Here is a 42,831-nt window from a genome sequence, read left to right as displayed (position 1 = left end):
CCCGTCGCCGTATGTCCTGACGACCCTGTGGGCGCGCCTCGCGGGCGCGCGGCGGGTCGGGCGCCCGCGGGGGCCCGGGAGCGCTCCGGACGCCCTCAGGGGGCCGCGGGGTCCCTGCGCGGGGTCAGGACCAGGTCGCGACGTAGTAGCCCACGCCGTAGGGCGCCCCGTCGTGGAGGAGCGCTCCGGTCAGGCCGGCGCCTTCGCCCGCGCCGGCGAGGACCTGCCAGGGGGCGCGCCCGGCGGCCTTCAGCTCGGACGCGAGCCCGGCGTCCAGCGCGGCCAGGGCGGCGGTGTCTGCGGCGCCCAGCGCGCGGGCCGCCCCGGCGTCGAAAGCCTCGGCCCGCTCGTCGAGATAGCCCGGCGCCTTCAGGGTGCGGCAGGCGCTGCCGTCGCCCATCACGAGCAGCGCGACGCGCTCGGCGCCGGTGCCCGCGAGCAGTTCCCGGCCGGCCTCCAGGGCCCGGCCGGTCTCCAGCGTCTCCGCGACGCCCAGTCCCTCGACCGGGGCGGCGGCCCATCCCGTGCGCTCCAGCAGCCAGGCCGCCACGGCCAGCGACTGCGGCAGCCGCCGCGCGCCGGTGGGGGCGCCCTGCCCGAGCCGCACGTCGACGTCGGCGCCGAGGCCCCGGAACGAACCGGGCGTGCCCTGCGGGTGCGGCCCTTGGCCGGAGACTCCGGCCGGGCCGACGACGACGAGGCGGTCCGGACGCGCGGCGGCCAGCACGCCGACGGCGTCGACGCAGGCGGCGCGCAGCCCGTCCAGCTCGGGGGCCGCCCCGGCGGCCACCGCCGGGACGAGCAGGGGCGGACAGGGGCATACGGCAGCGGCGACGAGCATGACCGGAACGATACGCCGCGGCTCGCCGCCCGCGCCGTACCGGTCGCCGTCAGGGGGCCTCCCGCGACGTCTCGTCGGGCCGCGGCGCCCGGCACGGGGAGCACCGCCCCTGCGACAGCCGGGGAGGCGGGCCACCCCGAGCCCGCCCGGTGCGGGCCACCTCCTCCGGTCGCCGCCTAGTCGCGGCTGCAGCCCACGGCGGCCGGGGCGGGCATCGGTGCCGGGGCGCCGATCGTCGGGAGGCCGAGCATGACGCCGGCCGGCTTCTCGGCGGGGGCGGCGTTGCGCTTCTCCCACGCGTCACCGGCGCGCGTGCGGCGGACACCCTTGGCCGGGCCCTCGGCCAGCAGGTGGTGCGGAGCGGCGTAGGTGATCTCCACCGTGACCACGTCGCCCGGCCGGACCGGCTCGTCGGGCTTGGTGAAGTGCACGAGGCGGTTGTCGGGCGCGCGGCCGGAGAGGCGGTGCGTGGCGCCGTCCTTGCGGCCCTCGCCCTCGGCGACCATGACGTCCAGAGTGCGGCCGACCTGCTTCTTGTTCTCGTCCCAGGAGATCTCCTCCTGGAGGGCGACGAGACGCTCGTAGCGCGCCTGGACGACCTCCTTGGGGATCTGGCCCTCCATGTCGGCCGCCGGCGTGCCGGGGCGCTTGGAGTACTGGAACGTGAAGGCGTTCGCGAAGCGGGCCTCGCGGACGACGTGCATGGTCTGCTCGAAGTCCTCCTCGGTCTCGCCGGGGAAGCCCACGATGATGTCGGTGGAGATGGCGGCGTCCGGCATGGCGGCGCGGACCTTCTCAATGATGCCGAGGAAGCGCTCCTGGCGGTACGAGCGGCGCATCGCCTTCAGCACGGTGTCCGAACCGGACTGCAGCGGCATGTGCAGCTGCGGCATCACGTTCGGCGTCTCGGCCATCGCGGCGATGACGTCGTCGGTGAAGTCGCGCGGGTGCGGGGAGGTGAACCGCACCCGCTCCAGGCCCTCGATCTGCCCGCAGGCGCGCAGCAGCTTGGAGAACGCCTCGCGGTCGCCGAGGTCCGAGCCGTAGGCGTTGACGTTCTGGCCGAGCAGGGTGATCTCGGAGACGCCTTCGGAGACCAGGGTCTCGATCTCGGCGAGGATGTCGCCGGGGCGGCGGTCCTCCTCCTTGCCGCGCAGCGCCGGGACGATGCAGAACGTGCAGGTGTTGTTGCAGCCGACCGAGATGGAGACCCAGGCGGCGTAGGCGGACTCGCGGCGGGTCGGCAGCGTGGAGGGGAAGGCCTCCAGCGACTCGGCGATCTCGACCTGTGCCTCTTCCTGGATGCGGGCGCGCTCCAGGAGGACGGGCAGCTTGCCGATGTTGTGCGTGCCGAAGACGACGTCCACCCAGGGGGCGCGCTTGACGATGGTCTCGCGGTCCTTCTGGGCGAGGCAGCCGCCGACGGCGATCTGCATCCCGGGGCGCTTCGTCTTCATGGGCGCCAGCCGGCCGAGGTTGCCGTAGAGCTTGTTGTCGGCGTTCTCCCGCACCGCGCAGGTGTTGAAGACGACGACGTCGGCGTCCCCCTCCTCGGCGTCCTGGGGCGCGCGGACGTAGCCCGCGTCTTCCAGCAGACCGGAGAGCCGCTCGGAGTCATGGACGTTCATCTGGCACCCGTAAGTGCGCACGGAGTAGGTCTTGGTTTCGCCCACGGCAAGGCTCTGGTCACTGCTGGTCATGCAACAAGGGTAGGCGGTACCCGGTGGAGCTCCGCCCCGGAGCGTCGCCGGGCCGGATCACGGGCGGACGGGGGTGTGGCCTGCGTCACTTCGACGGTTCGCCCCCCCCGTGGCCGCCGTCGGCGGATCGCCCACGGCTCACCCCCTGTCGGTCCCGTCCCGGCCGGCCGGAGCGCGCGCCCGCCCGGGCACCCCGCCCCTTCCGTCCGTCCGCCCTCTGCCGAAGGCCGCCCGGGGGTGGCAGGATCCGCCCATGGTCCCCCGAATCCCGCGCCTCGGCAGGCGCCGCGCCCTCCGTACGGGCGTGGCGGCGGCCGTCGTGCTCGCGCTGCTGGTGTGGTGGCTGGTGTCCTTGCACGGCACCTCCTCACCGACCGGCCGGATGGCCTTCGCGACGGGCGTGCCGACCGGCGTGTACGCGAAGTACGGCGACCTCCTCAAGGAGGACCTGGGGCGCGACATGCCCTCCCTGGACGTGCGGCTGCAGCGCAGCCAGGGGTCGCTGGACAACCTGCAGCAGCTCACCTCCGGCAGCGCCGATTTCACCCTGGCCACCGCCGACTCCGTCGCCACCTACCGTGACGAGCGGCAGCCCGGGTTCGCCGGCCTGCGGGCCTGCGCGCGGCTCTACGACGACTACATCCAGCTGGTGGTCCGGAAGGACTCGCGGGTGCGGTCGGCACGCGACCTCAAGGGCTTGCGCGTCGGCGTCGGAACGGACGACTCGGGGGTGCAGCTGATCACCCGGCGGCTGCTCAAGGCGGCGGGGCTCGGTTTCGACAGGGACATCGAGGCGGAGCGGGTCGGCATCGACAAGATGCCGGGGCTGCTGGAGCGGGGCAAGCTCGACGCGTTCTTCTGGTCCGGCGGCCTGCCCACGACCGCCGTGCAGAATCTCGGTGCCCGGCTGCCCATCCGCCTCGTCCCCCTGGACGACCTCATAGCGCCGCTGCACGCGATGGGGCCGGAGGCGCGTCACTACCGGGCGGCCGTGATGCCGGCGGACGCCTATCCGGAGCTGCGGGCCTCCCAGGCGGTCAAGACGATCGCCGTCGCGAACCTCCTGATGACCATGGACCACGCCGACCCGGAGCTCGCGGAGAGCGTCACCCGCTCGGTGATGAACAGCCGCGACCGCATAGGGCTGAAGGTGCACGCCGCACAGAAGGTCGACCTGCGCACGGCGATCTTCACCGATCCCCTGCCGCTGCACACGGGTGCCCGGCGCTACTACCTGTCGGTCAAACCGTGACAGCCGGGGCCCGAGGGCGGCGGACGACCGTCCCTCAGGTCCCCTTGCCGCCCCTGCCCGACCGGGTGACGTGCTCGGAGCAGACGCGCGGCACCCGGATGACCGCCCGCAGCCCCTGGGGCTCGTTCGGGGCGTACGACAGAGTGGCGCCGCCGGCCGCCAGCAGGGCCCGCGAGATCGACAGGCCCAGCCCGGAGCCGGAGACGTTCTGATGGCGGCTGCTGCGCCAGAAGCGGTCGCCGATGCGGGTGAGCTCGTCCTCGGTCAGGCCGGGACCACCGTCGGCGACCGTGATGCCCACCGTGTCACCGTCGGCTTCGACGCTGACGGTGACGTGGGCGCCCGCGGGAGTGAACTTCAGGGCGTTGTCGACCACCGCATCCAGGGCGCTGGAGAGGGCCACCGGGTCGGCCCAGCCGGTCACCGCCGCCGGGCCGCTGTAGGTGAGGGTGACCTGTTCGCGGTCGGCCATCGGGGACCAGGCGCCCACCCGGTCGGTGACGATCTCGGCTATGTCGGCCAGTTGGAGGTCGGCCGGGGCGTGCTCGGCCAGAGCCAGGCCCAGCAGGTCGTCGAGGACCCGGGCCAGGCGCTTGCCCTCGCCGCGGACGGAGGCGATCTCCTCGTGCCCTTCGGGCAGGTCCAGCGAGAGCAGTTCGATGCGCAGCATCAGAGCGGCCAGGGGGTTGCGCAGTTGGTGCGAGGCGTCGGCGACGAAGGCGCGCTGCTGCTCCAGGACTTCTTCGAGGTTGTCGGCCATCTCGTTGAACGACCGGGCCAGGCGGCGCAGTTCCGGCGGTCCGCTGTCCACCGCGACGCGGGAGTTCATGCGCCCGGTGGCTATGCCGTGGGCCGCCGCGTCGAGGGTCCGTACGGGGCGCAGCACCCAGCCGGTGAGCCGGAAGGCCGCACCCACCGCGAGGAGCATGGCCGCGGTCTCCCCCGCGACCAGCAGCAGCCAGGAGTGCAGGATCTTGGACCGCAGGCGGCCGGTGGGCGAGTCGGTGACGACGACCGCGACGACGTCACCGTCGCGGATGACGGGTGAGGCCACGGCGAGCCGCCGGTGCTGTAAGGGCCAGACCTGTCCGGGGTCGTGGCTGCGGCGCCCCGCGAGGGCTTCTCTGAAGGCCCGCCGGCCCTCCCCGGTGTCCGGCACCGACCAGTGCGCCGGAGCGACCGCCATGGTCCGTCCGTCACGGTAGAAAATGCCGACTCTGATGTCGTACACGTCCTCGTAACGGATGAGTTCGTCGCGCAGGATGGTCAGGCGCTCGTCGGTCTCGGCCCGCGGGTCGTACGGGCGGGTGGTGACGAACTGGGCGAGCGAGGCGAACCGGGCCGTGTCGTCGATGCGGTCGACGACCAGCCGCTGCTGCTCGGCCGCGGCCATGCTCGCGGCGAGCGGGAAGCCGAGGGCCAGCAGGACACCCGCCAGCAGGACGATGAGGAGCGGGAGGAGTCGGGTGCGCACTGGTTCGTACGACCGTCACACAGCCGGGACGACGATTTTGTAGCCGACGCCGCGGACCGTCTCGATGAGGGCGGGCATCCGCAGCTTGGCGCGCAGCGAGGCGATGTGCACTTCCAGGGTGCGTCCGGTCCCCTCCCAGCTGGTGCGCCACACCTCGCTGATGATCTGCTCGCGCCGGAAGACGACGCCGGGGCGCTGGGCGAGCAGGGCCAGCAGGTCGAACTCCTTGCGGGTGAGCGGGACGGCCGTGCCGCTGACGGAGACGAGGCGGTTGGGGAGCTCGATGGTGAGGGCGCCCAGCTGCAGGGAGCGCGGGGCCTCGGGTTCGTGCGCCTCCTCGGGGCCGCTGTCGGCGGGCGGGGTGCGCCGGGCGACCGCGTGGATGCGGGCGAGGAGTTCGCCGGTGTCGTAGGGCTTGACCACGTAGTCGTCGGCGCCGAGGTTGAGCCCGTGGATCTTCGAGCGGGTGTCGGCGCGGGCGGTGACCATGATGACGGGGGTGGCGGTGCGCTTGCGGATCTTCCCGCAGACCTCGAAGCCGTCCTGGTCGGGCAGGCCGAGGTCGAGCAGGACGCAAGCGAAGGGCGCGCCTTCGTCGGGGAGCAGGCGGTGCAGTGCCTCCTCGCCGCTGCGGGCGTGGGTGACCTGGAAGCCGTGCCGGGCGAGCACCGCCGACAGGGCCGCGGCGACGTGGTCGTCGTCCTCGACGAGCAGCAGTCTCATCCGGCCCCCCTCCGTCCGACAGTGTGGTGTGACAACACCGCATCCACGCTGATGGACGCCCGTCCCGTCAAGGGGGTTGCGGGTGTGCGGGGACTTCCGTTATGCAGCCGGTACGCCCGCACCACCCTTGCGCGCGCCATGCGCCCCCTTCACGCAGAGTGTCCCTTTGCGGCCGGATCGTTATGCTCAATTTCAGCTCAGATGTAATGACGCTGGTCGTTGCGGCTCATTAGGGTCCTCCCCAACCGAGGAGGATGGAGCGAGGAACGCCGATGAGCGAACAACCGGTGCCCGACACAGCGGCGGCCGCCGCGGCCCCCGCGGACGCACTGGTCGTCCTGCACAACGTCAACAAGCACTTCGGCGCGCTGCATGTGCTCCAGGACATCGACCTGACCATTGCGCGCGGCGAGGTCGTCGTGGTCATCGGCCCGTCGGGGTCCGGCAAGTCGACCCTGTGCCGGACGATCAACCGCCTGGAGACGACCGACTCCGGCACGATCACCATTGACGGCAAGCCCCTGCCCCAGGAGGGCAAGGAGCTGGCGCGGCTGCGGGCCGACGTGGGCATGGTCTTCCAGTCCTTCAACCTCTTTGCGCACAAGACGGTTCTGGAGAATGTGACCCTGGGCCAGGTCAAGGTCCGCAAGACGGACCGCAAGGAGGCCGACAAGAAGGCCCGCGCCCTGCTCGACCGGGTCGGGGTGGGCGCCCAGGCGGACAAGTACCCCGCGCAGCTGTCCGGTGGGCAGCAGCAGCGGGTGGCGATCGCGCGGGCGCTGGCGATGGATCCGAAGGTGATGCTCTTCGACGAGCCGACCTCGGCGCTGGACCCGGAGATGATCAATGAGGTGCTGGAGGTCATGCAGCAGCTCGCCCGGGACGGCATGACGATGGTCGTGGTCACCCACGAGATGGGCTTCGCGCGCTCGGCCGCGAACCGGGTGGTCTTCATGGCCGACGGCCGCATCGTCGAGGAGGCGCGGCCCGACCAGTTCTTCAGCAACCCGCGCAGCGACCGGGCGAAGGACTTCCTGTCGAAGATCCTGCACCACTGACCGCCCCCGGGCCGCTCGACGCCGGCCCGGCCCGGCCCGCCCGCCGTCCGGCGGGCACCTGCCCGTCGGGCGCCGGACGCCTTGCCCACCGGCCGCACGACCACCTCGTAACAGCAGCAGACGCAAAGGATGTTCACCATGAAGCTCCGCAAAACCGCCGCAGCGGCCGTCGTGGTGCTGGCGCTCACCGCGTCCGCTACCGCCTGCGGCAAGTCGGGAAGCCCCGACGACACGAGCGACAAGGCGACCGGCGGCAAGTCGGCACCCCCGCTGCCGACGTACAAGGTGAACACCGCCGCCGACGTCAAGGACTCGCCCGTCTTCGAGAAGATCAAGGGCAAGACCATCACGATCGGCACCAAGGCCGACCAGCCCGGCCTCGGCTTCGAGAACCCCGGCACCAAGAAGCGCACCGGCTTCGACGTCGAGATCGCCCGGATGATCGCGGCCGACCTCGGCTTCGACGAGGCGCACATCAAGTTCCAGACGGTCCCCTCCGAGGCCCGTGAGACGCAGATCGCCAGCGGCGGCGTCGACCTGTACGTCGGCACGTACACCATCAACGACGAGCGCAAGAAGCAGATCGGCTTCGGCGGCCCCTACTACATCGCCGGGCAGTCCCTGCTCGTGAAGTCCGACAGCAGCATCAAGGGGCCGGACGACCTCAAGGGCAAGAAGGTCTGCTCGGCGACCGGTTCCACGCCGCTCAAGCGCATCAAGGAGCCCAAGTACGGGGTGGCCGAGGCCAAGGCCCAGCAGGGCTACCAGCTCTGTGTGCAGGAGCTCGTCAACGGTTCGGTCGACGCCGTCACCACCGACGACGCGATCCTCAAGGGGTACGCCGCAGAGAACAAGGGCGCTCTGAAGGTCGTCGGCGACCCGTTCTCCAAGGAGCCGTACGGCGTCGGCCTCAAGAAGGACGACAAGGCGCTGCGCGACGCCGTCAACAACGCCATCGAGGCCCACGTGAAGAACGGCGACTGGAAGAAGGCGTACGACGCCACCCTCGGCCTCTCCGGAGCCGAGGCCACCCCGCCCGCGGTCGACCGCTACTGACCAGCGGCCGCGCCTGATCGGTCCCCCCGCCGCGGCGGCCGGGCCCGGGGACCGGTGAGGTCCCCGGGCGGCCGGACACCACGGCGGCGGATGCCCGCCATGCGATTCCCGGAGAGTTGACTTGAACGTTCTGTCGGACAACTTCGCGGCATTCCGCGAAGGATTTCTCGGCACCGTCGAGCTGACGGCGCTCAGCGCCCTGCTCGCCCTGGTGCTGGGCACCCTGATCGCGGCGTTCCGCGTCTCTCCGGTGCCCGCGCTGCGAATATTCGGCACCACGTGGGTGACCCTGCTGCGCAACACCCCCCTGGTGCTGCTGTTCCTCGCCGTCACGCTCGGGCTGCCGGCGCTGGGCCTCAAGGGGTGGGACTCCTTCTGGCTCGCCGTCATGGCGCTGGGCTGCTACACGTCGGCGTTCATCTGCGAGGCCATCAGGTCCGGCATCAACGCCGTGCCGGTGGGGCAGGCGGAGGCCGCCCGCTCCCTCGGGATGACCTTCAACCAGAGCCTGGGCGAGATCGTGCTCCCGCAGGCCGCCCGCACGGCGGTTCCGCCGATCGGCAGCCTGCTGATCGCGCTCGCCAAGAACACGGCGATCGCCTCGGGCTTCAACGTGACTGAACTGGGCTCCTTGCAGAAGACCCTCAACGCCGACGCGGGCTACAACATCTATGTGATCTTCCTCTGGATCGCGATCTGCTACATCATCATCACTTTCGCGATCAGCGGCCTGTTCCGGCTGCTGGAGAACCGGTTGGCGGTGTCCCGATGAGCGCGAGCGTCCTCTACGACGTACCCGGCCCCAAGGCGCGGGTCCGCAACCGGATCTACGGCGCCCTCTCCACCGTCGCCCTGCTCGGTCTGCTGGCCTTCATCGTCTACAAGCTGGACGGCACCGGCCAGTTCCAGGCCGAGCTGTGGGACGACTACGAGTACAGCAACACCCACGAGCGCATCGTCGACGGCCTGCTGACGACGCTCAAGACCTTCGCGATCGCCGCGGTCCTCTCGGTGGCGCTCGGAGCGGTACTGGCGGCCGCCAGGCTCTCCGACCACAAGCCGGTGCGCTGGGCGGGCACGGCGTTCGTCGAGTTCTTCCGCGCCATGCCACTGATCATCATGATCTTCCTGCTGTTCGCGGGGGTCTTCACGTCCGACCCGATGTGGGCGCTGATCATAGGGCTCACGCTGTACAACGGTTCGGTGCAGGCGGAGATCTTCCGCACCGGCATCAACGCCGTGCCCAAGGGGCAGAGCGAGGCCGCGTACGCCCTGGGACTGCGCAAGACCCAGGTGATGTCGAGCGTCCTCATCCCGCAGGCCACCCGCACGATGCTGCCGTCGATCATCAGCCAGCTCGTGGTGACCCTGAAGGACACCTCCCTCGGCTTCATCATCCTGTACGAGGAGCTGTTGTTCGTCGGCAAGGCGTTCGCCCAGCAGACCCCGCCGGTGAACGGTGTCTACGCCTTCATCCCCATGGTGATCGTCTTCGGTTCGATCTACATCCTGCTGTGTCTGGCCCTGTCCTCCGTCGCCACCTGGGTCGAACGGCGCACGAAGCGCTCGCGCAAGGGCACGCCGCCCCCGATGCCGGCCGCCGACACCGCTGCCCAGGCGGGATTCACCGCCGGTGGCGGCGCCTGAGCGCGCCGTACCGCCCCGTGGGCGCCCCGTCGGCCGTGCGGCCGACGGGGCGCACTCGTTCCGGCGCGCCACGGGGAGCGGCCTGATCACTTGACGCAAGCACCCGCAATGGGTTGCATACGTTCTGTGATCGAGCACCGTGTCCCCCTCGTCGGACCCCGTACGCCCCAGGCGGCGCGTACGGCCCGCACGCACCGTGGAGCCCACGGCGGCGCCGTCGGCCGCCGCGGGGCAGTGGGAGCCGTGCCGTGGACCCGGTGATCGTCGTCGGGGCCGGCCCGGTCGGCCTCGCCCTCGCGCTCGCCCTGACCCGCCACGAGGTGCCCGTCGTCCTCCTCGACGAGACACCGGCCGACGCCGTCGGCCAGGAGGAACAGCGTCTCGCCCGGACGGTCGTGCTGCGCCCGGACACCGCCGCGTTCCTGGAGCGCCTGGGGTACGCGGCGGAGGACGGCGCCCGGTGGACGGGGTGGCGGACGCTGCGCCGCCGCGCGGTGGTGACCCGCATTCCGTTCGCGGCGCACGAGGGGCCCGAGGAGACCGCGGCCCCCGACGACTCCGAGCCCGGGGAGCACGGCGAGGACGCGGGGCCCGGCCGCGGAGCCGGCGGTGAGCCGTCGCCGCTGCACGTGCCGCAGCACGCGCTGACCCGGGAGCTGCGGGTCGCCCTCGCCCGGGAGCCCGGGGTGCGGATCGTGCCCGGCAGCCGCGTGGACACCCTCCGCCAGGACGCCGAGGGGATCACCGCCCACACCCGGGGGGACAACGGCACCCTCTGGCGGGGCAGTTACCTGGTGGGGTGCGACGGGCCCCGGTCGACCGTCCGCAAGCTGCTGGGGGCGCGCTTCCCGGGGCGGACGGCCGTCGAGCGGTACGCGGTCGCCGCGCTCCGCGCCGAGCTGCCCTGGCCCGGCGAGGCCGTGCTGCACCGCTCCCCGCCGCGCGGCGGGGAGGTGACGGCGCGTCCGCTGCCGGACAGCGCCTGGCGGCTGGACTGGCTGCTGCCGCCGGGCGGTGATCTCGTCACGCCCGACGCCCTCCTCACCTTGGTCCGCGATTCCCTGAGCACGTGGTGCGGGGAAGTGCCACCGTACGAGCTGCTGGACACCGGCGTGCACGTCGTGCACCACCGGCTCACCCGCCGGATGCGCACCGGCCGGGCCTTTCTCGCCGGGGACGCCGCCCACTTGCTGGGGGCGCTCGGCACCCAGGGGCTCGACGAAGGGCTCCGGGACGCGGGGAATCTGGCCTGGAAGCTGGCGCTGGCCTGGCATCACGGCGCTTCGGAGACCTTGCTCGACAGCTATCAGGCCGAGCGGCGCGGCGCGATCAGCGCGCGGCTCCGCGCCGCCGACCGGCTCCTGCCCGCGGTGCGCGGGGCGGGTGGGTGGCGCACGGTGGGGCGCGTGCTCGTGCCGGGCGCCATGCGCGGGCACGACGAACAGCTGACCGATGGTCACCTCGGGCGCGGAGTGCTGGGCGCGCCCCCGCTCCTGCCCCGTACGCCCCTGGCGCCGGCCGGGCCGCCCGCGAGCGCCGTTCCGGTGGCGACGGAGCCGGGGTCCCCGGTCGAGGACGTGCCGGTGACCGCGCCCGACGGGTCCGTGGTGCGGCTGCGGGACCGGCTGGGCGGCGCGCTGCTGGTGGTCCTCGTCGCCCCGGGGACGGGCGTGTGGGAGCGCAGGCACTGGCTGGGTGCCGGGCTCATGCCACGGCTCGCCGCCGCGGTGGGCGCGCTGCCCATGCGGGCGGAACTCCTGGTCACCGAGGGGTACCCGGGCGCCGCCGCGCACACCGTCCTGCTGGTCCGGCCGGACGGCTATCTGGTGGCCGCGATGGCCGGGGTCCGGCCGGCGGAGCTGTACGCGTGCGCCGACGCGGTGCGGGGCGGGGCGCCGTCGCGAGGGGACGCCGACGGGCCCGACGGCCCGGGCGGCGCGGACGACCCCGGCGGCACGGGCGGTGTGGACGGCGCGGAGGAGTGCGGGCCGGGGCGCGCGGGCGCCTCCGAGAGTGCGCCCAGAGAGGCTACGGCCCACCGTTGACCTGCCCGAGCGGCCGTGGTTGACTACGGAACGTGACTGACAGCGGCGTGCGTTTCTGGCGGAGGGTCCATCTCGACCTGGTCCGCTACGCCGGCTGCGTCTGTCGTCCGTCCTGCTGATCCGCTTCCTCCGCGCGTCCGGCCCGGGTGCCGCGCGCTCCTTCGCGATCACTCAGGACGGTCTCCTGTGTCTCTTCCCGTACACACTCCCGCGCCCGGATCCACCGCTTTCGCCGACGGTCCGCCCGCGGCCACGCTTCTCGACTTCGTCCACCGGGCGGCGGCCGATGCCGCGCTCATCGCCTCGCTGCCGCTCGATCCCGATGGGCGCACCTGGCTGCGGCTGGCAGGGCCGGGTGGCAGCGAGGCGTGGCTCATCGGCTGGCCACCGGGCTCCGGCACCGGCTGGCACGACCACGGCGGCTCGCACGGCGCCTTCGCCACCGCCGCGGGCCGGCTGACCGAGCAGTCGCTCGCCGCCCAGCTGCCCACGGAGGGCTGGAAGGTGCTGGAGCTGGCGGACGGTGTGGACCGGGAGCGGGAGCTGTCCGGCGGGCGCGGCCGGGCCTTCGGGCCGCACCATGTGCACCAGGTGTTCAACCCGTCGCCGCGGCGGCACGCGGTGTCGGTGCACGCCTATCACCCGCCGCTGCCGATGATGCGGCGCTACAGCCGTACGGGGCAGGTGCTGCGGCTGGAGCAGGTCGAGTGGCCGAAGGAGTGGGCATGAGGGTCGAGGAACTGCTGGCGGCCGCCCGGGTGGGCCTGGACCGGCTGGGGCCCGCGGAGGCCGCGGCGGCCCAGGCGGGGGGCGGACTGCTGGTGGACATCCGCTACGCGGCGCTGCGCGAGCGGGACGGGCTCATCCCCGGAGCGCTGGTCGTGGAACGCAACGAGCTGGAGTGGCGCCTGGACCCGCTGTGCGATCACCGGGCGGCGCAGGCCACCGGACACGACCTGCGGGTGGTCGTGGTCTGCAACGAGGGCTACGCCTCCAGCCTGGCCGCGGCCTCCTTGCGCTTGCTCGGTCTGCGCCGTGCGACGGACCTGGCGGGCGGCTTCCAGGCATGGCGTGCGGCGGGGCTCCCGGTCACACGCTGAGGCCGGCCACCGCACCGGGCGGCCTCATGCCCCGTGCGGGCGGGCCGGCGGGGCCCGTGACTGCCGTGCCGCCCCTTGGACGCGGCCACTCGCGCACTCCGCGCACCGGGGCCGCCGGGCCGCCGGGGCCGCCCGGGCCACCGATGAGCCTCCCGCCGGGCCCACGAGGCGGTGCACGGCCGGACGGAATCTACGCCGCCGGCCAATCCGCGGGCCCGCGACTGCCGTGCCGCTCCCCGGGACGCTGCCACTAGCGCACCAGGGTCACCGGGGTCACCGGGGTCACCGGGGTCACCGATGAGTCTCCTACCGGACCCACGAGGCGGTGCACGGCCGGACGGAGTCCACGCCGCCGGCCAATCCGCGAAGCCCGCGACTGCCCTGCCGCTCCCCGAAACGCGGCCACTCACACACCGGGCCACCGGGGTCCCCGAAGCCGCCGAGGCCGCCAGGCCACCGGGGCCGCCCGGGCCACCGATGAGCCTCCCGCCGGGCCCACGAGGCGGTGCACGGCGGGACGGAACGGAATCGACGCCGCCGATCCATCCGGGGTGAGGGAAAGGGCCGCGGCCGGCCCGACCGGCATCCGCCGGTCAGGCGTCCGGCAGGTAGGAGTCCAGCAGCTCCGGCTCCTCGCCTTCCTCCTCCAGGGCCCGGCGCACCACCCGCAGGGCCAGGCCCTCGGGATAGCCCTTGCGGGCCAGCATCCCGGCGAGGCGGCGCAGCCGCTTGTCGCGGTCCAGGCCTCGGGTGGACCGCAGCTTCCGCTCGACCAGCTCGCGGGCGGTCCGTTCCTCCTGCTCGGCGTCGAGCTGCCCCACGGCTTCGTCGATCACCGCGGAGGCCACGCCTTTCGTACGCAGCTCCTGTGTCAGGGCCCGGCGGGCGAGGCCCCGGCCGCGGTGCCTGGACTCCACCCACGCGCCCGCGAACGCCGAGTCGTCGATGAGGCCGACCTCCTCGAACCGGGAGAGCACCTCTTCCGCCACCTCGGCCGGGATCCCCTTCTTGGCCAGCGCGTCCGCGAGCTGCTTGCGGGTGCGCGGGGATCCGGTGAGCAGGCGCAGGCAGATCGCCCGCGCCTGCTCCTCGGGACGCGGTGGCGGCCCGTCCCCGGCCCTCGACGAGGACGAGGCGCCACCGCGTGTCCGGTCGCCCGGCCCCGAGGCCGGGCCCTGGCGGCCTCCCCCGGCCTCCGGCAGGGGGTATTCCGATCGCCGTGTCACGGGTCAGCTCTTGGCAGCCGTGGCCTTGGCCGCCTTGCCCGTGGACTTTGAGGCGGGAGCCGGGACCGACTTGGCCGGCTCGCCCGCGCCGGCCGCCGCGTCCGCGCCGGGCTCGGCAGCGGGGGCGGCGGGCTTCACGCCCACGCCCAGCTTCTCCTTGATCTTCCTCTCGATCTCGTTGGCGAGGTCGGGGTTGTCCTTGAGGAAGTTGCGGGCGTTCTCCTTGCCCTGGCCGAGCTGGTCGCCCTCGTAGGTGTACCAGGCGCCGGCCTTGCGGACGAAGCCGTGCTCCACGCCCATGTCGATCAGGCCGCCCTCGCGGCTGATGCCCTGGCCGTAGAGGATGTCGAACTCGGCCTGCTTGAAGGGCGGCGCGACCTTGTTCTTGACGACCTTCACGCGGGTGCGGTTGCCGACCGCGTCCGTGCCGTCCTTGAGGGTCTCGATGCGGCGGATGTCCAGGCGGACCGAGGCGTAGAACTTCAGCGCCCGGCCACCGGTCGTCGTCTCCGGGGAGCCGAACATGACGCCGATCTTCTCGCGGAGCTGGTTGATGAAGATCGCGGTGGTCTTGGACTGGTTGAGCGCGCTGGTGATCTTGCGGAGCGCCTGGCTCATCAGCCGGGCCTGGAGGCCGACGTGCGAGTCGCCCATCTCACCCTCGATCTCCGCGCGCGGCACCAGGGCGGCGACGGAGTCGATGACGATCAGGTCGAGGGCGCCGGAGCGGACCAGCATGTCCACGATTTCCAGGGCCTGCTCGCCGGTGTCCGGCTGCGAGAGGATGAGGTTGTCCGTGTCGACGCCGAGCGCCTTGGCGTACTCCGGGTCGAGCGCGTGCTCCGCGTCGACGAAGGCGACCGTGCCGCCCGCCTTCTGGGCGTTGGCCACGGCGTGCAGGGTGAGGGTGGTCTTACCGGAGGATTCCGGTCCGTACACCTCCACGACACGGCCGCGCGGCAGCCCGCCGACGCCGAGGGCGACGTCCAGAGCGGTCGACCCGGTGGGGATGACCTCGATGGGGTCGTTCGGCCGGTCACCGAGGCGCATGACCGCGCCCTTGCCGAATTGTCGTTCAATCTGTGCGAGCGCGGCGTCCAGCGCCTTCTCGCGGTCAGTGCCTGCCATGGGTTCCACCCGGTTTGCTTGAGTCGATCGCTTCACGTCAACGACGCTAACGCCTGCCACTGACAATGGGCCCGGGCGCCGCCCTGGCCTGTGGATAACTCGCCTCCCAGGAGGCCAGGAACACCCATGAGAATGGATGTTCGATTTTGGTGTCAAGCGCGCCGCGCCCGGCGCGTGTCAGCGCCCGCGCAGCTTCCGGAACAGCCTCAGGAGGGCCGGGGAACGGCCTCCGTCGCTCCGCCGGCCGCCCTGGACGCGCGGATCGTCCAGGACCTCGTACCGCTTCACGTAGGCCCCCAGGAACGCCTGCAGCGTCGCCGTGGCCGGGATTGCGATCAGCGCGCCCACCGCGCCGAGCAGCGCGGTGCCCGCCACCACCGAGCCGAAGGCGACGGCCGGGTGGATGTCCACGGTCCGGGCGGTGATCCGGGGCTGCAGCACATAGTTCTCGAACTGCTGGTAGACCACGACGAAGCCGAGCACCCACACCGCGTACCAAGGGTTGACGGTGAAGGCGAGCAGTATGGGCAGGGCGCCCGCGAGGTAGGTGCCGATCGTCGGGATGAACTGCGAGACGGTGCCGACCCAGATCGCGAGCGCGGGGGCGTACGGCACGCCCAGGATCTCCAGCAGGACGTAGTGCGCGACCCCGGAGACCAGTGCCATCAGGGCGCGCGAGTAGATGTACCCGCCCGTCTTGGCCACCGCGAGCTCCCAGGCCCGCAGCACCTCGGCCTGCCGGTGGGGCGGCAGCACGGAGCACAGGGCGCGGCGCAGCCGGGGACCGTCGGCCGCGAAGTAGAAGGAGAACAGCAGCACGGTCAGCAGCTGGAAGAGGCCGCCGAGCACGGTGGCGGAGACGCCCAGCACGCCGCTGGCGCTGTTCTTCACATATTTCTGCAGCCAGTCCGAGTGCAGGACGCTCTCCTGGACCTCGACCCGGTTGAGGCTGGTGTGGAAGGTCCGGTTGGTCCACCGGATCACCGAGTCCACGTAGGAGGGAAAGTTCTCCACCATGGTCACGATCTGGTCGGCGAGCATCGAGCCGAGGAGAGTGAAGAACCCCGCGCCGACGACGGTGACACCGAGGAAGACCAGGCCCGTCGCCAGCCCGCGGCGCATGCCGTGCGCGGACATCCGCGCCACGGCCGGCTCGATGGCCAGAGCCAGGAAGAACGCGATGAGGATATTGATCAGCAGGCCGATGAGCTGCAGGAACGCCCAGCTGGCCAGCTGGAAGCAGGCGAAGAGGGCGAGCGCCACGACCATGGCGCGGGGCAGCCAGCGAGGCATTCGGGCGTCGGCGGCGGGCCGAGGCGGTCCAGCGGGATCCGGGGCGGTGTCGTCTGCTGCCACGGAGCAAGTGTGGACCAACAGGTGAAACGAACCCCGGACGACCGCGGGGCGGTTCCCCCGCGCGCCCTGCGATTGCGCTCCTCAGCGCTGCTCAGTGCCCGTCATCGCCCGTCATCGCCCCGCCGGCGCCCTGGCACCGCCCCCTCAGCGCCGGTCGTCGGGGATCTCCAGCGCGCGGCACACCCCGCGCCAGACCTCCTTGGCGCTCCAGCCCGCGTCGAGCGCCTGGTGCACGGTCCTCCCGCCGAGCTCGGACATCACATGATCGCGCGCGAAGGAGTCGGCGTACGCCGCGCCGAAATGGTCCGCCATCCGCTGCCAGAAAACCGTCAACCGCATGCGATCAGTATCCCGCCCCTGAGAGTGCTGCCGGGCACGAGCCGCTGACCGGGGACGTTTTCCGCCCTACGGTCGGTGCATGGCCCGATCCGGAGCATCCCCCCTCGCCCGCGCCGAGCAGTTCATCTGGCTGACCGCCCGCGTTCTCGAACAGCGGAGATTCGCGTTCCACTTCCTGGAGGGCAGCCCCGACGCGGTCGAGGCGGCCCTCGCGGCCTACGCGGGGGACGACGGCGGCTTCGGGCACGCCTTGGAGCCCGATCTGCGCGGCCCGGTGAGCCAGCCCCTGCACACCGCGCACGCGCTGAAGGTGCTCGACGAGATCGGACGCTGCGGCGACCGGCGGGTGGAGCGGGTCTGCCGCTACCTGACGGCGGTCTCCACCCGGGACGGCGCGCTGCCCGCCCTGCATCCCTCGCTGCGCGGCTACCCGGCTGCCCCCTGGATCCCGGTGGTGGACGACCCGCCGAGCGATCTGCTCGCCACCGGCCCGGTGGTGGGGGTGCTGCACCGCAACGAGGTGTGGCACGCGTGGCTGTTCCGGGCGACCGACTTCTGCTGGGCCGCGGTCGAGGAACTGGGCAACGGGGCCGCAACGCACCCGTACGAGGTCCGGGCGGCCCTCGCGTTCCTGGACGGCGCCCCGGACCGGGCGCGCGCCCAGGCGGCGGCGGAGCGGCTGGGCCGGGTGGTGCGGGAACAGCGGCTGGCGGTCCTGGAGCCCGAGCGCCGCGCCGACCACCCGGTGCCCGAGGGGTACGCGCCCGGCGAGCACCACTTTCCGCACGATTTCGCGCCGGCCCCCGGGTCGCTGGCCCGGCCCTGGTTCACCGACGCGGAGCTGGAGCGGTCGCTGGATTTCCTGGCCTCCTCGCAGGAGGAGGACGGCGGCTGGCCGATCGGCTGGCGCGCGTGGGCGCCGGGCACCCGGCTGGAGTGCCGGCCCATGGTGACCCTCACCGCCCTGCTGACGCTGCGTGCCTACGCCCGGCCCCTGTGAGCCCCGACCCGGCCCCTGACCTGCGGTGCCGGGGCATTGTCAGTGGTGCGGTGCACGATGGGGTGCATGGCGGACGACAGGGTGGCGGACAGCGGCGGGGACGGCCCCGCGGGGGGCCTCGCGGGGTTCTCCCCCGCGACGCGTGCCTGGTTCACGGGGGCGTTCACCGCGCCCACGGCGGCGCAGAGCGGAGCCTGGCGGGCCATCGGTGAGGGCTCCGACGTGCTGGTCGTCGCCCCGACGGGGTCGGGCAAGACGCTGGCCGCCTTCCTGGCTGCCCTGGACCGGCTGGCGAGCACCCCGCCGCCCGCCGAGACCAAGAAGCGCTGCCGGGTGCTGTACGTCTCCCCGCTCAAGGCCCTGGCCGTGGACGTCGAGCGCAATCTGCGCAGTCCGCTCACCGGCATCCGCCAGGAGTCCGTACGGCTGGGGCTGCCGGAGCCGGAGATCCGGGTCGGCATCAGGTCCGGTGACACCCCGCCCGCCGAGCGGCGGGCGCTGGTCACCCGGCCCCCGGACATCCTGATCACCACCCCCGAGTCGCTGTTCCTGATGCTGACCTCCGCCGCGCGGGACGCCCTCGCCGGCGTGGAGACCGTCATCCTCGACGAGGTGCACGCCGTCGCGGGCACCAAGCGGGGCGCGCACCTCGCCCTGTCCCTGGAGCGCCTCGACGCCCTGCTGGCCCGCCCCGCCCGGCGCATCGGCCTCTCCGCGACCGTCCGCCCGGTGGACGAGGTGGCGCGCTATCTGTCACCGCAGCGCCGGGTGGAGATCGTCCAGCCGCCGTCCGGCAAGGAGTTCGACCTGTCGGTGGTCGTCCCGGTGGAGGATCTGGGAGAGCTGGGCGGCTCGCCCGTCCAGGAGGGCGACAGCAAGGAGAAGCCGTCGATCTGGCCCCATGTCGAGGAGCGGATCGCCGATCTCGTCCAGGCCCACCGCTCCACGATCGTCTTCGCCAACTCCCGCCGCCTCGCCGAGCGGCTGTGCAACCGCCTCAACGAGATCGCCTACGAGCGCGCCACGGGCGAGCCCCTGCCCGAGCACCACTCCCCCGCCGAGCTGATGGGCGGGGCCGGGGGCGGCAAAGGGGCTCCGGGGGTGCTCGCCCGCGCCCACCACGGATCGGTCTCCAAGGAGCAGCGCGCGCTGGTGGAGGAGGACCTCAAGGCGGGCAGGCTGCCCGCGGTCGTCGCGACCTCCAGCCTGGAGCTCGGCATCGACATGGGCGCGGTGGATCTGGTCGTCCAGGTGGAGTCCCCGCCGTCGGTCGCCTCCGGCCTGCAGCGGGTCGGCCGCGCCGGGCACCAGGTCGGCGCGGTCTCCACCGGTGTCGTCTTCCCCAAGTACCGCGGGGATCTCGTGCAGGCCGCCGTGGTGACGGAGCGGATGCGTGCGGGCGCGATCGAAGCCCTGCGGGTGCCCGCCAACCCGCTGGACGTCCTGGCCCAGCAGATCGTCGCCATGGTGTCGGTCGACACCTGGGACGTGGACGAACTGCTGGCCATGGTGCGGCGGGCCGCGCCGTTCGCCGCCCTGCCGGAATCCGCCTACACCGCGGTGCTCGACATGCTCGCCGGGCGCTACCCCTCCGACGCCTTCGCGGAGCTGCGCCCGCGCCTGGTCTGGGACCGCGTGGCCGGCACAGTCACCGGCCGCCCGGGGGCGCAGCGGCTCGCCGTCACCTCCGGCGGCACCATCCCCGACCGCGGTCTGTTCGGCGTCTTCCTGGCGGGCGCGGACCCCAAGAAGGGCGGCGGCCGGGTCGGCGAGCTCGACGAGGAGATGGTCTACGAGTCGCGGGTGGGCGATGTCTTCACCCTCGGCACCACCTCCTGGCGCATCGAGGACATCACACGGGACCGGGTCCTGGTCACCCCCGCGCCGGGCGTGCCGGGCCGGCTGCCGTTCTGGAAGGGCGACCAGCTGGGACGCCCGCTGGAGCTCGGCCGGGCGCTCGGCGGGTTCCTGCGCGAAGTCTCGGGACTCGCCCCCGGCGCGGCCCGCGAGCGGCTCACCGCCGCCGGCCTCGACACCTGGGCCGCCGACAACGTCCTGTCCTACCTCGACGAGCAGCGCCGGGCCTGCGGCCACGTGCCGGACGACCGCACCATCGTCGTCGAGCGGTTCCGTGACGAGCTCGGAGACTGGCGAGTCGTCGTCCACTCGCCCTTCGGTGCCCAGGTGCACGCCCCCTGGGCACTCGCCCTCGGATCCCGGCTCACCGAGCGGTACGGCATGGACGCCCAGGTGATGCACGCCGACGACGGCATCGTGCTGCGGCTGCCGGACGCCGATCTCATGGGTCTGGATCTCCTCGACGCCGACCCCTCCCGGCAGGGTACGGAGCACGACGACGGGCAGTCCCCCGTCGGAGCCGCCGATGTCGCCTTCGACCAGGGGGAGATCGGTCAGATCGTCACCGACCAGGTCGGTGGCTCGGCCCTGTTCGCCGCCCGGTTCCGCGAGTGCGCCGCCCGTGCCCTGCTCCTGCCGCGCCGCAACCCCGGCAAGCGGACCCCGCTGTGGCAGCAGCGCCAGCGCGCGGCCCAGCTCCTGCAGGTCGCCGAGGAGTTCGGCTCGTTCCCGATCGTCCTCGAAGCCGTCCGCGAGTGCCTCCAGGACGTCTTCGACGTTCCCGGGCTGACCGAGCTGATGGGCGACATCGAGGCCCGCCGCGTCCGGCTGGTGGAGGTGACGACGCCGGAGCCGTCCCCGTTCGCCCGCTCCTTGCTGTTCGGCTACGTGGCCCAGTTCCTGTACGAGGGTGATTCCCCGCTCGCGGAGCGCCGGGCCGCGGCCCTCTCCCTCGACTCGCGCCTCCTGTCCGAGCTGCTGGGCCAGGCCGAGCTGCGCGAGCTCCTCGACGCGGACGTCCTCACCGAGCTGGAGCGTGAGCTGCAGTGGTTGACGGAGGACCGCCGGGCCAAGGACGCCGAGGGCGTCGCCGATCTGCTGCGGCTCCTCGGCCCGCTCACCGACGCCGAGCTGGCGGAGCGCGGCGCAGACCCGCAGTGGGCGCGGGAGCTGTCGGAGGCACGCCGCGCCATCCGAGTCCGCATCGCCGGACAGGAGCACTGGGCCGCCGTCGAGGACGCGGGCCGGCTGCGCGACGCCCTGGGCACCGCGCTGCCCGTCGGCGTCCCCGAGGCTTTCACCGAGCCCGTCAAGGATCCGCTGGGCGATCTCCTCGCCCGTTTCGCCCGCACCCACGGCCCGTTCACCTCCGCCCGGGCCGCCGCCCGCTTCGGGCTCGGCCCGGCGGTCACCGACGGCGCCCTGCACCGCCTCGCGGCGAACGGCCGGGTCGTCCAGGGGGAGTTCCACCCCTCGGGCATCGGCCAGGAGTGGTGCGACGCGGCGGTCCTGCGCAGGCTGCGCCGCCGCTCCCTGGCCGCGCTCCGGCACGAGCTGGAGCCGGTGCCGCCCACGGCGCTGGCCGCCTTCCTCCCCCAATGGCAGCACGTCGGCACCCACAGCCTCCGGGGCGTCGACGGCCTGGTGCGCGCCGTCGAGCAGTTGCAGGGCGCGCCCGTCCCGGCATCCGCGCTGGAGAAGCTCGTCCTGCCCGCCCGGGTAGCGGACTTCTCCCCGAACCTCCTGGACGAGCTCACCACGGCCGGCGAAGTCGTTTGGGCCGGGGCGGGGGCCCTGCCCGGCAAGGACGGCTGGGTCACGCTGCTCCTCGCCGACGCCGCTCCCCTGCTGTTGCCCGCCCCGCACCCGCTGGAGCTCTCCCCCGTCCACCAGGCGGTGCTCGACGCGCTCGCCGGCGGTTACGGCCTGTTTTTCCGTCAGATCGCCGACCTGGTACGCGCCGGGGACCCCGGCGTCACGGACCCTCAGATCGCCGATGCCGTCTGGGATCTCGCCTGGTCCGGCCGTCTCACCAACGACACCCTGGCACCGCTCCGCGCGCTCCTCGGCTCGGGGCGGACGGCCGGTTCCACGGCGCACCGCGCCAAGCGCGCCGTCCCCCGCGGGCGTTACGGTTCCCTGACCGGCCGTACGGGAACGCTGCGCCCCACGGCCTCGCGCGGCGGGCCGCCCACGGTCGCGGGACGGTGGTCCCTGCTGCCCGTCCACGAGCCCGACCCCACCCACCGGGCGCACGCCCTGGCCCGCACGCTCCTCGACCGGCACGGCGTGGTGACCCGGGGAGCGGTGGGCGCCGAGGGGGTGGAGGGCGGTTTCTCCGCGGTCTACCGGGTGCTGTCGGTCTTCGAGGAGAGCGGCCAGGCCCGCCGCGGTTACGTGGTCGAGGGCCTGGGGGCGGCACAGTTCGCCATGGACGGCGCGGTCGACCGGCTGCGCGCCGTCGGCACGGCCCGTGAACGGGCCGGCGGCGGGGCGTTCGCCGACGGGCCGGGTGCCCGCGGCCCCTGGGACGGCGGGCCGCAGGCCGCGGCACGGCCCGGGCGACCGGCCGGCCGGGCCGTCGTCCTGGCCGCCGCGGACCCCGCCAACGCCTACGGGGCCGCCCTCCCCTGGCCGGAGCCCCCCGAGGGCGCGACGCACAAGCCCGGCCGCAAGGCCGGATCCCTGGTCGTCCTCCTCGACGGCGCCCTGGCCCTGTACATGGAGCGCGGTGGCAAGACACTGCTCGCCTGGCCGCAGGAGGAGGGGGCCGACGTGGCGAGCAGGGACGACCCCGGTCTCAGCGAGGCGGCCGCCGCCCTGGCGCAGGCCGCCCGCGCGGGCGCACTGGGCACCGTCACGGTCGAGCGGGTCAACGGCGCCCCCGCGCTCTCCTCGCCCCTGGGGGCCCTGCTGGAGTCGGCGGGCTTCCACGCCACGCCCCGCGGCCTGCGCTTGCGCGCACCCTGACCCGAGGCCCGCCCGGCGGACGCGGGCCAAGGGCGGCAGCCCCAGGCCCGCCCACCCGCCCCGCCGCAAGGGCATCATGGTCCGCATGCCTGAAGGAGACACTGTCTGGCGGTCCGCCCACCATCTCCACCGCGCCCTGGCAGGTGAGCCGCTCACCCGTTCCGACCTGCGCGTCCCCAAGCTCGCCACCGTCGATCTGGCGGGCCGCCGGGTCACCGAGGTCGTCCCCCGCGGCAAGCACCTGCTCACCCGGATCGAAGGCGGCCTCACCCTCCACTCGCACCTCAGAATGGACGGCGCCTGGCGCATCTACGCCCTCGGGGAGCGGTGGCGCGGCGGCCCCGCCCACCAGATCCGCGCCATCCTGGCCAACGCCGCGCACACCGCGGTCGGCTACCGCCTGCCCGTGCTGGACCTGTTGCGCACCGCCGAGGAGAGCACCGTCGTCGGCCATCTCGGCCCCGACCTGCTCGGCCCCGACTGGGACGCGGAGGAGGCACTGCGCCGGCTGCTCGCCGATCCCGGCCGCACGGTCGGTGAGGCCGTGCTCGACCAGCGCAACCTCGCCGGCGTCGGCAATGTCTACAAATCGGAGCTGTGCTTCATGCTCCGGATCTCCCCCTGGCTGCCCGTCTCGGCCGTCCCCGCCCCCGAGCGGCTGCCCGCCCTCGCCAAGAAGCTCCTGGAGGCGAACAAGAACCGGGCCGCCCGCATCACCACCGCCGACCCCCGGCCCGATGTGCGGCTGTGGGTGTACGGCCGCGCGGGCCGGCCCTGCCGCCGCTGCGGCACCCCGCTGCGCTCGGCCGACCAGGGACAGCCGGGCCAGGAGCGTCCCACCTACTGGTGCCCCCGCTGCCAGCCGTCGCCGGACGCCTGAGCCGCACGGGTGAACGCGCCGCCCCTCACGGCGCCGCGGACCGGACGCCCCGCCGCCCCCGCAGGGCCCTCAGAACCGCGGAGCCGACCGCCGAGGAGGACGCTTCCCGCCGCCCGCGCCTGCGGCGCGTCCACGGCACACAGTGCACGGGAAGCAGACTGAGCCCCCACCCTCCGGCGACGACGAGCGCCTCGACGGGCCCGCCCCTGTCCGGTTGCGCGACGAGCCGGACAGCGGCCCACCACCACACCGCGCCCACCGCGAGCGCGGTCACCCAGCCCCCCGGCCCGCGCGAGCGGCAGCGGCTCCGGAAGTCACGCCCGACCATGGCTGCCTCCTTCGGCCGACGACGTTAGACCGGCTTCCCTCCGCACGGGAGGGGGCACAGGCATTCCGCGACAGCGCGTGGCGGCCCCGTGGGCGCCCCTGGGGCGCGTCGGCGAATCTCGCCCGCCCGAACCCCCGCGGGCCACACGCCCCGGGCGTACGACGTGACCGTGCGGACGCCCCGGCGGCCTTGCCGTCAGCCGGGTGGGCCGCCGCGCAGCCGGGCCAGTTCCCGCTCCAGTTCCGTGATCCTGCGGTCACGGTGGTGCAGGTCGACGACGACGCGCTGTTCGCCCTCGTGGACGCCCTCCTGATAGACCCTGCGGACGAAGGCCCCGGCGGTCGTCCGGTCGAGGTCCGACACCACCATCAGCTCTTGGGTGAAGCGGATCACCGGTTGCTCGTCCATGCCCCCAGGAGAGCGCGGCCGCGGTGCCCCCGCCACCGGAACACCGCGGCGGGACGGGACATGGCGAATCCCCCGGACCGCCAGGGTCCGGGGGATTCGCCGCCCCGCTCACGCCGGGCTCAGGCGTTCTCGGCCTGGAACATCCAGTGGTGCTTCTCCAGGTCGCCCGTCAGACCGATCAGGATGTCCTGGGTCACCGGGTCCGGTTCGCCGGTGGACGTGATCCGCTCCCGCATCCGGGTGATCACGGCACCGAGGGCGTCGACCATGGTCTGCACCGCTCCGACGTCCTTGTTCCAGCCGTCGCCGACCGCGGCGATCCCGCTCGTCTTGGCGACGGTCTCCGCCCGGCCGTCGGGGGCGATGCCGAGCGCCGAGGCGCGTTCGGCCACAGTGTCGGCGTGCAGCCGCGCGCTCGCGACGACCTCGTCGAGCTGCAGGTGCACCGAGCGGAAACGCGGGCCCACCACGGTCCAGTGGACCTGCTTGGCCACCAGCGAGAGGTCGACCAGATCCACCAGGGCACCCTGCAGGGCGTCACCGACGGTCTTCCGGTCCTGCTCGGACAGCGGGCTCTTCACTACAGACATCCGCATCTCCTGTTCGACTGTCCAGTTCGATCCTTTTGCTCCTGGTTTCTCCACCATCGCATACCGGTGCAGAAGAGGCCGGAAACGCCAGGATCCCGGTCAGACTCCTGACCGGGATCTCTGGTGGAAAACACTTTTGTTCCAGACCGTTCCAGGCCGCTCCGGGCGGTCTCAGGCCGCGACCACATCCACGGCCTCGGCGGGAGCCTTGATCGTCACTCGCTCCCCCGGGACGCCCGTCACGGACGTTACGGACACCGAATTGAACATCGGCCGCATCGGCGCGGGTACCGGCTCACTCGCCGCCGCCGACTGCGCCAGCTCGGCGAGCGACAATTCATCGCTCACTTCGCGCATGACCTCGGACATCCTTACGTCCAGAGCGTCGCAGATTGCGGAGAGAAGCTCGGAGGACGCCTCTTTCTGCCCCCGCTCGACCTCGGAGAGGTAACCGAGCGAGACCCGGGCGGATGAGGAGACCTCGCGCAGAGTGCGGCCCTGGCGCTGGCGCTGCCGACGCAGCACGTCACCCAGCAGGCGACGGAGCAAAATCATCGGTGGCTCCCTCCTTGGACCGCGAATCCGGATCCTTCACGCCCCACCGTACCGCCTCGGGCTCCGGCCGTGCGGGGAGCTATGTCGTGTTCACTCAGGGCTGCAAACATCAATTCCCCCTGTTGTGTTCCGTATCCTTTGCGCCCACGTTTTCCGTCAGTTCGCTCAGCAGCAGTTCCAGCACGGCTTGTACGCTTTCCGCCCGGATCCGCGCACGGTTCCCGTCCAGCGAAAGCTCCCGCACGGAGGTTTCCCCGCCCGGACCCGCGGCGGCGACGAAGACCGTGCCGACGGGTCTGCCGTCCTGGGGGTCGGGCCCGGCGACGCCGGTCGTGGCGATCCCCCAGTCCGCGTCGAGCAGGGCCCGTACGCCGCGGGCCATCTGACGGGCCACCTCGGCGTCGACGGCGCCGTTGCGCGCGAGCAGGTCCCCGTCCACGCCCAGGACCTCGCGCTTGACGTCGGTGGCGTAGGAGGTGACGGAGCCGCGCACCGTGCGGGACGCCCCCGGCGCCTCGGTCAGCACGGCCGAAAGCTGACCCCCTGTGAGCGATTCCGCGGCGGCGACCGTCAGGCCCCCGTCCGCGAGCACGGCCAGGATCCGCGCCGCGGTGCCGGTGGTTCCGCTGCCCCCGCCGGTCATCGCACGGAGTCCAGCCGTACCCGTTCGCGCTGCGCGGCCAGTCCGGCCCGGCGCAGCACGACGGCCTGGCGCACGTAGTCGAGCCCGGTGAGCAGGGTCAACGCGACGGCCACGGCCATCACCCAGAAGCGTGCCGTGGCCAGGGGCCCCGTCAGGGCGAGGATGTACATGCCCACCCCCACGCCCTGGGCGAGGGTCTTCAGCTTGCCGCCGCGGCTGGCCGGGATGACACCGTGCCGGATCACCCAGAACCGCATCAGCGTGATGCCGATCTCGCGGACGAGGACCAGTCCCGTCACCCACCAGGGCAGGTCGTCCAGGACGGACAGGCAGATCAGCGCCGCGCCCATGATCGCCTTGTCGGCGATCGGGTCGGCGATCTTGCCGAAGTCGGTGACGAGGTTGTACATCCGGGCCAGGTGCCCGTCGAACAGATCGGTGATCATGGCAACGGCGAACGCCGCCCAGGCGAAGGAGCGCCAGGCCGGGTCATAGCCACCGTTGTGAAACATCAACAAGACAAACCCGGGCACCAGGAGCAGCCGCACCATGGTGAGGATATTGGCGATGTTCCACAGCCCGGCCGGCCGCACGGCCGGCGCCGAGGCGTGGCCTCCTGCGGCGGAGGCCGGGACTCCGGTCATCTGGCCGCCTCCTCGGTACACCCGACGTCACCCAGGGGCTCGGCGACGAGGTCCACTCCCTCGGTCGCCACCACCTTGGCCACGACCATGCGGCCGGGCGTGAGCTCCTGGTCGGTGGTGAGGAGCACCTGGCCGTCGGTCTCGGGCGCCTGGTGGGCGGCCCGGCCGATCACCCCGTCCTCCTCGTCCACGCGATCGACCAATACTTCAATGGTCTCTCCGAGCCGCTCTTCCGCGCGCTGGGCGGTGAGCTCCTCGGCCAGCCGGGAGATCCGCGCCAGCCGCTCGGCGACGACCTCGGGGTCGAGCTTCTGGTCGTAGGTGGCGGCTTCGGTGCCGTCCTCGTCGGAGTAGCCGAAGACACCGATCGCGTCCAGCCGCGCCCCGGTCAGGAAGCGCTCCAGCTCAGCCACGTCGTCCTCGGTCTCCCCGGGGAAGCCGACGATGAAGTTGGACCGGGCGCCGGCCTGCGGGGCCTTGGCGCGGATCTGGTCGAGCAGCTCCAGGAAGCGGTCGGTGTCACCGAAGCGGCGCATGGCGCGCAGCACTCCGGGGGCCGAGTGCTGGAAGGACAGGTCGAAGTACGGCGCGACCTTCTCCGTCGACGTGAGCACGTCGATCAGGCCCGGCCGCATCTCGGCGGGCTGGAGGTAGCTGACCCGGATGCGCTCCAGGCCGTCCACGGCCGCCAGCTCCGGCAGCAGCGTCTCCAGCAGCCGGATGTCGCCGAGGTCCTTGCCGTAGGAGGTGTTGTTCTCGGAGACGAGCATGACCTCCTTGACGCCCTGCTCCGCGAGCCAGCGCGTCTCGCCCAGCACATCAGAGGGGCGGCGGGAGATGAAGGATCCGCGGAAGGAGGGGATGGCGCAGAAGGAGCAGCGCCGGTCACAGCCGGAGGCGAGCTTCACCGAGGCCACGGGGCTGGAGCCGAGTCTGCGGCGCAGCGGCGCACGCGGCCCGGAGGCCGGGGCGACGCCTTCCGGCAGGTCCTCCGGAGGAGTGTCCTGCGCGTGGCCCGGCAGGGCCACCTCGGGCGCGCTCTGGCGGGCCGTGGGGCTGATCGGCAGCAGCTTGCGGCGGTCGCGCGGGGTGTGGGAGGCGTGGACGCCCCCGGAGAGGATGGTCTGGAGCCGGTCGGAGATGTCGGCGTAGTCGTCGAACCCCAGCACGCCGTCGGCCTCGGGCAGGGCCTCGGCCAGCTCCTTGCCGTACCGCTCGGCCATGCAGCCGACGGCGACGACGGCCTGGGTGCGACTGCTCTCCTTGAGGTCGTTGGCCTCGAGGAGGGCGTCGACGGAGTCCTTTTTGGCGGCTTCGACGAAGCCACAGGTGTTGACGACGGCCACGTCGGCGTCGGAGGCGTCCTCGACGAGGTCCCAGCCATCCGCCGCCAAGCGGCCTGCCAGCTCCTCCGAGTCCACCTCGTTACGGGCGCAGCCAAGTGTGACAAGAGCGACGGTACGGCGTTCGGGCATAGGGCTCAGCCTACTTTGTCCCGAGGCCGCATCCGTTGCCGAGTGTGCACCAGTACCGAGAGGCTGGTCACCCGACGGCGCGTCGCGCGGGGTGGGTCACGCCCGTCCCGCCGCCCCCTCCGGTGCCGGCCCCGTGCTGTTCCTGTGCAGGTCAGCCCTCCACGGGGTCGCCCTTGGTGTAGCTCAGCCGCTGGACCTTGCCGTCGTCGGCGAGGTTTTTGATCTCCTTGCCGTTCACGAACAGCTGCACGGCTCCGGCGTTGCCGAGGACCAGGTCGATCCGCTTGCTGTCGGTGAAGGTCTTGGAGGCTCCCTGCTTGAGGACGCCCTCCTCCAGCAGGCGGCCGTTGTGGTCCTTGGCGGACATCCAGGTCTGGCCGTTATCGGCGGTGAGCTTGACGGTGACCTTGTTGACGGGCACGCCGGCGACGGCGCTGCCGGACTGCTCCGGCTTGGGGTCGGCGGGCTTGTCGGGGCTGATCTTCCGGCTCGGGGACGCGCTCGGCTTGACGGAGGGGGCGTCGGCGGCGACGGAGCCGCCCGTCTCCTCGGCTCCGCCGTTGAAGAGCGTGAACCCCACGAAGCCCACGACCGCGACGATCGCGGCGACCATCGCCGCCGTCCAGTTGGGGCGCCGGGGCTCGGGGCGGATCCGCTCGGCTTCGAACAGGGGCGCCGCCGGGGTCGGCGAGGGCCGCCCGCCGTGCTCCGCGGCGTACTGCGCGATCAGGCCGGCCGGGTCGAGCCCGACGGTCTGGGCCAGCACACGGATATGTCCTCGGGCGTACACATGGCCACCACAACGCGAGAAGTCGTCCTGTTCGATCGCATGGACGATCGGGATGCGCACTCGGGTGGTCGAACTGACCTCTTCGACAGTCAGTCCGGCGTTGATACGGGCCTGCTGGAGAGCTCGGCCGATGGATGGCCGGTCGTCGTCCGCGTCTGACGCGGGAGAGTTGCCGATGGACACGTGGGCGCCTTTCGAGCGTGCAGCCACCTGCTGGAGGTTCAGTCTAGGGGGGATAGCAAAGCGTCGGGCAAGCGGGAAGCCGGACTTTGTACGCCATCAGATGATTCTGCGGCGCCGACGGTGGGACATCGGCCCGCCCCCTCTCTCCTCAACTCGGCGGGGCGCCGGGAGAAACGGTGTGACCAGGCATCTTTTCTCAGTTTTCCGGGATCCCAGGGGTCCCGGGGGTGCCGGGGGTCCCCGAGGCGCTGAGGACCCCCGGACGTCTCCCGGCCCGCCCTACGGCTGGGCGTCCCCGCGGATCACCGCGAGCACGGCGTCCAGCTCGTCGGGCTTGACCAGCACATCGCGGGCCTTGGAGCCCTCGCTCGGGCCCACGATGTTGCGCGACTCCATCAGGTCCATGAGTCTTCCCGCCTTGGCGAATCCCACACGCAGTTTCCGCTGCAGCATCGAGGTCGACCCGAACTGGGTGGAGACGACCAGCTCGGCCGCCTGGCACAGCAGGTCCAGGTCGTCGCCGATGTCCTCGTCGATCTCCTTCTTCTTGGCCGTGCCGACCGTGACGTCGTCGCGGAAGACGGGCGCCATCTGGTCCTTGCAGTGCTGGACGACGGTGGCGACTTCGGCCTCCGTCACGAACGCGCCCTGCATGCGCACCGGCTTGCCCGCTCCCATCGGCAGGAAGAGGCTGTCGCCCTTGCCGATCAGCTTCTCGGCGCCCGGCTGGTCGAGGATGACCCGGCTGTCGGCGAGCGAGGACGTCGCGAAGGCGAGCCGCGAGGGGACGTTCGCCTTGATCAGGCCGGTGACGACGTCGACGGACGGGCGCTGGGTGGCGAGCACGAGGTGGATGCCGGCGGCGCGCGCGAGCTGGGTGATGCGGACGATGGAGTCCTCGACGTCCCGCGGGGCCACCATCATCAGGTCCGCCAGCTCGTCCACGATGACGAGCAGGTACGGGTACGGCGAGAGCTCGCGCCCGCTGCCCTCCGGCGGCTTGACCTTGCCGGCCCGCACGGCCGCGTTGAAGTCGTCGATGTGCCGGAAGCCGAAGGCCGCCAGGTCGTCGTAGCGCAGGTCCATCTCGCGGACGACCCACTGCAGGGCCTCGGCGGCGCGCTTGGGGTTGGTGATGATCGGCGTGATCAGGTGCGGGATGCCCTCGTAGGCCGTCAGCTCCACGCGCTTGGGGTCGACGAGCACCATCCGCACGTCGTCGGGGGTGGCCCGGACCATGACGGAGGTGATCAGGCAGTTGATGCAGGACGACTTTCCGGAACCGGTGGCTCCGGCGACGAGGATGTGCGGCATCTTCGTCAGGTTGGCCATCACATAGCCGCCCTCGACGTCCTTGCCGAGGGCGACGAGCATCGGGTGCTCGTCCCCCGCCGCGTCCGCCAGCCGCAGCACGTCACCGAGGTTGACCATCTCGCGGTCGGTGTTCGGGATCTCGATGCCGACGGCCGACTTGCCGGGGATCGGGCTGATGATCCGGACGTCCGGGCTGGCCACGGCGTAGGCGATGTTCTTGGCGAGGGCCGTGATCCGCTCGACCTTGACGGCCGGCCCCAGCTCCACCTCGTACCGGGTGACCGTCGGACCGCGGGTGAAGCCGGTGACCGCCGCGTCCACCTTGAACTCCGCGAACACGTTCGTCAGTGAGGCGACTATGGCGTCGTTGGCGGCGCTGCGGGCCTTGCCCGGGCCACCGCGCTCCAGCAGGTCGAGGGACGGCAGCGCGTAGGTGATGTCACCCGACAGCTGGAGCTGCTCGGCCCGTGCGGGCAGGCCCCCCGTCGCCTCGGGGGCGGGCCGGGTGAGGTCCGGGACGCCCTTGGTGAGGTCCGGCACTCCTGCCAGCGGCTGTGTCACCTCCCGGTCGGCGCCGCGCGCGGTCGGCACGGCGCCCGGCTTGCCGCTCTCGGTGGAGATGCCGCTGCTGAGCCCGGCGACCAGCGGGGTCGGGGGCACGCCGTGCAGCACGGCGCCGTCGAGGGACGCGGCCGCGGCGGCCGCCATGTCCACCGCGTCCGGCTCCCGGCCCCCGGGGGGCTGTACGGGGGCCGCCCGGCGCGGCTTGCGGCGCTTGCTGGGCGCCTCTTCCTCGGCGTCCGCCGTGCCCGGGCCGCCGTCGGCGTCCGGGTGCGCGGAAGCGCGCCGGGGGCGCCTGGCGGGCGCTTCACGCCACTCGTCGTCGTACTCCGCCTGCGGGTCGTACTCCTCCGGGAGCGGTTCGATCAGCCCCAGCCGGATGCCCAGCTGACGCAGCCGCTGGGGGATGGTGTTGACCGGGGTGGCCGTGACCACCAGCAGCCCGAAGATCGTCAGCAGCACGAGCAGCGGCACGGCCAGCACCTCGCCGACCGTGAAGACCAGCGGCTTGGCGGCGGCCCAGCCGATCAGCCCGCCGGCGTCCTGCAGGGCCTGCGAGCCGTCGCCGCGGCCGGGCGACCCGCAGGCCACGTGGACCTGCCCGAGGACGCCGACCACCAGCGCGGACAGGCCGATGACGATCCTGCCGTTGGCCTCGGGCCGCTCGGGGTGGCGGAAGAGCCGGATCGCGATGGTGCCGAGCAGGACCGGCACCACCAGGTCGAGGCGGCCGAAGGCACCGGTGACAAGCATCGTCACCAGCTCCCCGACCGGGCCCTCAAGGCTGGACCAGGTGCCGGCCGCGACGATGAGGGCGAGGCCCAGGAGGAGCAGCGCCAGCCCGTCCTTGCGGTGCGCGGGGTCCAGACCCTTGGCGCCGCGCCCGACGCCGCGGAAGAGCGCGCCCACGCCATGGGCGATGCCGCGTCCGACGCGGCGCACACCGCCGGGTACCGCGGGGGCCCGCTTGGGCGCCGCCTTGGCGGCGGGCTTCCTGGCGGGAGCCCGGCGGGCGGGCGCGCGGTTGGCGGGCTTCGGCGGCGCCTTCTTCGCGGCGGTCTTCTTGGCGGCGCTCCCGGGGCGTCCGGCGCGCTGCTTCGAGGTGCCCGCCGTGCTCTGGGAACCCTTGCCGGACGTACGTGAGGCCATGGAGCCGAGATTACCGCCGTCGGGCGCGTGGGACACCTGCGCCCTTGCCTTCACCCATTCGTGTCGCGCTCCCGTGATACCAAGGGTGACGCGACGTCAGAGACTCAGCTCTGCGAGGGAAGCGGGCTGGCGCCGCTGCCCGCCCCGGGCTCCAGGGCGTCCAGCGCCCGCCGCAGCCCGGTGAGTTTGCGCTCCAGGTGGGCGGCGGTGGCGACGGCCGCGGCGTCCGCTGATTCGTCCAGCTGCTTGGTGAGCGCCTCGGCCTGCTCCTCGACGGCGGCGAGCCGGGCGGAGAGCTCGGCGAGCAGCCCCGCGGGCTCCTGGGCGGCGGCCGCGCCGGAGCGCCCCTGCCCGCTCTCCAGTTGGAGCCGCAACAGGGCGGCCTGCTCCCGCAGCTGGCAGTTCTTCATATACAGCTCGACGAACACCGAGACCTTGGCGCGCAGCACCCAGGGGTCGAACGGCTTGGAGATGTAGTCGACCGCGCCCGCCGCGTAGCCGCGGAAGGTGTGGTGCGGGCCGTGGTTGATGGCCGTGAGGAAGATGATCGGGATGTCCCGCGTCCGCTCCCGCCGCTTGATGTGCGCGGCGGTCTCGAAGCCGTCCATGCCCGGCATCTGGACGTCCAGCAGGATGACCGCGAAATCGTCCGTCAGCAGCGCCTTGAGCGCTTCCTCCCCTGACGATGCCCGTACCAGTGTCTGATCGAGCGCCGAGAGGATCGCCTCCAGCGCCAGCAGATTTTCCGGCCGGTCATCGACCAGGAGGATCTTGGCCTTCTGAACCATGCCCCGTCCTCCTCGTCCCGGCTTGGGGTCTCCCCAGCTCGCAGAGCCGGGGGAGGCACCGGGCGCCGCCCCAGGGGACGACTCCCTTGCGCCGCCCGTCCTTGTGCCGGTCATGGTAGCCGCACCCTGCCGGTCGCCACACCCTGTCACCGCGATGTCACTGTGCACGTAGCAGAAACGTAGTGGGAGACCAGAAGGTTCCCCGAATCCCGCGCTCCCACACGTCTCCGGCCACAGTCAGTCAACAGATGGTCAGGAACCTTCCGGTCATCCATCACTCGGCGCGCATCCACTGCTCCATCAACGTCAGGAGCTGATCCGTGTCGACCGGTTTGGTGACGTAGTCGGACGCTCCGGCGTCGATGCTCTTCTCCCGGTCGCCCTTCATCGCCTTGGCCGTGAGCGCGATGATGGGCAGCCCCGCGAACTGCGGCATCCTGCGGATCGCGGCCGTCGTGGCGTAGCCGTCCATCTCCGGCATCATGATGTCCATCAGGACGACCGCGACGTCGTCGTGCTGCTCCAGGACCTCGATCCCCTCGCGGCCGTTCTCCGCGTAGAGCACCGAGAGCCCGTGCTGCTCCAGCACGCTCGTCAGCGCGAAGACATTGCGGATGTCGTCGTCGACGATCAGCACCTTCTCGCCGCGGAAGCCCCCCTTGAAACCGGTGCCGAATCCGTTGGCAGACGGTTGCTCTCCGTTACCGGCGAGCTCGCCGGCCCAGGTACCCTCCTGCGGCGCCGACGACTCCGCGGCCGGTGCGCCGAAGGCCGGGCCGGGCAGGGCCGGCCACTGGCTCGCCGCCTGCGCGGCCCGCTGGCGGCGCAGGAACAGCCCCGCGGCCCCGCGCGCCGGCACCTCCGCCGCCCGCCCCTCGGAGGCGTACTCGCCACCGTGCTCGACATGGCCCGCGCCGCCCGCCGTCTCCGGCCCGGCGACGCCGTGGCCGCCGGGCGCGAGCTGCGGATAGCCCTGGGGCGGCAGCTCACCGGCGTTGAGCGGGAGGTACAGGGTGAAGGTGGAGCCCCGCCCGGGCTCGCTCGCCGCGTCGATCTCGCCGCCGAGCAGCCGGGCGATCTCCCGGCTGATGGACAGCCCGAGCCCGGTGCCGCCGTACTTGCGGCTGGTCGTGCCGTCGGCCTGCTTGAAGGCCTCGAAGATCACCCTCATCTTGCTGGCCGCGATGCCGATGCCGGTGTCCGTGACCGAGAAGGCGATCACGTCGCCGTCCGCGTCGCGCAGCGAACCGGCCTCCAGCAGCTGCTCCCGGATGCCGTCCGGCACATCGCCGCCGGCCGGGCGGATGACCAGCTCGACGGCGCCGGTGTCGGTGAACTTCACCGCGTTGGACAGGAGGTTGCGCAGGACCTGGAGCAGCCGCTGCTCGTCGGTGTGCAGCGTCGCCGGGAGCTCCGGGGAGACGCGTACGGAGAAGTCGAGTCCCTTCTCCGCCGTCAGGGGCCGGAAGGTGGCCTCCACATAGTCGACGAGCTGGACCAGGGCGATCCGCGTCGGGCTGACGTCCATCTTGCCCGCCTCGACCTTCGACAGGTCCAGGATGTCGTTGATCAGCTGGAGCAGGTCGGAGCCCGCGCCGTGGATCGTCTCGGCGAACTCGACCTGCTTGGGCGAGAGATTGCCCTCGGCGTTGTCCGCGAGCAACTTCGCCAGGATCAGCAGCGAGTTGAGCGGGGTGCGCAGCTCGTGCGACATGTTCGCGAGGAACTCGGACTTGTAGCGCATCGAGACAGCGAGCTGCTCGGCGCGCTCCTCCAGCACCTGCCGGGCCTCTTCGATCTCGGTGTTCTTGACCTCGATGTCGCGGTTCTGCCGGGCGAGGCGCTCGGACTTCTCCTCCAGCTCGGCGTTGGAGATCTCCAGTGCCTTCTGCCGGTTCTCCAACTCCGCGGACCGCTCGCGCAGTTGCTCGGTGAGCTCCTGCGACTGCTTGAGAAGTACCTCCGTCTTGGTGTTGACGCTGATGGTGTTGACGCTCGTGCCGATCATCTCGGCGATCTGGTTGAGGAAGTCCTTCTGGATCTGCGCGAACGGCTGGAACGACGCCAGCTCGATCACACCGAGGATCTGTCCCTCGAAGAGCACCGGCAGCACGATGACATGGGCCGGGGGCGCCTCCCCGAGCCCGGACGCGATCTTCAGATAGCCCGGTGGCACGTTCTCCACGAGGATCGTGCGCTTCTCCTGGGCCGCCGTGCCGATGAGGGTCTCCCCCGGGCTGAACGACGTGGGCATCGAGCCCATCGAGTAGCCGTAGGAGCCGAGCATGCGCAGCTCGTACGCGTCGTCGTCGGTCTCGGCGCCCTGGGCGGCCGTGGGCATGGCCAGGAAGAACGCGCCGTGCTGCGCGGAGACCACCGGCGTCAGCTCGCTCATGATCAGGCCGGCGACGTCCTCCAGATCCCGCCGGCCCTGCATCAGCCCGGAGATGCGGGCAAGGTTGCCCTTGAGCCAGTCCTGCTCCTTGTTGGCGAGCGTCGTCTCCCGCAGGTTGGCGATCATCGTGTTGATGTTGTCCTGGAGCTCCAGGATCTCGCCGGCCGCGTCCACGTCGATCTTGAGGTTGAGGTCGCCGCGGGTCACGGCCGTGGCGACCTCGGCGATGGCCCGGACCTGACGGGTCAGGTTGCCGGCCATCTCGTTGACCGACTCGGTGAGGTCGCGCCAGGTGCCGTCCACGTCGCGCACCCGCGCCTGCCCGCCCAGCTGGCCCTCGGTGCCCACCTCGCGGGCCACGCGGGTCACCTGGTCGGCGAACGAGGACAGCTGGTCGACCATCGTGTTGATGGTGGTCTTCAGCTGGAGGATCTCGCCGCGCGCATCGATGTCGATCTTCTTGGTGAGGTCGCCCTGGGCGATGGCGGTGGTCACCATCGCGATGTTGCGGACCTGGCCGGTGAGGTTGGACGCCATCGAGTTGACCGACTCGGTGAGGTCCTTCCAGGTGCCGCTCACGCCCAGAACCCTGGCCTGCCCGCCGAGGATGCCGTCGGTACCCACCTCGCGGGCCACGCGCGTGACCTCGTCGGCGAAGGACGACAAGGTCGTCACCATGGTGTTGACGGTGTCGGCGAGCTGCGCGACCTCGCCGCGCGCCTCGACGGTCACCTTCTTGGTGAGGTCGCCGTTGGCGACCGCGCTCGCGACCTGCGAGATGTTGCGGACCTGGCTGGTCAGGTTGTTGGCCATCAGGTTGACGTTGTCGCTGAGGTCCTTCCAGATGCCGGTGACGTCCCGCACCCGTGCCTGACCGCCCAGCTGGCCCTCGGTTCCCACGTCGCGGGCGACCCGGTTCACCTGCTCGGCGAAGTCGGACAGCTGGTCCACCATGGTGTTCACGGTGGTGACGAGCTCGAGGATCTCGCCCTTGGCGTCGACGGTGATCTTCTTCGACAGGTCGCCCTTGGCGACCGCCGTCGTCACCTCGGCGATGTTGCGGACCTGCGAAGTCAGGTTGTTGGCCATGAAGTTGACGGACTGGGTGAGGTCCTTCCAGGTGCCGGAGACACCCTGCACCTCCGCCTGACCGCCCAGGATGCCCTCGGTGCCGACCTCGCGGGCGACCCGCGTGACCTGGTCGGCGAACGAGGACAGCTGATCCACCATCGTGTTGAGGGTGTTCTTCAGCTCCAGGATCTCGCCCCGGGCATCCACATCGATCTTCTGCGACAGATCACCGCGCGCCACCGCGGTGGCGACCTGGGCGATGTTGCGGACCTGCGCGGTCAGGTTCCCCGCCATGCCGTTCACGGAGTCGGTCAGGTCGCGCCAGACACCGGCCACGCCGGGCACCTGTGCCTGGCCGCCCAGCCGCCCGTCGGTGCCCACCTCGCGGGCGACGCGGGTGACCTGGTCAGCGAAGGCCGAGAGCTGGTCGACCATCGTGTTGATGGTGTTCTTCAGCTCCAGGATCTCGCCCCGGGCATCCACATCGATCTTCTGCGACAGATCACCGCGCGCCACCGCCGTCGTCACCTGGGCGATCTGGCGAACCTGCGAGGTGAGGTTGCCGGCCATGAAGTTGACCGAGTCGGTCAGCTCCTTCCAGGTGCCGCTGACCCCGTCCACCCGGGCCTGGCCGCCCAGCCGGCCCTCCGTGCCCACGTCGCGCGCCATCCGCGTGACCTGGTCGGCGAACGAGGACAGCTGATCCACCATGGTGTTGACGGTGTTCTTCAGCTGCAGCATCTCGCCGGACACGTCGACGGTGACCTTCTGCGACAGGTCGCCGTTGGCGACCGCCGTGGTGACCTGCGCGATGTTGCGGACCTGGCCGGTGAGGTTGCGGAAGGCGGTGTTCACCGAGTCGGTGAGGTCCTTCCACGTCCCCGCGGCGCCCGGCACGGCCGCCTGGCCGCCCAGCTCACCCTCGACACCGATCTCCCGCGCCACCCGCGTCACCTCGGCACCGAAGGCGGAGAGCTGGTCGACCATGGTGTTGACGGTGTTCTTCAGCTCCAGCATTTCGCCGGACACGTCGACGGTGACCTTCTGGCCGAGGTCGCCGTTGGCGACCGCCGTCGTCACCTGGGCGATGTCCCGCACCTGCGTGGTGACGTTGCGGAAGGCGGTGTTCACCGAGTCGGTGAGGTCCTTCCACGTCCCCGCGGCGCCCGGGACCTGCGCCTGGCCGCCCAGCAGACCCTCGGCGCCGACTTCGCTGGCCACCCGCGTGACCTCGTCGGCGAAGGTCCGCAGGGTCTCCGTCATCTGGTTGATCGTCTCGGCCAGCTGCGCGACCTCGCCGCGCGCGCTGACCGTCACCTTCTGCGACAGGTCGCCGTTGGCGACCGCCGTGGTGACCTGCGCGATGCCGCGCACCTGGGCGGTGAGGTTGCCGGCCATCAGGTTCACCGAGTCAGTGAGGTCCTTCCAGACCCCCGCGACCCCGGGCACCTGCGCCTGGCCGCCGAGCTCGCCCTCGGTCCCCACTTCCCGGGCCACTCGCGTGACCTCGGAGGCGAAGGAGGAGAGCTGGTCGACCATCGTGTTGACGGTGTTCTTCAGCTCCAGCATCTCCCCGGCCACATGGACCGTGACCTTGCGGGAGAGATCGCCCTTCGCGACGGCCGTCGTCACGAGAGCAATGTCACGCACCTGGGCGGTGAGCCGGGACGCCATCGTGTTGACGGAATCCGTGAGGTCCTTCCATGAGCCGGACATTCCACGCACCCGGGCCTGCCCGCCCAGCTTGCCCTCGGTCCCGACCTCGCTGGCGACGCGCGTCACCTCGTCGGTGAACGCCGACAGCTGGTCGACGAGCCCGTTGACCGTGCGCCCGACCTTGAGGAACTCGCCCCGCAGCGGGTGCGCCGCCCCGTCCGCGCCCTGCGAGCGCAGGTCCATCCGCTGTTCGAGATCGCCCTCCGCCACGGCGGACAGCACCCGGCCCACCTCGGACACGGGCCGCACCAGGTCGTCCACCAGGGCGTTCGACGCGTCGATGGCCGCCGCCCAGGCGCCCTCGCAGGCCCCCACCTCCAGCCGTTCCGTGAGCTTTCCCTCACGTCCGACCACCCGGCGCACCCGCGCCAGCTCGCCGGTCAGCTGCAGGTTGCGGTCGGCGACCTCGTTGAAGACGGCCGCGATCTCGGCCATCGCACCGTCGCCCGACACCGTCAGCCGCTTACGGAAGTTCCCGTCCCGCATCGCGGCGAGCGCCGACAGCAGCCGGTTCAGGGCCGCCGTGTCCACTTCCGTCGTCCCATTGGCCCGGGACCGTCCGCCCTTCGCGCGCGTGCTCACGCCCCGCGCCGCTGCGCCAGACTCCACCGTGTCCCTCCCGCTGGGTCGATCATCGTCGTCGGGCTTCCACTGCAATCTTTCCCAGTGTTTCACCCCGGCCCAACCAGGCCATAACAGTTCGGCAGCATCGCACACGGTCCGCGGGCACTCCCAAGGTGGAATCAGCACGCACCGGCCTCCGCCCGTGCTGTGAAGGTAAGTAACCTGGCATCCGGCCGGGGCAACGGAGGGGCGCTGCGACATGGGTGAGCAGATCGCCGAGACCTACACGAGGAGACCTGTGATCACCGCGCGGGCTGCCGCCACCTTCGAGCCGGTCGGACGCTCGGTAGCCTCCGCCCGGGCCTTCGTACGGGACACGCTCCAGGGGTGGGGGTTTCCCGACATCATCGATGACGCGGTGGTCCTGACCAGCGAGCTCGTCACCAACGCCGTCGTCCACGCCGGCACCGCCGCCGATGTCCTGTGCATGCGGACCGTCGACGGGGTCCGGGTCGAGGTCGCCGACCGCTACCCCGACCGCGAGCTGCCCCTCCAGGGCACCGCCCGCCGCCTCGGCGGCGTCGACCGGGAAGGCGGCCGCGGCCTGCTGCTCTGTGCCGCCCTGGCCAGCCGCTGGGGCGTCGAGTACAGCTCCAGCCACAAGCAGGTCTGGTTCCAGCTCGACCTGCCCGACCGCCCCGCGGGCACCCGCTCCGCCGGTCCCGCCCTCCCCGCCGAGGCGCTGCCCGTCGCGGACGCCCGCGTCCGGGTCGCCGTCATCCAGATCGAACGCACCGGGGGAATCACCGCCTGGAATGATGACGCCGAATCCATGTTCGGTTTCTCTCTGGAGCAGGTCACCGGCAAGCCCCTGGCCGACTTCGCCGCCTGGCCGCACACCCCCGGCACGTCCACGGGCATCGCGGAGGCGCTCCGGCTCTCCCGCTGGGAAGGCTCGTACGGCATAAGGGGAGCGGACGGCCGCATCATCCCGGTCTACGCCTCGCACCTGCGCGTCCGTGACACCGACGGGGCTCCCTCCACCGTCTGTCTGCTCGTCCGCGAGGACGAGCGCGCCGTGCTCCAGAGCCTCCAGCGCTCCCCGGTCACGGACGGCGGCGGCGAGCGGGGCACCGCCACCGACCCGTTCGAGGTCTTCATCGGCTCGCCCGCCCCCGACGATCTGGACGGCTTGCTGCAGCGCACGGTCGAGCGGGCGCGTGACATGCTCGACGGGGACGCCGCCTATCTGCTGCTGGCAACCGACGACGAGACGGAGCTGGAGGTCCGCGCGTCGACGGGCCTGCCGTCCGCGCGCCAGCGATTCGCCCGGGTCCCCGTCGAGGCCGGCACGGGCCGTTACGGCTCGGCCCGGATGCCCGCGGTCCACGAGGACCTGGCCGTGATTCCCGGCGCCGTGCCCCTGCTGGCCGACACCGGCATGCGCTCGGTCGTCACGGTCCCCCTGAAGGTGGAGGGCCGGCTGACGGGCTCGCTGGGCGTGGCCGCCGAGGCCGCCGGCCGGTACAGCAACGAGGAGGCCCTGCGCCTCCAGTTCGCCGCCGACCGCATCGCTCTCGCCGTGGAGCGGGCCCGCCTCAACGAACTCGAGCGGCTGCGCCGCGGTTCGCTGTCCTTCCTCGTCGAGGCGTCCGATCTGCTGGCCGGGACCCTGGACCGGGACCAGACGCTGGCCCTCATGGCCCAGATGACGGTCCCCACCCTGGCCACCTGGTGTGCTGTGTACACCGTCGCGGATCCGGCGTCCGACCCCGAGCTGTCGTATGTTCTGCACGAGGACGAGGACCGTATCGACGGGGTGAAGACCCTGCTGGGCAGGCTGGCCCCGCCGGAGCCGGTGCTCACTCCCGGCGCACGGGTCTGGACCGCGCCCGCGGAGGCGGCGCACGCGGCGGCGCTCCGCAGTTCGCTGCGCAGTCTCGGTCTCGCGGAGGGCACCCACCACGCGGTGGGCCCGGGGACGTCGCTGGCCACGGCGGGGGCGGTGGGCGGGGAGACGGTCGTGCTGCCGCTGGTGGCCCGCAACCGCGTCATCGGCATGCTGACGCTCGGCAAGCCGACGGACGACCACTTCCGCCAGGAGATCCTGGAACTGGCCGAGGATCTCTCCCGCCGGGCCGCGCTCGCCCTGGACAACGCCCGTCTGTACAGCGAGCGCACGGCCATCAGCCAGTCCCTGCAGCGGAGCCTGCTGCCCCCGGAGCTGCCGACCGTCCCCGGCGTCGAGGTCGACGTCATCTACCGGGCGGCGGGCGAGGGGAACGAGGTCGGCGGTGATTTCTACGACCTCTTCCCGATCCGCGACGGCGCGTACGGGTTCGCCATCGGCGATGTCTGCGGCACGGGCCCGGAGGCGGCGGCGGTGACGGGTCTCGCTCGGCATGCCCTGCGTCTCCTCGCACGTGAGGGGTACGGCGGTCCCGCGGTCCTGGAGCGGCTCAATGCCGCCATTCTCGACGAGGGGGCCCGCAGCCGCTTCCTGACGCTCCTGTACGGCGAGCTGTGGCCGCAGGAGGACGGCAGCGCGGTCCTGAAGGTGGTCTGCGCGGGTCACCCGCTGCCGTTGCGGCTGCGGCCGGACGGCAGCGTCGAGGCGGCGGCGGATCCGCAGCCGCTGCTGGGCGTCATGGAGGATCTGGAGCTGTACGAGCAGACGGTCACCCTCGAGCCGGGCGACGTCCTGCTGTGTGTGACGGACGGTGTCACGGAGCGCCGGGAGGGGTCCCGCATGCTCGGGGACGACGGTCTGAGCGATGTTCTGACGACCTGTACGGGTCTGACGGCCGGTGCGGTGGCCGCCCGTATTCTCCGCGCCGTCGAGCGGTTCGCCGCGGAGCCCGCGTCCGACGACATGGCCATTCTGGCGATGCGCGTGCCCGAGCGTCAGGAGGCGTGAGCGGGGCCGGGGAAGTGTCCGGATACGAGAAAGGCCCCCGCCGTCAGGCGGGGGCCTTTCTTCGTGGAGCCCCAATACGGAATCGAACCGTAGACCTTCTCCTTACCATGGAGACGCTCTGCCGACTGAGCTATTGGGGCCAGCAACGAGATAAAGCATACCCGACGTTCGCACGTCCTTTTGACCATGCGGGAGGTTCAGGCCGGCACCTTCAGCAGACCGCCGAGCGCGTTGCACGCCGAGACGATGCGGTGCAGTTCGCGTTCGGGGGTTCCCGCGTCCACGGGCAGGGCCAGGCACTGGTCGGCGGCCCGTTCGGTCTCGGCGAGCCAGAGCTCCCGCCGGAAGGCCGGCGTGCGGTGGACGGGCGTCTGTACGGGTACGTGGCACCGTACGCGGCGGGCCCGCAGGGCGCGGGCGAAGGCGTCGCGGTCGGGCCGCCCGTTGCCGGGTACCCGCACGACGTACGAGCGGTAGGTGTGCTCGGTGCCCGGTGTGACGGCGGGGGTCAGCAGGCCGGTGAGCCGCGCGTTGAGGTAGGCCGCGGCCTCTTGGCGGCGCCTGGTGCCCTCGTGGGCCGACTCCAGGGGCTCGTATTCGATGACGAGGAGTCCGCGCTTGTCGGCCACGGCGCGCAGTGCGGGGAGGTCGGCCCTGCGCCCGAAGAGGTGGACGGGCAGCACGGCGGCGGTGCGCAAGGACACGGTCGCGGCCACGGAGGCCGCGTCGAGGCAGAGGCTCCACGGGTCGATGTCGGCGAACACGGGCCGCGCGCCGGCCCGGCGGACGGCTTCGGCGGCGTCGGCCGTGGCGTAGGAGGGCACGATGACTTCGTCGCCCGCGCCGATACCCGCTGCTGTCAGCATCTCCTCTGTCCCCATACGGGGAGGGTGACGGCGCAACGTTAACGGAGAGTGACGCAGTGCAGTTCATCGTGAAAACAAAAAAGCTCCGGTATCTGAACCTAAGTTCAGATACCGGAGCTTTTTGAATAATTGTTCGGCGGCGTCCTACTCTCCCACACGGTCCCCCATGCAGTACCATCGGCGCTGAAAGGCTTAGCTTCCGGGTTCGGAATGTTACCGGGC

33 protein-coding genes, 1 tRNA gene and 1 rRNA gene are annotated in these 42,831 nt (G+C 72.1%); 13 read left to right on the top strand and 22 right to left on the bottom strand.

All coding sequences use genetic code 11. The features are described from left to right. Window positions 1-124 precede the first annotated feature (124 nt). The gene (locus tag ABZ951_RS24005; protein WP_344089956.1) at window positions 125-841 is read right to left on the bottom strand and encodes a class III extradiol dioxygenase subunit B-like domain-containing protein; all 717 of its coding nucleotides are present in this window, start codon (window positions 839-841) and stop codon (window positions 125-127) included. Window positions 842-1,017: 176 nt separating this feature from the next. Beyond that, entirely contained in the window at window positions 1,018-2,541 is a 1,524-nt protein-coding gene (gene miaB, locus ABZ951_RS24000; RefSeq protein ID WP_344089958.1) for a tRNA (N6-isopentenyl adenosine(37)-C2)-methylthiotransferase MiaB, read from the bottom strand. A gap of 253 nt (window positions 2,542-2,794) precedes the next feature. Between miaB and ABZ951_RS23995 the strand changes: the two genes are divergently transcribed. Beyond that, entirely contained in the window at window positions 2,795-3,793 is a 999-nt protein-coding gene (locus ABZ951_RS23995) for a TAXI family TRAP transporter solute-binding subunit (protein ID WP_344089960.1), read from the top strand. Between the two features lie 34 nt (window positions 3,794-3,827). Here the strand turns inward: ABZ951_RS23995 and ABZ951_RS23990 are convergent, their stop codons facing one another. Both ABZ951_RS23990 and ABZ951_RS23985 read right to left on the bottom strand, forming a co-directional pair. Next, window positions 3,828-5,267, bottom strand: coding sequence for a HAMP domain-containing sensor histidine kinase (locus ABZ951_RS23990; RefSeq protein ID WP_344089962.1), 1,440 nt, complete (start codon window positions 5,265-5,267; stop codon window positions 3,828-3,830). A 15-nt stretch (window positions 5,268-5,282) separates the two neighbouring features. Next, complete coding sequence (locus ABZ951_RS23985) at window positions 5,283-5,990, bottom strand: response regulator transcription factor (RefSeq protein ID WP_344089964.1); 708 nt, start codon at window positions 5,988-5,990, stop codon at window positions 5,283-5,285. 329 nt (window positions 5,991-6,319) lie between these two features. On the opposite strand from ABZ951_RS23985, the gene ABZ951_RS23980 reads away from it, so the two are divergent. From ABZ951_RS23980 to ABZ951_RS23945, 8 genes are all read left to right on the top strand, one after another. Next, complete coding sequence (locus tag ABZ951_RS23980) at window positions 6,320-7,048, top strand: amino acid ABC transporter ATP-binding protein (protein ID WP_344090034.1); 729 nt, start codon at window positions 6,320-6,322, stop codon at window positions 7,046-7,048. Between the two features lie 138 nt (window positions 7,049-7,186). Next, window positions 7,187-8,104, top strand: a complete 918-nt coding sequence (locus ABZ951_RS23975) for a glutamate ABC transporter substrate-binding protein (RefSeq protein WP_344089966.1) — start codon at window positions 7,187-7,189, stop codon at window positions 8,102-8,104. Between the two features lie 121 nt (window positions 8,105-8,225). Beyond that, window positions 8,226-8,876 carry an amino acid ABC transporter permease gene (locus tag ABZ951_RS23970; RefSeq protein ID WP_344089968.1) on the top strand — a complete coding sequence of 217 codons (651 nt, stop codon included), beginning with the start codon at window positions 8,226-8,228 and terminating at the stop codon, window positions 8,874-8,876. Beyond that, a complete protein-coding gene (locus tag ABZ951_RS23965; RefSeq protein ID WP_344089970.1) occupies window positions 8,873-9,751 on the top strand; it encodes an amino acid ABC transporter permease in 879 nt (292 codons plus the stop codon). Before ABZ951_RS23970 ends, ABZ951_RS23965 begins: the two co-directional genes overlap by 4 nt. 248 nt (window positions 9,752-9,999) lie before the next feature. Then, entirely contained in the window at window positions 10,000-11,796 is a 1,797-nt protein-coding gene (locus ABZ951_RS23960) for an FAD-dependent monooxygenase (protein ID WP_344089972.1), read from the top strand. A gap of 32 nt (window positions 11,797-11,828) precedes the next feature. Next, on the top strand, window positions 11,829-11,915 hold the full coding sequence (locus ABZ951_RS23955) for a putative leader peptide (RefSeq protein WP_361280649.1): 87 nt from the start codon (window positions 11,829-11,831) through the stop codon (window positions 11,913-11,915). A gap of 67 nt (window positions 11,916-11,982) precedes the next feature. Next, window positions 11,983-12,525, top strand: a complete 543-nt coding sequence (locus ABZ951_RS23950) for a cysteine dioxygenase (RefSeq protein WP_344089975.1) — start codon at window positions 11,983-11,985, stop codon at window positions 12,523-12,525. Next, window positions 12,522-12,896, top strand: coding sequence for a rhodanese-like domain-containing protein (locus tag ABZ951_RS23945; RefSeq protein ID WP_344089977.1), 375 nt, complete (start codon window positions 12,522-12,524; stop codon window positions 12,894-12,896). The genes ABZ951_RS23950 and ABZ951_RS23945 overlap by 4 nt, the downstream gene beginning before the upstream one ends. Window positions 12,897-13,489: 593 nt before the next feature. On the opposite strand, the gene recX is transcribed toward ABZ951_RS23945, so the two are convergent. From recX to ABZ951_RS23925, 4 genes are all read right to left on the bottom strand, one after another. Then, window positions 13,490-14,098 carry a recombination regulator RecX gene (recX, locus tag ABZ951_RS23940; protein ID WP_344090036.1) on the bottom strand — a complete coding sequence of 203 codons (609 nt, stop codon included), beginning with the start codon at window positions 14,096-14,098 and terminating at the stop codon, window positions 13,490-13,492. 27 nt (window positions 14,099-14,125) lie between these two features. Then, window positions 14,126-15,250 carry a recombinase RecA gene (recA, locus tag ABZ951_RS23935; RefSeq protein ID WP_344089979.1) on the bottom strand — a complete coding sequence of 375 codons (1,125 nt, stop codon included), beginning with the start codon at window positions 15,248-15,250 and terminating at the stop codon, window positions 14,126-14,128. A 177-nt stretch (window positions 15,251-15,427) separates the two neighbouring features. After that, the gene (locus ABZ951_RS23930; protein ID WP_344089982.1) at window positions 15,428-16,606 is read right to left on the bottom strand and encodes an AI-2E family transporter; all 1,179 of its coding nucleotides are present in this window, start codon (window positions 16,604-16,606) and stop codon (window positions 15,428-15,430) included. A 144-nt stretch (window positions 16,607-16,750) separates the two neighbouring features. After that, window positions 16,751-16,945: a DUF3046 domain-containing protein gene (locus ABZ951_RS23925; protein ID WP_344089985.1), complete on the bottom strand. Its 195-nt coding sequence runs from the start codon at window positions 16,943-16,945 to the stop codon at window positions 16,751-16,753. A 79-nt stretch (window positions 16,946-17,024) separates the two neighbouring features. Between ABZ951_RS23925 and ABZ951_RS23920 the strand changes: the two genes are divergently transcribed. The 3 genes from ABZ951_RS23920 to ABZ951_RS23910 all read left to right on the top strand — a co-directional run bounded on the left by ABZ951_RS23920 (window position 17,025) and on the right by ABZ951_RS23910 (window position 23,652). Further along, a complete protein-coding gene (locus ABZ951_RS23920; RefSeq protein WP_344089988.1) occupies window positions 17,025-17,945 on the top strand; it encodes a hypothetical protein in 921 nt (306 codons plus the stop codon). A gap of 66 nt (window positions 17,946-18,011) precedes the next feature. Beyond that, window positions 18,012-22,772, top strand: a complete 4,761-nt coding sequence (locus tag ABZ951_RS23915; RefSeq protein WP_361280642.1) for an ATP-dependent helicase — start codon at window positions 18,012-18,014, stop codon at window positions 22,770-22,772. A gap of 85 nt (window positions 22,773-22,857) precedes the next feature. Continuing rightward, window positions 22,858-23,652 carry a DNA-formamidopyrimidine glycosylase family protein gene (locus tag ABZ951_RS23910; protein ID WP_344089993.1) on the top strand — a complete coding sequence of 265 codons (795 nt, stop codon included), beginning with the start codon at window positions 22,858-22,860 and terminating at the stop codon, window positions 23,650-23,652. Window positions 23,653-23,677: 25 nt separating this feature from the next. Here ABZ951_RS23910 and ABZ951_RS23905 read toward each other — a convergent pair whose 3' ends face one another. From ABZ951_RS23905 to ABZ951_RS23855, 11 genes are all read right to left on the bottom strand, one after another. After that, the gene (locus ABZ951_RS23905) at window positions 23,678-23,980 is read right to left on the bottom strand and encodes a hypothetical protein (protein WP_344089996.1); all 303 of its coding nucleotides are present in this window, start codon (window positions 23,978-23,980) and stop codon (window positions 23,678-23,680) included. Between the two features lie 195 nt (window positions 23,981-24,175). Further along, a complete protein-coding gene (locus ABZ951_RS23900; protein WP_344089998.1) occupies window positions 24,176-24,388 on the bottom strand; it encodes a hypothetical protein in 213 nt (70 codons plus the stop codon). Window positions 24,389-24,507: 119 nt separating this feature from the next. Then, window positions 24,508-24,978 (bottom strand): DNA starvation/stationary phase protection protein, encoded by a 471-nt coding sequence (locus tag ABZ951_RS23895; RefSeq protein WP_344090000.1) that lies wholly within the window; start codon window positions 24,976-24,978, stop codon window positions 24,508-24,510. A gap of 171 nt (window positions 24,979-25,149) precedes the next feature. Then, window positions 25,150-25,533 carry a helix-turn-helix transcriptional regulator gene (locus ABZ951_RS23890; RefSeq protein WP_086566431.1) on the bottom strand — a complete coding sequence of 128 codons (384 nt, stop codon included), beginning with the start codon at window positions 25,531-25,533 and terminating at the stop codon, window positions 25,150-25,152. A 109-nt stretch (window positions 25,534-25,642) separates the two neighbouring features. Beyond that, on the bottom strand, window positions 25,643-26,176 hold the full coding sequence (locus tag ABZ951_RS23885; RefSeq protein WP_344090011.1) for a nicotinamide-nucleotide amidohydrolase family protein: 534 nt from the start codon (window positions 26,174-26,176) through the stop codon (window positions 25,643-25,645). Next, window positions 26,173-26,820 (bottom strand): CDP-diacylglycerol--glycerol-3-phosphate 3-phosphatidyltransferase, encoded by a 648-nt coding sequence (gene pgsA, locus ABZ951_RS23880; RefSeq protein ID WP_344090013.1) that lies wholly within the window; start codon window positions 26,818-26,820, stop codon window positions 26,173-26,175. The genes ABZ951_RS23885 and pgsA overlap by 4 nt, the downstream gene beginning before the upstream one ends. Next, the gene (gene rimO, locus ABZ951_RS23875; protein ID WP_344090015.1) at window positions 26,817-28,295 is read right to left on the bottom strand and encodes a 30S ribosomal protein S12 methylthiotransferase RimO; all 1,479 of its coding nucleotides are present in this window, start codon (window positions 28,293-28,295) and stop codon (window positions 26,817-26,819) included. Before rimO ends, pgsA begins: the two co-directional genes overlap by 4 nt. A 151-nt stretch (window positions 28,296-28,446) precedes the next feature. After that, window positions 28,447-29,268: a RodZ domain-containing protein gene (locus ABZ951_RS23870; protein ID WP_344090038.1), complete on the bottom strand. Its 822-nt coding sequence runs from the start codon at window positions 29,266-29,268 to the stop codon at window positions 28,447-28,449. Between the two features lie 279 nt (window positions 29,269-29,547). Next, entirely contained in the window at window positions 29,548-32,292 is a 2,745-nt protein-coding gene (locus ABZ951_RS23865; RefSeq protein ID WP_344090017.1) for a DNA translocase FtsK, read from the bottom strand. Window positions 32,293-32,396: 104 nt separating this feature from the next. Beyond that, the gene (locus tag ABZ951_RS23860) at window positions 32,397-33,080 is read right to left on the bottom strand and encodes a response regulator (protein ID WP_344090019.1); all 684 of its coding nucleotides are present in this window, start codon (window positions 33,078-33,080) and stop codon (window positions 32,397-32,399) included. A 274-nt stretch (window positions 33,081-33,354) separates the two neighbouring features. After that, entirely contained in the window at window positions 33,355-38,871 is a 5,517-nt protein-coding gene (locus ABZ951_RS23855; protein ID WP_344090021.1) for a HAMP domain-containing protein, read from the bottom strand. 214 nt (window positions 38,872-39,085) lie between these two features. On the opposite strand from ABZ951_RS23855, the gene ABZ951_RS23850 reads away from it, so the two are divergent. Continuing rightward, on the top strand, window positions 39,086-41,743 hold the full coding sequence (locus ABZ951_RS23850; RefSeq protein ID WP_344090023.1) for a SpoIIE family protein phosphatase: 2,658 nt from the start codon (window positions 39,086-39,088) through the stop codon (window positions 41,741-41,743). A 64-nt stretch (window positions 41,744-41,807) separates the two neighbouring features. Here ABZ951_RS23850 and ABZ951_RS23845 read toward each other — a convergent pair. The 3 genes from ABZ951_RS23845 to rrf form a co-directional block, all read right to left on the bottom strand. Beyond that, window positions 41,808-41,883, bottom strand: a tRNA-Thr gene (locus ABZ951_RS23845). Window positions 41,884-41,940: 57 nt separating this feature from the next. Continuing rightward, window positions 41,941-42,624, bottom strand: coding sequence for a DegT/DnrJ/EryC1/StrS family aminotransferase (locus tag ABZ951_RS23840; RefSeq protein ID WP_344090025.1), 684 nt, complete (start codon window positions 42,622-42,624; stop codon window positions 41,941-41,943). Window positions 42,625-42,740: 116 nt separating this feature from the next. Further along, a 5S ribosomal RNA gene (gene rrf / locus ABZ951_RS23835) occupies window positions 42,741-42,831 on the bottom strand; the annotation flags it as partial.

Source organism: Streptomyces sp. NPDC046215, assembly GCF_040646215.1.
In the GTDB taxonomy this organism is placed as follows: domain Bacteria; phylum Actinomycetota; class Actinomycetes; order Streptomycetales; family Streptomycetaceae; genus Streptomyces; species Streptomyces stramineus.
The sequence above is the reverse complement of the archived record's forward strand: the minus strand, read 5'-3'. Positions and strand labels throughout refer to the sequence as shown.

What these genes read in the sequence shown, in the direction of transcription:
- ABZ951_RS23900 (WP_344089998.1), bottom strand. Translation starts at nt 24,388, where the DNA reads ATGGACGAGCAACCGGTGATCCGCTTCACCCAAGAGCTGATGGTGGTG.
- ABZ951_RS23860 (WP_344090019.1), bottom strand. Translation starts at nt 33,080, where the DNA reads ATGGTTCAGAAGGCCAAGATCCTCCTGGTCGATGACCGGCCGGAAAAT.
- ABZ951_RS23925 (WP_344089985.1), bottom strand. Translation starts at nt 16,945, where the DNA reads ATGCGGTTGACGGTTTTCTGGCAGCGGATGGCGGACCATTTCGGCGCG.
- ABZ951_RS23890 (WP_086566431.1), bottom strand. Translation starts at nt 25,533, where the DNA reads ATGATTTTGCTCCGTCGCCTGCTGGGTGACGTGCTGCGTCGGCAGCGC.
- ABZ951_RS23945 (WP_344089977.1), top strand. Translation starts at nt 12,522, where the DNA reads ATGAGGGTCGAGGAACTGCTGGCGGCCGCCCGGGTGGGCCTGGACCGG.
- ABZ951_RS23910 (WP_344089993.1), top strand. Translation starts at nt 22,858, where the DNA reads ATGCCTGAAGGAGACACTGTCTGGCGGTCCGCCCACCATCTCCACCGC.
- rimO (WP_344090015.1), bottom strand. Translation starts at nt 28,295, where the DNA reads ATGCCCGAACGCCGTACCGTCGCTCTTGTCACACTTGGCTGCGCCCGT.
- ABZ951_RS23975 (WP_344089966.1), top strand. Translation starts at nt 7,187, where the DNA reads ATGAAGCTCCGCAAAACCGCCGCAGCGGCCGTCGTGGTGCTGGCGCTC.
- miaB (WP_344089958.1), bottom strand. Translation starts at nt 2,541, where the DNA reads ATGACCAGCAGTGACCAGAGCCTTGCCGTGGGCGAAACCAAGACCTAC.
- ABZ951_RS23915 (WP_361280642.1), top strand. Translation starts at nt 18,012, where the DNA reads ATGGCGGACGACAGGGTGGCGGACAGCGGCGGGGACGGCCCCGCGGGG.
- ABZ951_RS24005 (WP_344089956.1), bottom strand. Translation starts at nt 841, where the DNA reads ATGCTCGTCGCCGCTGCCGTATGCCCCTGTCCGCCCCTGCTCGTCCCG.
- recA (WP_344089979.1), bottom strand. Translation starts at nt 15,250, where the DNA reads ATGGCAGGCACTGACCGCGAGAAGGCGCTGGACGCCGCGCTCGCACAG.
- ABZ951_RS23920 (WP_344089988.1), top strand. Translation starts at nt 17,025, where the DNA reads ATGGCCCGATCCGGAGCATCCCCCCTCGCCCGCGCCGAGCAGTTCATC.
- ABZ951_RS23905 (WP_344089996.1), bottom strand. Translation starts at nt 23,980, where the DNA reads ATGGTCGGGCGTGACTTCCGGAGCCGCTGCCGCTCGCGCGGGCCGGGG.
- ABZ951_RS23995 (WP_344089960.1), top strand. Translation starts at nt 2,795, where the DNA reads ATGGTCCCCCGAATCCCGCGCCTCGGCAGGCGCCGCGCCCTCCGTACG.
- ABZ951_RS23895 (WP_344090000.1), bottom strand. Translation starts at nt 24,978, where the DNA reads ATGTCTGTAGTGAAGAGCCCGCTGTCCGAGCAGGACCGGAAGACCGTC.
- ABZ951_RS23965 (WP_344089970.1), top strand. Translation starts at nt 8,873, where the DNA reads ATGAGCGCGAGCGTCCTCTACGACGTACCCGGCCCCAAGGCGCGGGTC.
- ABZ951_RS23985 (WP_344089964.1), bottom strand. Translation starts at nt 5,990, where the DNA reads ATGAGACTGCTGCTCGTCGAGGACGACGACCACGTCGCCGCGGCCCTG.
- ABZ951_RS23885 (WP_344090011.1), bottom strand. Translation starts at nt 26,176, where the DNA reads ATGACCGGCGGGGGCAGCGGAACCACCGGCACCGCGGCGCGGATCCTG.
- ABZ951_RS23865 (WP_344090017.1), bottom strand. Translation starts at nt 32,292, where the DNA reads ATGGCCTCACGTACGTCCGGCAAGGGTTCCCAGAGCACGGCGGGCACC.
- pgsA (WP_344090013.1), bottom strand. Translation starts at nt 26,820, where the DNA reads ATGACCGGAGTCCCGGCCTCCGCCGCAGGAGGCCACGCCTCGGCGCCG.
- ABZ951_RS23840 (WP_344090025.1), bottom strand. Translation starts at nt 42,624, where the DNA reads ATGGGGACAGAGGAGATGCTGACAGCAGCGGGTATCGGCGCGGGCGAC.
- ABZ951_RS23850 (WP_344090023.1), top strand. Translation starts at nt 39,086, where the DNA reads ATGGGTGAGCAGATCGCCGAGACCTACACGAGGAGACCTGTGATCACC.